Source organism: Arthrobacter gyeryongensis, from assembly GCF_039543785.1.
In the GTDB taxonomy this organism is placed as follows: Bacteria; Actinomycetota; Actinomycetes; order Actinomycetales; family Micrococcaceae; genus Arthrobacter; species Arthrobacter gyeryongensis.
In genome coordinates, this window is record NZ_BAABKK010000010.1 from 1 (window position 1) to 57,671 (window position 57,671).

Below are 57,671 nucleotides of genomic sequence, written 5' to 3' on the forward strand. Positions count from 1 at the left end.
ATGTCATCCCCCGGCAAGAACCGATGGATTGACGCCCGGCCCGCCGATGCAAGTCTGCCGGGCCAGGCATCATTGATTGACACTATCCCATATAGCGGGATATTCTTCAGTCACCAAGCAATGGTGGTCAACCCTCGGCGAGCCCACCATCACGACGACGCCACGAGGATCGACTATGACGACGACACCCCTGACTCACACTTCCCAGGACTCCGGCGTGCCGGAGTCGGCGCGGGACTTCAGCGTCGAGGAGAAGGTGGTGGTGATTACCGGTGCTGCCCAGGGCATTGGCCGTGAGTTGGCGCGCCAATTCGCCGCGGCGGGCGCTTTCGCCGTGGTGGCGGACCTTGATCTAAACAAGGCGGAGTCAGTTGTCCAGGAGATCCGTGATGCGGGCGGTGACGGGTTGGCCGTGAAAGTGAACGTGGCTGATGAGCCGTCGGTCCAGGCAATGGTGAACACCGTTGTCGAAAAATGGGGGCGCATTGATGTGCTGATTAACAACGCCTCGATCTTCGCGACCATCGAGAAGGGTCCGTTTGATCAGATTCCCGTGGCGCAGTGGGAACAGGTACTGAAGGTCAATGTCACCGGCACCTACCTGTGCGTCCGGGCCGTCGCAGCCCACATGCGCAAGGCCAGCTTCGGCCGCATCATCAATATTTCTTCGGACTCCGTGACCCGCGGCACCGTGAACTACCTGCACTACGTCACCTCGAAGTCGGCAGTGATCGGCATGACCAACTCCCTCGCTCGTGAACTGGGAGGCTTTGGGATCACGGTCAACTGCGTCCGGCCGGGCATGGTCGCTACCGAAGTGGACCGCAAGCTGACTATCGAAGGCCGTGAGCGCGTGGCGTCACAGCAGTGCATCCCCCGCGGTATGGTCCCCACCGACCTGGTCGGCGTCATGTTCTTCCTGGCTACCTCCGCATCAGCGTTCATCACCGGACAAACCATCGCCGTCGACGGCGGCTACACCCACAGCAGCTGATCGCCGGACAAGCCGCACATTGAGGAGACTTGGTCCAATGAAGCAGTACCCACACCTTTACATCGACGGTCAATGGACTGAACCGATTGAGCCTCGCGACGTGGAGCTGATCGATCCTACTCGCGAGGAGCCCTTCGCCAGGGTCACCCTTGGAACCGCGGCCGACGTGGACCGCGCAGTCGACGCAGCCCGCAAGGCCTTTGAAAGTTTCTCTACCACCTCCGTGGGAGAACGGATCGCGTTGATCGATCGCGTCATTGACGTCTACGAGTCGTACGCGGATGAGTTCTCTGAGTTGATTGCCCGCGAGGTCGGTATCCCCGTCAGCAATCGCGCCCAGGTCACAGGCCCGGCGGACCACATGCGGGTCGCTCGGGACATTCTGCGCGACTACCCTTTTGAGTCACGTATCGGAAATGCGATTATTCGTCGCGAGCCGATCGGCGTCTGCGCGCTGATTTCGCCGTGGAACTGGCCGATCCAGACTGGCGTGATCAAGGTAATCTACGGCCTGGCCGCGGGGTGCACCATCGTCGCCAAACCCAGCCTGAACTCCGCAGCAAGCGGCACGCTCATGGCCCAGGTGCTGCATGAGGCAAACGTGCCAGCCGGCGTGTTCAACCTCGTCAACGGTACCGGCCGCGATGTGGGAGACCGGCTCTCCCGGCACCCTGGCGTGGACATGATCTCCTTCACCGGATCCACCGCCGCCGGGAAACTGGTAGGCGCCGCCGCTGCAGGCACGGTCAAGAAGGTCAGCCTCGAGCTGGGCGGAAAGTCTGCCAATATTGTGCTGCCCGACGCCGACCTTGAACAGGCCGCCCGATGGAACATCCAGCGCTGCTTCTTCAACGCCGGCCAATCCTGCCATGCCCCCAGCCGGATGCTGGTCCATGAAAACCAAATGGAGCGAGTGGTGCCCTTCCTCATCGATGAGGCGCGCCAATTCCGCTTGGGCGATCCGCTGGAAAGCTCGACGACGATGGGCCCGGTCGTTAGCGCCGAGCAGTACAAATCGATCAGGGATCTCATCAAGACCGGTCTTGATGAGGGTGCCCGCCTTGTCACCGGTGGCCTCGAGCGTCCCGCCAACCTCGACAGGGGCTACTTCGTCCAACCCACTGTGTTCTCCGACGTAACACCCGAGATGACGATCGCCCGCGAGGAAATTTTCGGGCCCGTCCTGGCAGTGATCCCTTACCGTGACGAGGACGAAGCCCTCCGCATCGCTAACGACTCCCCGTATGGGCTCGGTGGCTACGTCTTTGGCGGTCCCCGAACAAATCCGCACCGCGTGGTGAACCGGCTGCGCGCAGGGCGCATCAGCTACAACGGCGCACCGACGGACTCATATACGCCCATGGGTGGTTACAAGCAGTCCGGTATCGGCCGCTCCATGGGCAGGTTCGGTCTCGACGAGTACCTTGAGGTGAAGTCGGTGTATGGGTTCGAGGACGAAGCGTGCGCGCTGCCGGATCTGTTCGGATCAACTGAAGAGATCACGAGCGTCTCTGGAGTGAGCGAATGAACAACCAAACCTCTCCCCTGCTGCGTAACCTTGCCAAGGAAAAGCTACTCCGTGGTGAGCCGGTGTTCTCGATGACCATTCGACTCGTCCGGACCGTCGACATCGCCTCCATCGCCCACACGGCGGGGTTTGAATCCGTCTACATCGACATGGAGCACAGCACCTTTCCACTGGAAGCCGCGGGTCAGATCTGCATGGCCTGCAATGCCCTCGGAGTCACTCCTTTCGTCCGTGTCCCTGGACCGGACCCTTTCTTCATCGCCAAGGTCATGGACGCCGGCGCCATGGGGATCATCGTGCCCGGCGTACAGTCAGCCGATGAGGCACGCGACGCGGTCCGCGCCGTGAAGCATGCGCCCCTGGGTATCCGCTCTTTTTCGGGCGCCGCGCCCCAGCTCAACTACCGGTTCCTGCCGGCCGATGAGACCATCCGTGAGCTCGACCAGGCCTCCATGGTGGTCGCGATGATTGAATCACGGACCGGCTTAGACGCGGTGGAGGACATAGCCGCCGTGGAAGGCGTGGACATGCTCCTCGTAGGCGCGAGCGACCTCAGCGCCGAACTGGGTGTAGCAGGGCAAGTGGATCACCCCGAGGTCCATAAGGCGTTTCTTCGCGTCATCGACGCATGCCGGGCGCAAAGTAAGGCAGTGGGCATCGGCGGGTTGGGCGGGCGCCCAGATCTTGTCCGTCAGTACCTGGAACTCGGTGCCGGCTTCGTCTCCACCGGCAATGACATCACGTTCCTCAGCGCCGCCGCGGCGCAAAAGCGCAAACAGTTCAGCTGACCGACACACCACGAAACACGGAGCACACATGAAAATCTGCATATACGGCGCAGGGGCCGTTGGCGGCCACATCGCCGGACGGCTTGCCGGCAGTGAAGCCCAAGTCTCACTCATCGCCCGAGGCGAGCAGCTCGCAGCGATCCGGGCGCACGGCCTGCGGGTGGAAACCCGTAACGGAACGCTCGTCTCCAACCCCGTCGCCACGGACAGGCCGGAAGACCTCGAGCCCCAAGACATCGTCATCGTCGCCGTCAAAGCCCCCGCTCTACCGGCTATCGCCGAGCACATCAGTTCCCTGCTCCACGAAGACAGCCTGGTCGTGTTTGTCATGAACGGCATCCCCTGGTGGTACTTCCACTCACACGGCGGAGCCTTGGACGACACTCCTCTCCGCCGGCTCGATCCCGAGCAGGCGCTGTGGAATCATATCGGTCCGGAACGGGCTGTCGGCGCCGTTGCCTACACCGCCTGCAGCGTGATCGCACCAGGAGTGATCCGCGCAGAGAATCCCGTCAACCGCCTGGTGATTGGACGCCCCGACGGCAAGCCAGACGCGAGGCTGGACGCCCTCGCGGCTCTCCTGAACCCAAGCGGCCTCGAAGTGACAGTCACGGCCAAGATCCGCGACGCGGTCTGGACAAAGCTGCTGATGAACTTGATCGGCGGCTCCCTGGCCGTCCTCACAGCCTCGCCTATGAAAGACGTCCTCAACAACCCCGCCGTTGCCGGCACAGCCAAGGCAATGGCCGCCGAAGGCGCCGCCATCGCCCGTGCTCTTGACTGCGACCCCGGCGACCCCTATGAAGGCCTGAACAAGCTGGCAAAATCCAGCCACCTGCAAAGCATCGCTCAGGATCTGCTGGCTGGCCGCCCAATGGAAATCGATGCCATGTTCCGCGTCCCCCTGGACCTGGCCGAACTAGTCCAGGTCCCAACCCCCAACCTCGACCTGATAATCGACCTCGCCACCCAACGCGCCCGCGCCGCCAGCCAATACCAAGACACCACCAAATAGCTCGCAGCACGACCCGATCACCCGGAATCACAACGGTGGTCGTGCTAGCGACGACGTCAACCTTATGAAAGGCAAGTCCATGTCCACTGGTCGCCCAATCTCCCATCCATCTGAGGACTGGGATCCGCTCGCTCCGGATAACCACGGCGATCCGAGGGCCGTTTACACCCGTCTGCGCGATGAATGTCCAGTCGCTTGGAGCGACCGGTTTGACGGGTTCTACTCGCTGACACGCTTCAAAGACGTGACGGAGGCTGCGCTCGATTGGCATACCTTTACCAGCGCGCAGAAGACACCCATTCCCGATGCCACTACACCGGATCGTCCCCCTCGGGCGCCTGCAGAAGTAGACCCGCCATTTCACACGGCCTATCGTGATCTGTTGAACAGGTTCTTCACGCCGGAATATATACGTCGCATCGAACCAGTGATTCGGCGTACGGCACGGGATCTGATCGGCCGGTGCGTTTCCTTGGGAGAGGTGGATGCAGTCGCATCCTTTACCTTCTACATGCCGATCCAGGTCCAGTGCATCTTCCTCGGTATCTCCGTGGAGGACGCTGAACGAATCAAAATCACGATCAATAGGATCATCGACGCTGGTGCGGCCGGTGACGCCGCGACGCATAAGGCCGCGAATGACGAGATGTACGAGTACATCTACCGCGTCCTTGAATCGCGCAAAAAGACTCCGTACGACCCGAACGATATCATCAGCGCGATGATCCATGAGGAGGTGGGCGGGAGGCGGCTAACCGACGATGACATTGCCGGAACGATCCGTCTGTTCCTCCAAGCAGGTCATGGTACTACCACCAACATGCTTGGAAGCATAATCCGGCATCTCGCTACTACGCCCAGCGATCAGAAAAGACTCAGGACTGAACCGAAGGTGATCCCTCAGGCGATCGAGGAGCTCCTCCGGGTGTGGACTCCCGTCCGCCTCGTCGGCCGCAAGACAACCCGTGACGTCGAAATCGAGGGGCGAGTAGTCCCGAAGGGATCACGGGTCGGGCTGATGGTATCGGCTGCAAATCTGGATGACCGCAAGTTCGAGAACGCAGACCAAATCGATTTCGACCGCAAGCCCAATCCGCACATCGCGTTTGGATTCGGCCCGCACCGCTGCGTGGGTGCCTCCCTTGCTCGTGAGCAGCTGCGCATTGCTGTGGAAGAGCTACTTTCAATGACGGACGATTTTGAATTAACGGGCGACACCGAGTGGAGCACTTGGACCCACCTCGGCCCGTCCAAACTACCCGTGCGTTTCATCCCGCGTTCCGTTGACCTGACCGGCAGCGTAATTCGCGCCGGCTACAACGAACTGGTCATGAATGTCGTCACTGCCAGCCCTGTGGCCGACCGCATCAATGAGCTTGAGCTGCGCGCCAACCAGGATGCGGAGCTTCCCGAATGGACGGCGGGCGCGCACATCGACCTCGTGCTGCCCGGCGACCTCATTCGGTCCTACTCGTTAGTCAACGGACCGTCGGACCGGAGCCATTGGCGCATCGCGGTCCTACGCGAGGAAAACGGCCGGGGCGGTTCCGCGATGATCCACACGCTGAAAGCCGGCGATCGGGTCCGGGTCCGCTGGCCGAGCACCAACTTCGCCTTGGAAGATGCCGAGAGCTACCACTTTTTCGCCAGCGGGATCGGTATCACCCCGATCCTGCCGATGATTGCAGAGGCCACAGAGCGCGGAGTGCCGTGGCGCCTGGATTATGTGGGACGGACCCCTTCGCAGCTCGCCTACCTTGACCAGGTCACGGACTACGAAGAGACGCACGTGCACCTCACGTCCGAGAGCGGTCGTCCTGACCTCGATTCCCTCGTCGCGGCAACAGAGGAGCGAGCGGCAATCTATGCCTGCGGATCCCAAAGTTTCGCGACAGGCCTCGAGGCCGCCGCGTCGCGGGCCGGGCGGGACGTGCACGCCGAATGGTTCGCGCCTAAGCCCGGCGCTAGGCAGGGTGCATCCGGTTCTCGTGAGGCCTTCGCGGTGCACCTCGAGCGGTCCAACATCGATGTCTCCGTCCAGCCCGGCCAGTCCATCATCGACGCCTGCGCTGAAATCGGCGTGACCATCCCAGGCGCCTGCTTCGAAGGCACCTGCGGCACCTGCCTGACGAGCGTGCTAAAGGGCACTCCAGACCACAGGGACTCGTTCCTCTCGGCCAAAGAGCAGGCGTCCAACAAGCTGATGGCGGCATGTGTCTCGAAGTCCATGACCGACAGCTTGGTAATCGACTGGTAATGGCAACTGCTAGCTAACAAGCTCTTCAGGAAAGCCTTCAGAAAGAGGAACCACGGTTTCCAGCTGATGGCGGAGTGCACGCGGAGTGTGGATCGAACGCCGCATTTTATGGGGTTGGTGGTTTAGTCCTTGCCAGAGTTGCTTTGAACTGATGGTGGCAGTAGCGGACGCTTCCTGCCACCATCGGGGAACCCTGACACTGACTCCCCGGTGCGAGGGTGTGAACATTAGGGTGGCCATGCGGGTAACCCAAGCGGCCAGTGAGGAGTCAAATCATGTCGGAAGCACCTGAAGTCGGCCTTGTTTGGGGAGTCAAGGCAAGTTTCTTGAACTACCTTGCCCATACCGGAGATGCCACCACTTCGGTGATAGGTGCGGCAGCCCCAACGACGACAGGCAGGTTTTACTTCGGTCCCGATGCTGCTCAAATCGTTGATCCAACAGCCGAGACCATGACACTAAAATTCTGCGGAGAAGTGCAATTCTTAGCCCACCATGGCGTACTCCGTGTCGAAATTTGTGATCCCTGGGTTACATTTTCAGGTAGCGGCTCGTACCTCAGCATCGCCATCCCCAATACACAAGGCACCAGGATCCCCCTTGCCTCTCTTGAGTTCGCGCCCCCGTCCGTTACAGAGGGAGTTGCTATGTGGTCTGCTCTACCCACTCGATTGACAGCCGAGGGAATAGCCATATTCGACGGTTTTTATTCCGAAGGTGAATCGTTCGATCCCGTCACAATCCGGGCCCTCACGGGATAGTTGGAACGCCTAGAGCTGAATAAAGCTCTTCCGATGGAAATGGCGCACACCGAAAGTTTCCGAAGGAGCAGAATTCGGCCGTCCGAGCCTCCGGGCATCCGAGGATTGCCGGGGAACTTTTCTTCCGGGTCCATCTCAGTCGCGTAGCAATTTCGAAGTGCCCCAGAATGGGAACACCCGCAAATCCTAAGTCTCGAGGTGCCAAGAGATGACTTTGCACAGGTGTCGCCTGTCATGTGCATAGGCCCGTTTCAGCCGGTTTTCTGCCACTTTCATGAGACCCCCTGGGTTGCCAGTCGTGCGATCGTCCGGCGCAGTGCGCGGAGGCCCGGATGGGCATGTTTGGTCGTCGTGTCAGCGTTGTCGACGCTGAGGTCAGCGTGATTGAAATCAGGAAGCTCTCGGGGCTTGGCTTGGCGGGGCTGCCTAATGTCGCCCAGCGTGCGAGGGTGGACCGGAAAACGGCCCGCCATTGCGGGCAGGCGGCGCAGGACGCCGGGCTTGCATGTCGGGCGCTCATTGGTTAGATGATGCTCTCATCGGCGGTCGTCGCGGTTGTCCGCCCGGTGCGGCCGACCGGACACGTTCAGGCATGGGTGATGCGGGCGCCCATCCATGAAGAGCAGATCTGGAGAGACGGCACGCCCCCGAGCGGATAACAGCATCGACACGCTGGTCCCGATGCCGGCCGGTCGAGCGGGCAGTCCGGGCGCGTGGCCACGAATTGCCGCTGAAGGCCAGGGTCTCCGGCGTTGTACCCTTACCAGCGGATCGACGCCGATCTCCGTCGCCGAGTGCAAACTATTCGAGAGCGCACCCGATCTCATCTCGTCCGGGCGGCACTCACTACACATGTGCGCATCGCGCGCACGTAGGTGTAGTTACCGGCTGCCCGTTCTAATCGAACACTTCTGGCCGAATTTCGGGTAGCAAACACTAGGTTCCCAGGCCTGTCGCATGGCTGCGCGATAGCGAGGCCCGGGTCCCCAGCGATGAATGCAGAGTACCCTGCCGGACGAAAACTTCTGTGACGCATGACAGCCCCGCTCGCATTAACGTGTATTCGGAGGAATTCCTTGGCTGGTGCGGGTCGCAGGAACGGGCGGACCCGTCATTGATAATTACGAGGTCTGCTAGCGAAGTGCTGACAGGCGTCCTTGATATGAGGGAAGGTAGGTGGGCCTGCCTTCAGCGGGGCGTGGCCCTTCTGCAGTCCATTTTCGCCCGGCGGTTCCGGACCGCCAGCGTCCGGTCTTGTCGCTCCGGTTTGTGTTCTTCATGGCGTTCCGGATACTGAACCCGGGCGCTGATGGCCTCTACCAGTGGAGCCAGGCAGCGAAGCCCGGGGCTGGGACCTTCTCTTCAAGATGAAGGATTATCAATAGATCTAATCTTGGGCACCTGCGCTTAAAGAATGAAGCTGCTCCCCGATAGTTAGAACTGAATATTCAGCCCAGCTTTCGGGGAGCAGCTCAGGATGCCCAGCCCTGCGCCCGATCCTTGCCGCGTCTCGGACAATCAAGGCGTGGATGGGGGCAACTGACGAGAGTTATCGAGTAGTAGTCCCCTACGGTCGCAAGAGTGCGGTGAGGGTTGAGACATCCTCGACTTTGTCCAGGCCCAAGACCGTTTCGACGAGAGCGTCAGTCGCTTCGGGGGTGAGGACGCCGTCGGCATTGTGGCGGAACTTGACGAGCAGTTCCTCGGTCGTCGTATAGGTCGAGGGGTCCGGAGACGTGCTGCCTTTAGGGTAGGAACGCTCACCGACGAAGGTCGTGCCCCGCGCTGAGACCTCCACCCGAGCCGGCCGAGCCAGCGGGTCGCCCTTGACGGCGCTGCCCCAATTGGGGTTACCCCGCCAGTCTACGCGCGACATGAGGTCCAGAACGGAGTCGCTGAACACAACGGCAGGATCCTGCCAGTCCTTTCCCGGCGGGATCCGGTGAGCGGCCACGGCGACGCCGTGTTTGAAGCTAAACTGCGCGTCGTAGGGCTTGCTTATCACCGTTTCCGCGTACACTGGAACCTTGGCTGACCACGCCTCGCCGTAGGCGACGATGGAATCGATCTCGTCCACCTTGATGTCATTCTCATGGATGACCTGGATCAGGGTGTCAAGAGTCGCGTGCGTGGTCCGGGTCTGAGTGTAGGGTTTAAACGAGGTTGCCGTGGGGAATCGCCAATCGGTGCCGAGTTTATCCGTTAGTCCCGAGGGATCCCAGCGCTTGCTCGCGACCAGACTGGGGTAACCGAACTCAGGATCATCGAGCATCAGGGTGTTCCCCCGGTGGCCCAACTCTGCCAGATAGGCCGCCGTGAGCGCGGTGGTCACAACTCCGCCACCGAGGCCGTACTTGATGGTCGTGTTGGGGATGTGCATCTGCCAGGGCCGCAGTGAGTTCACCGGCGACGTGCTCCCCGCAATACCCAAGGCCTCGACCGTGGCGCTTTGCGACATGTCTTTCATCATCGATGCCGCTGCAGTCAGGCCGAAGACCATGCTTGCGTATCCGAATACCCTGGGTGTGGCGGGAGTTCCATCCTCCGAAACGTCCCGGAGGTCGTCCATGGACTTCGACAGGCGGAAACACATTTCCAGGCACACCGACATGGCGGACAACAGACGGGCGCCGGACAAGTGCCTGCTTTCGCCGAGCGCGAAGGTGATGGGAAGGATGTACGGTGCGACGTGCGCGGGCAGATTGATGGGAGCGAGATCGAGCGCCGAGATCAGCTCCGCGTTAGCGAACGCGGCGCCATGGACAGATGTCCGGTCGCGCTGACCGATGATTGTCGCCTCATTCCCGGCCGCACCCAGGATCCGGCCGTACTCAACGCCGACGCGGCCGTACTCGCTTGACGTGGCCGCCAAACCGCAGCCCAGCGCGTCGAGCAGGATCCTCTTTGCCTCCTCGACGACTTCAACTGGCGGAGGCGCGATTACTGCGTTCTGGGCGAAAGCCGCAAATTTCTCGATGTTCGTAGGTGACACTGCATTTCCTTTCGATTGATTCAGGAACGGGCATACCGGAAACGGTGGCCTAGGCCCCAGAATTATTGCTAGTTCCTTTGGGTTGTGATTCCCGAGCCTTTGGCCCGGACATTTCTGGTTTTACTTGTCCGCGGCGTTAGCTTTGCTTTTTGCGCTGCGCGATTGCGAAGTCGTGTGGGAGACCGTATGACTTTGGTTCGACGTACGCTTCGAGGCCTTCGTGGCCGGCTTCCCTTCCGATACCGCTGGCCTTGAACCCGCCTACTGGGGCTTGGAAACCTGGGGGGTTGCCATTGATCTCCACGGTTCCCGTCCGGATGCGCGAGGCAACAGCCAGTCCATGGTCAAGATCGCTGGTGAAGACAGCCCCGTTCAGTCCATACTGCGAGTGGTTGGCCAGCTCCACCGCCATCTCCTCGTTGTCATACGGGAGCACGGCGAGAACGGGGCCGAAGACTTCCTCGAGGGCGATTCTCATGTCGGGAGTGACGTCTGTGAACACCGTGGGATCAACGAACCATCCCTTATCGTGTGGGGAGCGTCCTCCCCCAATGATCGGCTTCGCGCCCTCCTGGGCTCCAATCTCGATGTAGTTCTGAACAATGTCGCGCTGGCGCGCGGTCACCATCGGTCCGATCTGCGTCGCAGGGTCACGGGGATCACCCACGGGCATGGATGCGACCAGGCCACGCAAGCGATCAACGAATTCGTCGTGACGACGGCGCGAGATGAGGAGCCGGGTCTTTAGGCTGCAGACTTGCCCGCTATTGCGGAGTGCGCCGAGGCGCAAGGCCTCAACCGTCTCGTCCAAGTCCGCATCATCAAGGATCAATGCAGCCGATTTCCCACCGAGCTCCAACGTCACCCGAGTTAGCTGCTGGCCGCAGATCGAAGCTATCCGGCGCCCTGCGGCCGTTGACCCTGTGAAAGTCACCTTGTCTAGCCCGGGGTGTCCCACAAGGTATTCACTGACTTCCCGGCCCGCAGGCAAAACGTTCAGCACGCCCTTGGGCAAGCCGGCCTGCTCGAAGAGCTGTGCAAGGGCCAACGTGGTCAGCGACGTTTCGGGAGATGGCTTCAGCACCACGGTGCAGCCCACGAGCAACGAGGGCGCCAGCTTGATGACAGCCACGGTCAGAGGCACGTTCCACGGCACAACTGCCGCTACCACTCCCACCGGCTCCCGAGTGACCAGCGCGCTACCGGACGGGCTGGTGCGGATATCCCGAAACGGGAACGTTTCTGCCAGTTCAATGTATGAATCAAGCAACGCGAGGGGCGTTCCCACCTGGATCGACCTCGACTGGGTGATCGGGCTGCCCATCTCATCGGTGATCAGTTGGGCAAAATCTTCGCCCCGCACCGCGATCGAGTCCCGGACACGCCGAAGAACGTCCCCCCGCTCCGCAGGGGACATCCGAGGCCACGGCCCCTTGTCGAACGCGTCCCGGGCAGCGTCAACAGCAGAATTAACATCCTCAACTGCTGCGGCAGAAACAAATCCGATGGTCTCCTCAGTTGCAGGCGAAACTACTTCTATTCGTTCACCACCCGAGGGCTTCGCCCATTCTCCATTGACGAACAGGGCATCGTAAGTTCGCGCAAATGTCATCTCGTTACTCAAGCTTTCGTCTCAACTTTTCGTTCAGCAGTGGTCAAGGCCCAAGAATCTACCAATTAGCCAGCTTCTCGACCCGACAGAGCAGGGACAGCACGGTTCACCTGCGCAGCCAGACCTTGCGGCCCGGCCCAAACGCCAGGGCCTTAAGCCACGCACATCGGAACCGCCGAATTGACCTAATCGTATCAAGCGTTCGTATCTAAGTACAGATATTCGTAGATATGAACATCGAGATGACTGGAGGCAACAGCCGTCAGCTCTGCATAACCGCCTCCACGACACCGCTCGGTTCGGGCGCCAGGAACGGGAAGGCGGCTGGAACTTTCCGCCACCTTTCTTGATCGCTGCCCTGATGCGTCCGGTTCAACAAGCTCGTCGTCGGCATTCAGTGGGATAAGGTGTCGAGCTCCCAGGCACTCAGCACAGCTGTCTTACGGATCCCATGGGAAATTGAGAACGTCTTTCGTGGCTTACGTCAGCTCGCGGGGAGCTCCCTCGGCTCTGGCTAGCATGCGAAAAGTGCGCATAACTTCTGAATTCCGCCAGCCACACAGCTTGTAGCCTGAAGAGGAGGGCCGCTCGCCGCCCTGGACGATCGCCACGTGCCGGCAGCGCGTCTGGAGACCTTCATGCCTTGACCATTACTGATGGCCTGGCTCCTGACCTGCGTTTCCGGTCCAGCTGAGTTCTGTGTCACTAACCAAATATCGGTCGACGTCTTTTCAGATCAATTATTCCGCTGCTCATTTCTTGACCTGCTGAAGTTGAAGTGTCCCTACTTCGGCGATACAGCCTGGGGGGACGGCCTCAAAAAAGTGATGCGATCACCGGGGAGTACAGGAGGTCGCTATTGTCTCGCCGAGAAAATTCGAAGGCGGGATCCAACTCGACGAAGGCATGGGCAGGATCTCGGCGCATCCACTCGTGAACCACCGTCCGCTTGCTGATGCGCCAACCTACTCCTGGTCGGTTTTCAAAAGTGTCGATGTACCGACACGCGACGGTTCGTCGTACCGGATCTGTCGCCCCCGTCCCGGCCAGGAGTGGGTCTTGCTCTGCCGATTCGATCGTCTTGCGGCTTAGGCAGTAGCTCTCCACCCGCGCCAGAGAAGGGTCCTCCGCGGAGAATTTGATGGAGACGTTGCTAAGTACGTGCATGCAGAACGTAACGTACTCGTGGTTTCGACGCATCCATTCGACAAGTCCGGCCGGCGCTCCCACGTAAGGACCGTGCGAATCTGCAGCATCTTCGTGATAGCAGTTGAGGACGAGTGCCCAGTCCCGTCGGTCAACTCCTTGGCAATAGTCGACTAATACCTTGTTGATACGGGCCCCGGCGATGAGCCATTCCAGCTCCTCCAGCGTGGTGCCGCGCAAATTGGCATCCTTCTGCGGGTCCGTCATATCCTTTTCCTTCGAATTGGCCATCGGTTCATCCGCACCGCATTGGGCACGATGACGCCAGTGAACACCAGTTTCCTGCCGGAAAGCTGCCTGATTTCCTGTATGGCGCTCGGGAGAACCTCGGTCCACTGGCGGGTAACCCCCGATTGCCTCATCGCGGAACGCCTCAAGCCCGACGACACGGTTAACTATTCCGAATTGAGTGCTTTGGGCAACCAATTACCTGGGAGTGGTTAAGAGTTCGAAGGCAAATCCCGGGAATGCCTTCGCTGCAACTCTCAGGACGATGCCCGGCGTCACCTCATTCTGCAATCCGAAGGCCCAGCGCCATTCTCGCTCGCAGCGATGGTCAGAACTGTGGCGATAGCCAGGACGGCCCCTCCCGCCACGCAGTTCCCCCGCTGGCGGCTGGAACGCCCACTTTCGGAACCACGATCATCAAATTCCGCGAGGCAATGGCCATCCCGCAGAATCGCCGCGGCCCCTCGTCGTGACCGAAGACGGCGGTCCGGACGTACGCCTGATGCCGAATAGTCAGAGCCAAACACCAGGTCCTGCAACTCATAGTACTCATCGAACGATCCAAATCCGCGCCACGGCTCAGCAACCGGGTATCCGGGTCGGCTTGGGGAATGAGGAGGGACCGTCTCCGCGGAGGCCCAAACGACGACGGTCATAAGGTTTGAAGGGACAATCGATCACGCGAACACGCCCATTTTTGTTCGTGCTGCCAACGCGGTGTTCGACATCCCGCACGCTGCTATTATGGGACTAGCTCAGCGCCCAAGAAGAAGGTGTACATTTCATGACGACCGAAATGGACGAAGTAACGTCGACCCGATCCCCAGAGCATCGCACGGTAAGCCGTGTGATGGCCCTTCTCGAAGTGGTAATAGCGAGCGAACCCTCAGGCCTGCGCCTAGCAGATCTTGCCGATCTGGTTGGCGCTCCCAAGTCCTCAATCCATGGCCTCGCAAAAGGCCTCGCCGCGACTGGTTACTTTCGCGAGCACCAGGGCCGCTACTTCACAGGTCCGGCCGTTGCTATGTTGTCCATCGGGAGGGGAGACGTAGCGGCCACGTACCGTCATGCGCTCGAAGAGCTTTCGTCCACTTGGAACGAGACTGCAACCCTTGCCACACTTGCTGGAGAATCGGTCATTCACCTTGCAAAGGTTGAACCCAAGCAGACGATCCGAGCATCTCCTCCGCTTCATGAGCGACGACCCATGTGGCCCGGGAGCAGCGGCAAGGTTTTCTTGGCCTTCATGGAGCCGATAAGGCGGGAGCGATACATCAATCGGACGCAGAAGGACGCCGTTGAGCGTGCACGCATCAACGCGGAACTGGAAGCCGTCCGCGCCAATAGGGTTGCCTTCAACAGGGGCGAGATGGATCCGGCGCTCTACGGTGTGGCGAGTCCGATTTTGGTACCGGGTATGGAAATTAGCCTAGCCATTGGCGTTTCAGGCCTGGGGTCCCGGATGACTGACCGCATAGACGAGATTGCCGACTCGGTGCGACGCACCGCCGAGAAGCTTTCAGGTTCCGCTGATTAGTCGTTAAGGCGCGTGTACCCACTTGTCATTCTGAATTTCTCGCAGCGCATAGCTACCTGTCCGACTTTCATCGTGGTGCGCCGAGGAATGGCAAGCAGTCATACAACGCCCAGATGAGACACTATCCCCTCATCATCGGGAGCACCTTGGGCTGCCCTTGGGCCCAAGTAACTGGTCGGAACGGAAGAGGGACGAAAGGGCAAAAGGCAATCCGCTCCCACGATGTGAAGGCTTGCCCGGGAGTTGATTCCCGGGTCAGTACCCTCTGGAGTGTGCGGCCACTGGCGGTCGCTGGTCTACTCCGACCAGCCCCAAAGGCAAGCGGCCCGCATACTGGCGGTATGGGCGGCACGGCCATTCTTATCAATCGATAGTCACCGGGGCACCGCCGTCCACGCGAGGAGGGACTCGTGTGACGAAATCCGCTCAGCCAAGCAGGTCCTCGCGCGCCCTGCTGTCAAGCAGTCGTGAGTGTTTCTTGCCCGCCCCGGAAGAATTACATTTTCGCGCACACCAATTCGGTATTGCGCAACTCAGACTGCTGGGTGGGTGAGGCACTTATGCCAGCTTCGGTCCCCTCGTCGGCGACATATTGGGCGTAGTGGGCAGACTTGAAAGCGACTTCCACCAGCACCCCTGAATCCTGGGCGTAGGCGCGGATGGGGGCTCAAAATGCTTGGCTGCCGTAGCAGCACTTCAGAGGTTGCCACCCACTGCCTCCAACCAGCCATCCGTCGTTCAGCGGCAACACCGACACCCAAGGCTTAATGAGGAACGCCAGTTCTCCCCAACCCGCCATTGCCAATTGGACGGCTAGGCTGATCGAACTGCCGTCGAAGACAACCGGCTCGAAGGCCTCGGCCGCGCCACCATCGGCCACGTCCTTTGATTCCCGCGCCGATGACCTATCGCGGTCCAAGGGTAAGTACCACGGGGCCCTCATAGGGAAATCTCATTGCGGTCGCACGGCCATGTCTGGTCAATCCACCGCACGCCGTGTCCAATACGCTCCCCGCATGCCAGCTCAAACAACGCTGCTTGTCGCTTGTGATCGACACGACAGAGAAGGCAGATCCCCCAGCCAGACGCTAGGATAGGCAGGGAAAGTCGATATATCGCACGATAATTCGCATTTATGAACGCAGGGGCCCTTATGCATAACGAAGTCACGGACGTCCGTTCCCCTCAATCACGGCCCAGAAGCACCTTACGACTCATGTTTGACCCGACCTTCGGAGTTGTCTTCTGGGTAAAACTCGTGATGCAGACTGCCGTCTGGGCATTCATCATGATCAGCGCGATCCTAGCCTTCAAGCTCACGGAATCAGCCACCTGGGTTGGTATCGTTGGAGCCGCAGTGATGCTTCCGCAGCTAGGCTTGGCGCTCCTAAGCGGCAGGCTCTCCGACCAGTACGGGCCGGTGCGGCAGCTCGTCACCGGTTCGTTTATCTCCGGCGCTGCCAGCCTCGCGTTGTCATTATGGTTCCTCTTCTCGGACGTTGGCCCCGACGTTGGCGCGACGGCACTCGTGGTCTCTTCGCTGATTTTCGGTGTGGGCCTAGCGCTGTCGTCCCCCGCCCAGCAATCGATTATTCCCCTGCTCGTGAGCGCTGAGGAGCTCCCGGCCGCCGTAGGCTTGAACTTTGTGCCCATGACACTCGCCCGCACAGCAGGTCCCGCCCTGGGCGCCTTCGCAGTCAATGCCTGGGGTCCGGTCCCTGCATTACTATTCGCGGGTTCCATAACGCTGCTAGTGATTCCTTTTTTCCGGCTCATCCAACGCCGCCTAGTCCAGGGCTTCACGGCAGCCGGAGACCATCGCATACTGAGCGCCCTTAAGTTCGTTTGGACTCACAAACCGGTACTCGTCTGTCTAATTGGCGTGGCTGTGATTGGGGCCGGTTCCGAGGCTGCCGTAACTCTCTCCCCGGTCGTTGCCAATAGCTTTGGGGAACCCAGTAGCGGAGGCGGGGTGCTGACGGCGGCATTCGGTCTCGGCGGTCTAATCGGCGTTGTTATCCATCGTATGGTCGAAAGGCGGGGAACGGCCGGTCTCCAAGGCTGCCTCGCAATGATCATCCTGGGGGCTGCCGTCGTAGTTGCTCCACTTGGCGGAACGCTTTCGTTCGCCGCCGGGGTGCTTGTTCTGGGTGGGGCTGGGATGGTGGCAGGCTTTACAGCGTTCAGTATCGCTGTTCAGCTTGGATCCCCTCCCGAGATGCTGGGCCGCGTAATGGCGTTGTGGACGTTGGCAGCTGCTGGCTTCCGTCCACCGGCCGCTGTCGTGCTAGGACTCGTGGCCGACCATTTTTCGACGGAGACAGCCCTAATAGGAGCGGGTCTGTTCATGGTGGCTGCCGGCATTGGTATCTGTGTAGCACTTCGCTATAGCAGGACCAAGTCAGAAATCCCCTCGCGCTGAGCCACCCACCGGCTACACCGAAGTGGATGCCCCACGCCAATCGGTCGCATGCTCATTTCGGTGTCCGCCTTGCATCAACAGGGACCCGCCAGCCTTCAAGCGAAACCCGCGAACACCAAATTCCCATAGCGAACCTAGCGCACCCCAACACATCCCCCCAAGAAGGGGGTGTTCGTACTCATTCTCCCTATGAAACTGGGACCGCTATTCGGTTTCAAACACGTGCCGAGAATCAGTCCCCGAACGCCGCGCCCGAGTTCGGCATGTGTGACCACTTCAGTTTCAACACCAGTTGCCGACAACCGTCACGAGTCCGCGCGTCAGTACGGCAGGTGTGACGAGAGCACCAAGGACGACTGGCACGCCCAAGGGTCAGCACTAGACTAGAGCACGCCGTCAGTTTCAAGCTGGAGTGACCCTCACGAACAAGGCAGGTATGTAACGAAACTTGCTGGCTCCTCGCAGTTGGTGGCGAACTGGATTCCTGGATGAGTGTGATGCCGCCATCCAGACGCCACTTTTCAAGAGAAAAACCGATTTGTAGTTGGCCGGGTTGCCGTAACCGCAATCAGCGGTGCGTTTGGTGTTTTTTGATGGCGGTGTTGTTAGCTTCTTTCGTGCAAGTGGTGGCGCCAGTAATGATGAGCACCTCGACCTCTTTCCACCATCGGCAGACGGCACGGTAGAGCCTGTTCGTCTCCGGTCAGGCGCCTGCCTTGACCAGTTCCTCGAGATCTCCCTCGCCGTCGGGGCGTCCTCCAGCGAGCCGGTGCGCAGCAAGCCCCGCCGTTGTTCATTGACTTTCCACACTGCCTAGATCGTAAGCGGCGAACACGTCTCAGAGCCGGTGGGCTGCCTTCTCCGTGAGGGTGTCGCCGGCGCAGGAGGACCATGCGGTGCGCCCAGGCATTGTCGACGGTCCTGCCGTTTCTGCCCTTGAACGGCATGCACAGGTTCTGCAGTGTCTCGGTCACGCTTTGGTTGGCCATGGAGATCACGTGGAAGTGATCGACCGCCGTGGGTGGAAGTCGCATGCGCAGCGCCTTGCGGAACGCCGCCGACGGGTCGATCGCAACGACCTGAACCGCCATCTCCATTCCAGAGGTCGGGCGAAGAGCCACTCTTTGACGCACTTGTGGTCCCGGCTGTCCATGACGCCCAGTACCTGACCGGTGTCCAAGTCCACGATCGTGGTCATCCACGGCTCGAACCGCGTCCACGTCTTTGACTCCGACTCCTGGAAGTAGCGCACCGACCGGAACCGGCGCTCATCGATGCCCAGCATCCGTGGGCTCAGCCGATCCACATCCGTCTGGGAAACGAAACAGGCCTCGTTGAGACCGACAGGAACCATCCACGAGGACACCGCGAACGCGACCGCAGTCTCCGAGACGGCACGCCCTGAACGGATGACAGAATCGACAAGCTGGTCCCAACGCCGGTCGGTCGGAGCGGGCAGACAGGGGCACCTGGGCCGTCGATTTCAAGAACGAGAGCCTCTCGCAGCAGTCCTGGCAGTCGAGATGCTCTACCGACGCCAGACTGCGTTTTGCGCGACGGCTGTTGTTTGACACTTCAAATTGATAGTGGCCGTAGCGGATTTCGAGGGGGCTGCATGTCAAACGGCAGCCCCGAAGCGTAAATTCCGGTTAGTGAGGCTGATTTCTGATTGCAAGCACGGCTACAAGCGACCGGATGCAACGGTCCGTCGCCGCAGCGGATTATCCCTTGGTGCCGGAATGACTGGAGGTGAGCTCAACGTCGGCGAGCCTTTCGACGACTGACGCTACCGTTTCGACGTGGCTGTCGCGTCCGAGCAGTGCGATTCCCGTTTGATAGAGCTCTCGACTTAGGCTCCCAAAGAAGGTCGGGACCCCGCTCGCGGCACCGAGAGCGCACGCGAGCTTTAGGTCCTTGTGCGCTAGCCCCAAGCTGAATCCCCTGTCGCGATCTCCGGCAAGAATTTTACTTGCCTGCTGCTCAAGATAGGCATTTCGTCCGCCGCCGGCCACCAGCACCTTCAACGCAGCTTCGGGGTCAATACCGTTTTTCGTGGCGATAGCCAATGCTTCAAGAGACAACCAGCGCTGCGAGCACGACAACAGATTATTGATCAACTTTATTGTGTGGCCTGCTCCAATGCCGCCGATGTGCGTGATCACAGGGCTGATCGATTCAAGCACCTCTACTGCCCGGCCAACAGCGTGGTCATCAGCCCCCAGCATGATGGAGATCGTGCCGGCCAAAGCGGCAGGTGCACCCCCACTAACGGGCGCGTCGACAAGCATGATCTGGCGAGATTCCAAGTCTTTAGCGATCGCCCTGGTCGCCTCGGGATCACCGCTGGTTTGATCGATGATTAGGGAACCCGGCGCGAGCGTCTCCGCCAGCCCGCCATCGTCGAAAATGACAGAACGGACGTGTTGAGAAGTTGGCAGGCACAAAAACACCGTTGTGCATGTCCGGCCCATTTCAGCGACACTTTCGCTGGCGGCCGCCCCCTGGGCTATCAGTGCTGCAACAGCGCTTTCATTCTTGTCGTAGACACTGATCTGGCGCTGGCTCTGCAATCGACTTGCGAGTGCGCCTCCCATGTCACCGAGACCGATATATCCAATACTCATTTTTGATCCTCTCATCGGTTGTGTTCTTTAACGTGCGACTTCTTTAACTTGCGACACGTTCGCGTTTAACCAAGCAGGCGGAGGCCCCTGCCGGCGCGTCCGGCATGGGCGGCGATATTTGTGCCGAGACCCAACCTTGGCAGGATTTCATCCTGCCGTCGAGCGGCGCTACTTGTGGCCCAGCAAGAACAATCATACCGAATATCGATCGACAATTCATCATTGTGAATAGATTGGTGGGATGCCTACGGGTATTCGATTAGTTTCGAAGAAACCGATCGATGGAACTCCATCCTCGCTCCGGATCACGATGCAGATTCAGGGAATGGCCCACTCCCTCGACTTGGTCGGTTACTACAGTGGTGTCCAAGGGCCATTGCCGACGTTCGGCGTCCAGGAAGCGTCCGGGGAGAACAGGGTCATACTCACCCAATTGAATGAGTACTGGGCATTTCACATCCATAAGACCTGCTTCCTGTGGATCAGCGCGATACCGTATGCTGTCTTTCCAAATCTGACGCGGGATGGACGTGCGCAACGTCGCGTTGTCGTACGCTATGACTTCTGGATCTGTCGCCGGAGGGTAGTAGAAGACGCGTGCACGGTCTTCGGTTGAAAACGTCGAGTAGGGTTCTAGCAAGGCCTTTTCCCGGGTACCGGGTCCGTGCGGCGAAGGTAGATCAGCAGAGCTGTAACCCGTTCCGGTACTCACGAGAAAATCGGCCACGGGCCATCTGGCCTGTGTGTGGACGAGCAGATAAGTACCCATGGAATGTCCGACGAGCGCGACGAGGTCATTGCCTCCCAAACTCTTGCGGACCTGCGTGACAGCATCCGCCAGGGCGCTGGCAACATAATCGAAGCAGACAGCGTCGCCATCAGGACGGCTGCTTGCCCCGGTGCCGGGTAGATCAATCGCGAGAATGTCATAACCTCGCTCTGTCATATATCCAGCGTAGGAGTAGTCCTTACCGTTGATCCGCCCCGCGTCCCAGTACCGGTGGTCATAGGTAACACCATGAACCAGAATCTGAAGGATGCCGCGGCGGCGTCCTCTTGCCCTGTACAGATGCCCGGCGAACGAGGCCGCCCTGCCATCGTCTGTCTGCACGGGAAAATCGAATTGGATGCTAGCGTTCAAAATCTCCACTTCATTCACTTTTAGATCTGGTCGTCGCCCGGGCCTACTGTAACTGCCTGAAACAAGCCAGTGTTGAAACCGTTCGAATTATTCGGTCATTCAGCTGTTCTGGCCGCTTCATACGACTCCTCCGACACAGCTTCCTGCCAGTTCACGTCGCCAAATGAGAAGGCGAGGTGAAGCATTGAGCGATCATGGGAGCCGCCGTGCCAGTGGCGGACATTGGGTGGAGTCCAGACGATATCGCCGACCCCCATTCGGACAACTTCGTCTGCGGTGGCAACGAATCCCTCACCTGATTCGACGATGAGCAGTTGGCCGCCCTCGTGACTATGCCAATGAGTACGAGCACACGGTGTGAAGAAGTTCTTGCTGGCACTTGTTCCATTTTTCTGGTGGAGAACATCGCGCCAAATTTCGCCCGTGCACGGCCCGTTGACATGCTCTGAGCGACTGGCCTTAAGGCTGCCTCTGACGATTGTTAGCATTAGGTTGGTTCCTTTCGTGGTTGCCTAGACAGAACGCGCCAAAATCGTGCGCGCCCGGTCGATGAACAGGCAGTCCCGCGATGGCGCGGGTCTGCCTATACCGCCGGTGGGGCGGGTAAAGCCCTGAGAGGTCTGCATCAGGACTCTCAGTGCCCTGAAACGACCTTGTGTTTGTTAAGTACGGTTTCCTCAGTCCAATCGAGTTCCGTGTTGCGTGTTTCACGAAGCGTAAAGGTGCAACCTGCGGCGACCAGGGAGAGCAGAGCCACGTACACTCCGAAGGCGAATCCACCAATTGATTGAGTCAGAATCGCAGCGATGACCGGGCCAAGGCCGCCGCCGATGACGCCGGCGAGGTTGTAGGAGAAGCCGGTTGCAGTGTACCGATAGCGGGTGTGGAACTGCTCGGGCAAGAATGCCCCGATAGGGCCGTATGCCAGTCCAGCGATGAAGAACGTCACGCACGAAGTGGCCGCAAATGCAGGGACCGTCCCAACATCAAGTACCGCGAAGATGGCCAGCGACCAAACTGCACCGATGATGTTGGCCCCGCCGATGACCTTCTTCCGACCGATACGGTCCGACAGCACGGCACTGATTGGAACTGCCAGTGAGTATGCCACCCCGCCGAAGATGCCGATTACAAGAACTGTGGAACTGGAAAGCTTCAATGTATGACTGGCGTAACTGATCAAATATGTGCTGGCGAAGTAGACAAGTGAGAACACCATCAAAATGGCTCCCGCTCCGCGAAGTATTGCACTGGCCTGCTTTTTGAAGGCCTCCAGGAATGGAACGCGGCTAGCGCCACGGTGATGTTCTTTCTTGAATACCGGTGTTTCTTCTACCTTCAACCGCAGATAGAGACCCACGATGACAAGCAGACCACTCGCAAGGAAAGGGATGCGCCACCCGTAACTAACGAAGTCGCTTTGGCTCATCACCGCACTGGTCAGAAGGAACGTAGTGCTACCGAGGATGTTAGGCAACGTTGCCCCAAGCTGCGGGGCCATGCCCCAGAATCCCCGCTTGTCTTTGGGCGCATGCTCGGACACGAACAGCGTGGCGCCTGCCCACTCGCCTCCAACGGAAAAGCCCTGGACAACTCGCAGGATCACGAGCATAACCGGCGCTGCAATTCCGATTTGCATCGCCGTCGGCAGGACTCCCATCAGGAACGTGCCAATGCCCATCAGCAGTAGCGTGGCAACGAGCGTATTCTTGCGACCAAGCCGGTCACCAAGATGACCGAAGAACACACTGCCCAGGGGGCGAGCCACGAACGCTGCTCCGAAGGTGGCGAGAGCGGCTACGGTGCCGGCACTCTCACCCATCGCCGGGAAGAAAATCTCCGGGAAAATCAAAGCTGCGGCTGTGCCGTAGATGATGAAGTCGTACCCTTCGATCAACGTTCCCATGAAACTTGCAAGTGCAACACGCCGCATCTTAGGGCTAGTTGAGGGCGTCTGATCGGATGTTTGCGGGATTCCGGATCCGGCTCCGATTGGGCGTTTGTCCATTGTTATTCCTGGGGTAGAGAGTGCTTCGATAAGACGAGAGGGGCATGGCGATCGGCCTTAACATCAGAGCAGCCCGGCCGTTGGCCCCGTTCAGAGAGCGACAAATGCAGCACGGTAAATCTGGCCAAGATGAGGGCGGCTGCTTCCCAGCCCTCCTATGACAATTTGCGACATTACTACTCCCGTCCTGTGAGTGCTGCGTCGTTGCAGACTGGGAAATCTTCGACGGTAGCGAACCCGCCGATTCAGCGTTTTGCGCGCTCCGTCGAAGACGTCGAGGGGCTCACCGCCGCTCAAAACGTACGTAAATCCGAATGATTATACGTAATGATTAATGCGCTCTACTTTCGCCGCGCCTCACGTCAAGCGTCACACAACCTTACGACACCTCCCTCAAGAGCGGCTCGGCCCTTGATGTCAATCGTAATCAACATCGACGGCAAAATAGAGATTATCCCGCATTATGGGATACTGTCTATAGCCATCACGGGTGACCTAAGCCTCGCTCGTGGCCGTGGCGATAGCCGATCAACTGAAGGACGACCTACGGGCATTGCTTCTCCAAGTCCCAGACAGAAGGGCATTTAGCTGCGTCACCTCTCAGGTTTCGCTGCGGAATCGAACATGTATCGGTGGTCTCAGGCACAGTTTGGCCTAGACACTTTACACAACAAAGAAGAGAGCAAACGTGACACGTATTGGCATAGTGGCGGAGCTAGCGCAGGAGACAAGGGTGGCGGCTACGCCCACCACCGTGAGGCAACTGGCGGAGTTGGGTTACGACGTTGTGGTCGAGAAGGGTGCGGGCGAGTCCGCTTCCTTCAGGGACGAAGACTACGCTGCGGCGGGCGCCTTGGTTGTGGGCGCGGATGAGGCGTGGGGCAGCGACGTAGTCCTGCGGGTGAACCCGCCCACTGAGGAAGAAATCGGTCGGCTGGCCGACGGCGCGACGTTGATCGGAACGCTGAGCCCCGGACTGCGGCCGGGACTGGTGGAGGCGTTGGCGGCGCGGCCGATCACGGCCCTGGCGTTGGATGCCGTACCCCGCATTTCGCGTGCGCAGTCGATGGATGTGCTGAGTTCCATGGCGAACATCGCCGGGTACCGGGCCGTCATCGAGGCAGCTCATGAATTCGGCCGGTTCTTCACGGGGCAGGTGACCGCTGCGGGCAAGGTGCCGCCGGCGAAGGTGCTGGTCGCGGGGGCCGGCGTGGCGGGTCTGGCGGCGATCGGTGCGGCGAGCAGCCTGGGTGCGATCGTGCGCGCGACGGACCCGCGGCCCGAGGTGGCCGATCAGGTGAAGTCCATCGGCGGGACCTACCTCAAGGTCGAGGTCGCCGAGGAGATGCAGTCCGCGGACGGGTACGCCAAGGCCACCTCCGAGGCGTACAACGCCCGTGCCGCGGAGATCTACACCGAACAGGCCCGGGACGTGGACATCATCATCACCACAGCCCTGATCCCGGGACGCCCGGCGCCGAAACTGCTCACGGCCGAGGACGTGGCCGGCATGAAACCAGGCAGCGTGATCGTGGACATGGCCGCCGGCCAAGGCGGGAACGTGGAAGGCTCGGTCCCAGGGGAACGCGTGGTCACGGACAACGGAGTCGTGATCCTCGGTTACACCGACCTTCCCGCCCGGTTGCCAGCACAGGCCTCCCAGCTGTACGGGACGAACATGGTGAACTTGCTCAAGCTCCTCACCCAGGAGAAGGACGGGGTGCTTCGGATCGATTTCGATGACGTGGTGCAGCGTTCGGTGACGGTGGTGCGGGAGGGTGAGAAGACCTGGCCCCCGCCTCCGGTCCAGGTTTCCGCTGCCCCTGCGGTGCAGGCTGAGATCAAACCGGTCGGAGAGCCCTCCGGCGACAAAGCAGGAAAGAAGGGGATGGGCCCGGCAGGCAAGGGAGTGCTCTTCGCTGCCGGAATCGCGGCGCTTTTTGGGATCAACGCCGTCGCCCCGGCTCCGTTGCCGCAGCACTTCACCGTGCTCGTGCTGTCCGTTGTGGTCGGGTTTTACGTCATCGGGAAGGTGGCACATGCCCTGCACACGCCGCTGATGTCCGTCACGAATGCGATCTCGGGAATCATCGTCGTCGGCGCGCTGCTGCAGGTCACCTCCGACAACCTCATCATGCAGGTCATTGCTGCTGTTGCGGTCCTGCTGGCCAGCATCAACATCTTCGGCGGCTTCGCCGTCACGCGGCGCATGCTCGCCATGTTCTCCCGGGGAGACAAAGCACATGGGTGAGCGCCGTACGCGAAGCAATTGGAACTTTAACGAGGAGCTTGACCGTGTTTGATAACATTTCCGGTCCGTTGACCACAGAGTCCATCGCGGGGGCGGCCTACATTGTCGCCGCCTTGCTGTTCATCCTCAGCCTTGCCGGGCTGAGCAAGCACGAGAAGGCCCGCACGGGCGTGATCTACGGCATCACCGGGATGGTGATCGCGCTGGCGGCCACCGTGTGGCTGACCCTCCAAGGCGCCTGGGGATCAGCCCAGGGCCGCGCGGGTGTGGTCTTCCTCGTGGCCGCGGTCCTGGTCGGAGGCGCCATCGGCTTGTGGCGGGCCCGGGTCGTGGAAATGACCGGCATGCCAGAGCTGATCGCCCTGCTGCACAGCTTCGTCGGCCTCGCCGCGGTGCTCGTCGGCTGGAACGGCCACCTGGAGGCCCCGCACCTGTCCGAGACGCTTTTGGGAGTCCACCATGCCGAGGTGTTCATCGGCGTCTTCATCGGAGCAGTGACCTTCACCGGCTCGATCGTCGCCTTCCTTAAACTGTCGGCCAGAATGAAGTCCTCACCGCTGATGCTGCCGGGAAAGAACGCCATCAACCTCGGCGCCCTGCTCGCGTTCGCCGCACTCACGATCTGGTACGTCCAAGACTCCCAACTGTGGCTGCTGGTTGTTGTCACCGTGCTCGCCCTGGGACTCGGCTGGCACCTTGTGGCCTCCATCGGCGGGGGCGACATGCCCGTCGTCGTGTCCATGCTCAACAGCTACTCCGGCTGGGCCGCAGCCGCGGCGGGCTTCCTGCTGAACAACGACCTGCTCATCATCACAGGTGCCCTGGTCGGATCATCCGGTGCGTACCTGTCCTACATCATGTGCAAGGCCATGAACCGGTCCTTCATCTCAGTGATCGCCGGCGGGTTCGGCATCGCAGCACCCACCGGAGAGGACACTGACTACGGCGAACACCGCGAAATCACCGCCCAGGCAACAGCCGAACTGCTGACCAACGCGACCAGCGTCGTCATCACCCCCGGCTATGGCATGGCAGTCGCCCAGGCCCAGCACCCCGTCGCCGAACTCGCCCACCAACTCCGCGAACGCGGCGTGGACGTCCGCTTCGGCATCCACCCCGTCGCCGGACGCCTGCCGGGCCACATGAACGTCCTCCTCGCCGAAGCCAAAGTACCCTACGACATCGTCCTCGAAATGGACGAAATCAACGAAGACCTTGGCGGGACCACAGTCGTCCTCGTCATCGGCGCCAACGACACCGTGAACCCCGCCGCGGCCGAAGACCCCTCCAGCCCCATCGCCGGGATGCCCGTACTGCGGGTCTGGGAAGCAGAAAACGTCATCGTATTCAAACGATCCATGGCCGCCGGCTACGCCGGCGTGCAGAACCCCCTGTTCTTCCGCGACAACTCCCAGATGCTCTTCGGCGACGCCAAACAACGCGTCGAAGACATCCTCCGCGCTATCTAACTGAATATGCTCACTCGCGACTCCTTCAGGTCAGTACGTCCAACCCTCACCACTTCGCTCTCGTACGGGCCAGCCCACATAGCGCGGAGAGGAACACCAACCATGCCCAGACCCCGAGTTGTCTCAAACGTCCCCGCCCAAAGGTCTTCAAACCCAGAGTCCCGGAGGATTGCTTATGCGCAGAAGAAGCACCAGCAGTCGGACAGGTTTTCGACATCGATGAACTCGCATCACCTTGGATTGGTCGTCGCTACAGGTACGAGTTGTTAGAGCATCGCGCATGATATCGGCAACATCCAGTTGACCGAAACGTAACAAAGAAAGAGCCTCCGACCAGTACTTCCCGGCGGGTTGGAGGCTCTTCATTTGTCTTTGGCCTGCGGTTATTCGGTGGCGCCCGTGTGCAATGCTGCTTCGCAGGAGGATCCGCGGTCGTCCCCGTTACATTTATTAGGTCCCCGATCGCTCCAGAATCGTCCAGCAAAGAAGCCCTGGCACCCATCCAACGCCGCGGCGCCAGTGAACTGATGAGGGCTACTGCCAACGGCGGATAAACCCCCGGCACGGAAAACACCATCCCGAAGGCATTACTGGGTGGCTGGCTGGCCGAAACCAGGAACACGCCGTGACAGCGCGGCCACCTCACCGAAGACGACCTCGTTTAGTTGCGGACGAGGGTCCTCAGCAGCTTGAGTGCGACGGAGATCGAGTGGATGTTCACCGGACCGGGCTGCGAGACTTCGGCAAAGGTGTCCTTGATCCGTGCGAGCTGCTCTTGGTGTCCGCGTTCCCACTCGACGATCCGTTCCGTGGAGTCTGAGCGCCCCGAAGCGCCGTGGCGTGTTGTACGTAGAACTGAAATTGTCATATCGACCACAGCGGCGTAGACATCGTCGCGGAGGGCCGCCCTGGCCAGCGTCTCCCATCGGTCCTGGCGAGGAAGGTCGGTGATTCTCAGAAACAACTTCAAGGCCCCGATGCGCTGATAGGCCATGGAGTAGAGTTCAGCAATGCGCTCTATCGGCTCATTAATCTGCTCCGCAATGAGTGAGATGTCCAACAACTTGACGCCCAGGGCCGTTTCAAAAGCGCGCTCCGCGATATCCGGCGGAATCCCGATATCCTCCCAACGTGTCAGAAGGTCGTGCCCCTGGTCGATGTCTTCACCGCGCAAGTAGATCACCGTTCGGTTCGGCCGGATCTCCATGGCTGGCATGATCCTGCTCAGGACCTGTTCCACTGGCTGGTCCCGATGGTCATGGGTCATACACCAACGCGTCCCTCGGTCCAGCATCCTTCGCACATACAAGACCAGTTCCGCAGCATGGTCAGTCGAAACAGCGGTTGGTAGCCCTGCCATCCAGTCTGCGACCCAGTGCAGTTCAAAGGCCTCACGCACTGCCACGAAGGCCCTTGCGAGGGCGGCCACGCTCCCGGTGGTTTCCTCGATGGCCCGGAAGGCGAAGGTGATCCCGCCCAGGTTGATCATGTCGTTCGCGAGCACGGTGCTGATGATCTGCCGGCGCAGCGGGTGCGTTTGCAGCTCGATACCGAAGCGGTCCACGATCCGGGGCGGGAAGTAGCTGCGAAGGATCCGATCGAACCAAGGGTCCTCGGCGACGTCGCTGTCGTTCAGTAAATTGGCGAGTGCGATCTTGGCGTAGCCGGCCAGCACCGACAACTCGGGGGAAGTGAGCCCCTTGCCAGCCTGCAGCCGCGCATGAAGCTGCTCCGTGGTGGGCAATGCCTCCCGACCTCGGTCCAGATCCGTGGCTTTTTCGAGCCAGTCCATGGCCCGTTCGAAGCTCGGGCTCCAGTTGAGGACAAGAGCCCGATCGTTGACGAGCAGAACGTTCTGGTCGCGGCTGTTCTTCAGCACGAGGCGTGTTACGTCGTTGGCGAGCGAGTGCAGGAAGTCGGCGCGCTCGCTGGCTTCCATCTTTCCGGCCGCGATCATGCGGTCGATGAAGATCTTGATGTTGACCTCGTGGTCGGAGCAGTCCACTCCGGCGGAGTTGTCGATGGCATCGGTGTTCAGCAGGACCCCGTTCAGCGCAGCCTCCACCCGTCCCCGTTGAGTGATCCCGAGGTTGCCGCCTTCGACCACGATTCGTGCCCGGAGTTCGTTGCCGTTGATCCGGATCGCATCGTTGGCTTTGTCGCCCACCTCGGCGTTGGCTTCCGAAGCGGCTTTGACGTAGGTTCCGATCCCGCCGTTGTACAGGAGGTCCACCGGCGCGCGCAGGATGGCATGGATGAGCTCGGGTGGGGTCATCGCCGTCGTGTTCGGGGCCAGCCCCAAGGCCGAACGCGCCTGCGGGCTGATGGGGATTGACTTGGCGGCGCGCGCGTGCACGCCGCCGCCGGGGCTGATCAGCGAGGGGTTGTAGTCGGCCCAGGACGAGCGGGGCAGGGTGAAAAGACGGCGTCGTTCCTCGAGGGAGGACGTCGCGTCGGGTGTGGGGTCCAGGAAGATGTGCCGGTGGTCGAACGCGGCCACGAGCCGGATGTGGTCCGAGAGCAGCATGCCGTTGCCGAAGACGTCGCCGCTCATGTCGCCGATGCCGGCCACGGTGAAGTCCTCGTTCCGGGGATCGAGCCCTAGTTCGCTGAAGTGCTGCTTCGCGGACGCCCAGGCGCCCCGGGCAGTGATGCCCATCTGCTTGTGGTCGTAGCCGACCGAGCCGCCCGACGCGAACGCGTCGCCCAGCCAGAAACCGTACTCTTTGGCCACCTCGTTGGCGACGTCGGAGAACGCCGCGGTGCCTTTGTCGGCCGCGACCACGAGGTAGTAGTCGTCGTCGTCATGCCTTACCACGTCCGGCGGCGGGATGACTTGCCCCACCGAGCCCCGGGTGCCGCGGTAGTTTGGGGACGCAGCGACGTCGGGCGAGGCCAGGTTGTCCGTGACATCGAGGAGCCCGCGGAGGAAGTCCTTGTAGCTCTCAATGCCTTCCGTGAGCCATGCCGCGCGGTCGGCCTCCGGATCGGGAAGCCGCTTCGGGTAGAAGCCGCCCTTCGCGCCGGTGGGGACGATCACGGAGTTCTTGACGATCTGGACCTTGGCGAGCCCGAGGACTTCGGTGCGGAAATCCTCTCGCCGGTCCGACCATCTCAGGCCCCCGCGCGCCACCGTCCCGAAGCGAAGGTGCACGCCCTCGACCCTGGGCGAGTACACCCAGATTTCGAACTTGGGACGTGGGTACGGGGCGCCGGGAAGGTGGGAGGGCTGGAGCTTGAGGCTCAGGTACGGCCGGTTGCGGTAGAAGTTGGTCCTCGTCGTCGCCTCGATGAGGTTCAGGAAGGTCCGTAGCAGACGGTCCGCGTCCAGGGAAGTGACGGCGTCGATCGCCTTGGCCGCCTCCGTGCGGGTGGCCCTGGTATCCCGAAGACGCTCGGCGATCCCGAGCCCTGGGCGGAACCTGGCGTGGAACAGGCCCAGCAGTGCGTGGGTCACTTTGGCGTTGGTCAGGAAAGTATCCGCGATGAAGCCGTACGAGTTGGTGGTTCCGAGCTGTTGGAGATACATGGCGTAGCCGCGCAGGACCACCACGTGCCGCCAAGCAAGACCCTCCTGCAGGACCAGAGCGTCGAAGCGGTCTGATTCCGTGTCACCGCGCATGGCTGCGCCGAACGCGTCCGCGAGCAGGGAACTGGTTACGGCGGGATCCACGCCCACTGGATATCTCACGCCCAGGTCATAGAGAAACAGCGGCAGCGTGTTGCCCCGCAGGACTTCGAAGGGGCGCTGGTTCAGTACCTCGAGGCCCAGGTTGTGGAGGAACGGCAGGATCTGCGTGAGGCTCCGAGGGCTGGTGAGATAGAGGCGGATCCGGGTGTCCCCGCCTTGGGCCTGCATGGTGTCTGCATGGACGGCCAGCACTGGGTCGTTCAGGGGGCGGCCGCCGGTGCCGTCCAGATCGTATTGCTCGAACCTCTCGATGTCTTCAAGGGCGTCTGCGACCTCGAAGTCTGCCCGGTAGCTGGCAGGGAAGGCGTGTGCCCAGAGCCCGGACAGCCTTGTGGCCTGTTCGGCGGGCAGGCGTTCCCGCAGGGCTTCGTCGAGTCCTTCGGCCCAGGTCCGGGTGGCATTGATGAGTGTCCGCTCCAGCGCAGCAGTGTCGATGGATCCTGGTTTTACCCCGGCGGGCAGAAGGACGCGGAACAAGATGCGGGCCATGTTGGATTCATTGAGTCGGACCTCTGACTCAAGCGAGGAGGCCCTCGAGGCTTCCTTGAGCGCGTGTTCAATCCTGAGCCGCACGGCCGTGCTGTATCGGCGGCGCGGAAGGAACATCAGAGCGGTCATGAAGGGCCCGTAGTCATCGAAGCGAAGGAGCAGCCGTGTCTCATGGCGCTTTTGGATCCGCAGGATGTTGGTCGCCAGCCGGGTCAACTCGTCTTCGTCGATGTGAAACAGCTCGGCAAGGGGGAACGACTCGAGCGCCGCCATCAACTTCTTCTCTTCGGTTGACGAAGCGTCGAAACCGAGCCTACTACCCACGTTAGCGGCCTTTTCCCGGATCACCGGAATACGAAGTACTGATTGGTCCGCCGTTCCCGGGGCGAAAATGCCCACAAAACGGCGCTCCCCATCGATGACGCCGGCAGCACTGAACGTCGGGAGACGGATTTCCTCCAAGTATGAGGTGCCCGGCACCGAGGACCGCAGGTCAGAGGTGTACAGCGCGAGTACTTGTGGTGCCCGCAATGCGGACTGGACTGAGTTGCGCGGAGCATTCTGCCTGCGCAAAATGCCCAAGGCCGTACCCGGACTGGATCGAAAAGCCAGCCCATCATTCTCTGCCACGAAACTGTATTCGCAGTATCCCAAAAAGATGAAATTCCCACCGGCAAGCCACATCAGAAACTCTCTGAGCTGTACGGCTGACGGCACGCAACCGCGCGGGAAGGTAACCAAGGAGTCGATCGCGGTGGTCACTTGTTCCTTCAGGTTAGGCGAGTCCTCCGCTACTGCACGGACATCAGCTAGAACACGCTGGATATTCGCGATGAGTTCCGCGGTCTTCGACGATCTCGGCAGTCTGTCAATTTCAACCGAAACCCAGGTTTCAATCCTGGCCCCGGAATTGGGCGGAATGGACGCAAGCCCTGTGGGCTGTGGCGCACGGCGGAGCTCAAGCAGCTCATGGGTTGCCGGATCCCGAAGGACCTGGACAGAGGGATGGACGAGCAGCCGGACCGTCGCCCCTTCGCGGGCGAGCTCCGACGTTACCGAGCGAACCACGTTCAGCGCGCCCTCGGCCACCACGAGCACCACGCTGGCATGTGGTTCGTTGAGGACGTCCACCCTCGACGTGCCAGGAGGCAGCACCGAGGCGAGCGAAAGATGGTGCCGCGCCCGACGCTCCAACGTTTCACCCGCGTAGGCGAGGAGCTCCTCGGGGTCCACGTGCTCGTAGTAATCCGTGAGGAATTGATCGTCCGTCTGGGCGGGGCCATTCGCGGTGTGCTCCCTTGGCACAGATTTACCGGGCATGTCCTAACGCCTCCATCCCGTGGGGCCGCCTCCATTTGTGCCTCAGGAGATGGGATCCTCACGCCTTATTTCATGATGTCCTGCTCTCCCTGCGGCGTCCATACCGGTCGGAACTCAGGCCGTGTCGGGGAAGCCGACAGGAAAGCCGCAGACAACGGCGCGGATCTGTAGACAGTGCAACTTCCTCCAACAGGAATCCCGTAACCTGACGTTCCGAGTCGTCGATCAAAGCAACGCAACAAGAGGGTTTATCGGCATTGTGGATGTCAGCCGCGGCCTCGTCTGCGTTCCTTGCTTTTGCTCGCGATGTCCGGTTCAAATGCCGCGCCCGTCACTCCACCGCCAGTCGTCGCCTTCCCGCGACTGTCACCCATCAAAACGACGACTGCTCAAGGTAGCGATCCTCGTCCATCAACGTGCGCTTGCAATCACCCCAGCCGATCCAGAGCAGCCGCCCGTATCGGATCGGCCTCGACTTCGATGCCCCTCTCAGATACGCAACGTGATTCACAACCCAATTACTGCCGCTTGGTTTCCGCTTAGGTGTGCTACCTAGCACCCTTTACGCCAGATTTCCATTCTGCCTCTCACCGGTTAGTTCCCGACAGATACGCCACCCGAAAACGCACACCTCTGGCATCCAAGGCGTGACCGTGAGTACTGGCTCACGGCGAAATCATGTCGTCGATCGAGTCCACCGTGATGAAGGATCGTGAACCGGAAGAATTGCGAGGAATGCAGCGAACCCTTCAACGCGTCGCGCCCGTCTCAGCGGTTTTGTACCACCCGCTGCGGCAACCGACAGCGGGATCGTCGACGACGGAACCGTGCTGCCGGATCGAGTCCAGTGCTGCCCTTCGCTGCGGCCCAGGACAGGGTCATCAAACCTGCAGCTCATCTTGGAAACCTGAGAGCCGGACTCACGGCGACTCTCGCCGCCAGCGATCAGACCCAGAATTTCTTTCAGAACAAACTCCGCTCCCAGTCCGCCGCCGTCGAGCACCTCCAAGCCGAGAACAGTGAGCAACGCGCAACCATCAAAAGCCTCCAAACTGAGATCGGCCGCCTTAGAACCATCCAGCAAATCGACGCCCACGACTTGGTGCACCTCGCGAGCGAGTTCCTAGCTCTCGCCCAGGCCACGGGCGCCGAGCTAGACAACAGCGTCAAGGAACTTTTCCGCGGTCGAGGTTGGATCAATGCCGCCCGACAGACAAAAGCCAAACAGCGATGACCATGTCCATCGCCCGGCTCTCTGCCCAGTCTGGACTGAAGTACCTGTTCAAGACCACGATGATGGACGACCTGACGATCATTCCCGCAGACGCCTCCACGTACTACATGAAGGCCGGCACACCACAGGGCCGCTGGGTCGGCTCCGGGCTGAGCGGCATCAGCCGAACTATCGGATGCCCGGTCACCGAAACCGATGCGAAAGCTATGTTCGATAGCGCCACCCACCCGGACACCGGCACTCCCCTGGGCCGTCCGCACGGCCAGCCAACCGTCGTCGAAACGGCGCAAGGACAAACTGAGTTACGCCGCGCCGTGGCCGGCTTCGATCTGACCTTCAGCGTGCCTAAGTCTGTGTCCGTGCTGTGGGCGCTGAGCCCCCGGAGACTCCAAGACCAGATCCTCCAAACTCACCACAATGCCATCAACGCCACCCTGACCTGGCTGGAAAAACTCGTCATCCATACCCGGGCGGGGCGGAACGGGGTCGCGCACGTCGGCACCCGTGGCGCCATCGCCGCAGCCTTCGACCACTGGGAGTCACGCTCGGGGGACCCACAACTGCACACGCACGTCGTCATCGCCAACCGGATCCAACGGATCACGGACGGCGCGTGGGTCACCCTCGATTCGCGGACGCTCTACAAGGCCGCCGTCGCCGCCAGCGAGCACTACAACGGTCTCCTCTTTGACGCGCTCAAACAGGACATCGGCACCGATACAGATATCCGCAACCCCCAAGCCAACACCCGTAATCCGAGCGCTCAGCTCACCGGAATCGACGACGTCTTGATTCGTGAATTCTCCAACCGCTCCCGCCTCATCGACCAGGAGACCGACCGCCTCGTCGCCGCCTGGACTTATAGCCATGGCACTCCCCCATCCGCGACAACCACCATCAAGCTCCGACAACGGGCAACTCTCTCCACTCGAACTGCGAAGCCGGACACCATCGCGCCGCTGCATCAGCTCTCGGCACAGTGGCGCGAACGTGCTTCGTCCAAAGGATTCGAACCCCAGCTCGTACTCGCTGCCACTATCCGGCGATCGCGGACCTCCCCATTCCGCTCGTGCGACTTCACCGCCGACTGGGTGAATGCAGTCGCTTCCCTGACCCGGGACCGGGTGGCCGCCAAGCGCGCCACCTGGAACCGCTGGAACCTGCTGGCCGAAGCAGAACGAGTCTGCGCCGCCATCCGCTGCCGAACCCCTGAGGACCGCAATGCACTTATCGACGCGGTTGCCACCGCGGCTGAAGCCCAATCGGTCCCGCTGAACGAATACCGATACAGTGTCCCCGCCGACACGCAGCCGGATCTGTGTCTCGGTAGCCAGAGCATCTTCGACTTCCATGGGGCGCGCCTCTACACCGACGCCGGAACGCTCGCCTGCGAGGAGACCGTAATGGAGGCGAGGAACGACGACGGCGGACCGGCCGTCGGCGCGGCTGTCGCCATGGAGGCACTGGCCAGCTACAACCACCTTGGCAGGTTCGGTTTGCACTCCGACCAGCGGGCGGCCGCGGCTGAGGTGCTTTTGAGCGGCAACTGGCTTGACGCCGTCGTCGGACCTGCCGGTACCGGGAAGACCACCACGCTTGGCGCGATAAGAGCAGCATGGGAGACACAGTTCGGGGCCGGCAGCGTGATCGGGCTGGCTCCTGCGGCCGCGAGCGCCGAGGTCCTGGGGCGGGAGCTGTCCATGGCGACGGAGAATGTGGCAAAGTGGCTCTACGAGTCGGGCGGCCAGGGCGCCATCCATCGGGCGGAACACTTCTATGACGCCGAGCGGCGTCTGAGCAGCTCGGTGGCTACGAAGACCGTGCTGGCACAGGAAGTGACTCGTTTGGCCGCTGAGCAGAACCGGTGGCGGTTCCATCCGAACCAGTTGGTCGTCGTCGACGAAGCCTCCATGGTCTCGACCGTTCAGCTTTCCGCGCTCGTGCAACAGGCCCGGGACGCCGGGGCCAAGGTCCTGCTGGTGGGCGACCCCGGGCAGCTGGATGCCATTGATGCTGGCGGTGTTCTCGGTTGGTTGGACCGCCAACACAGGACTGTGCAGCTAAGCACCATCTGGCGTTTCGAAAACGTCTGGGAGCGGCACACCTCGTTGAAGCTCCGCGCCGGCGATTTCTCTGCCATCGCCGACTACGACCAGCATCAGCGCATCCAGCACGGCACTTACCTCGACATGGTCGACCAGGCATACCTGGACTGGCAATCCGACATACGGGTCGGTAAGTCGTCCATCCTTATTGCCGCGGACAACGACACCGTCAGCATGCTCAACGAACGCGCCCAAGCAGACCGCGTCATCCAAGGGTTTGTGGACGCCGAACACACGGCCCTTCTGAGCGATGGGCTGCGCGCTGGTCGCGGTGACACGGTGATCGCACGCCGCAACGACCGAACTGTTGCAGACAGCAACGGCGACTTTATCCGCAACGGCACCGTGCTCGACGTCGTACGCGTCGGAAGGCGCGACGGCACCCTTGTGGCGGTCCGCCAGGATACAGGCGCCACTGTTTCGCTGCGCCGCGATTACGTTGAGGCATCAGTGGAGTTGGGCTACGCGACGACGGCGCACCGCTCCCAGGGGATCACGGTCGACGCCGGTCATACCGTCGTAACGCAAGGCGGGCTGACGCGTGAGCTGCTTTACGTGAGCATGACTCGAGGCCGGGGAGGCAACTTCGCGTACATCAGCGAGAACGATCCCGCGGATCACGAACCTCTGGATCCACCCTGTCAAAGCTCGTGGCAGGAGATCCTGGGTGAAGTGCTTGCGGCCGATGGTGCCGAACGGACCGCCCACGAAGTGCGAGACGCCGAGCAGCTGCGGACCGACAGCTTGGAGCGGCTCAGCACCGAATACGACTATCTTGCCCAAATTGCTGCCACCGCGGATCTGTCAGGATTCCTCAAGACGCACGCCCCATCGCAGCTCGACGAGTTGCAGCACTCCCCGTCCTGGGGTGCAGCGGTGGCAGCGTGGCGCCGGGCCACGGGAATCAGTCGCCCGGATGCCCAGCGGATCGTTGCGAAGGCTTTGGAAGCAAGCGCGTCAGCGAAGGACGTCACGTCGGTAATCCACTCCCGGCTCCGCGGCTTCTTGTCCGAAATGCCGGAAAACGAGTCCGCCTTCATCTCCGATCCTGTTTACACGGATCGGCCCGATCTCGCAGACATGATCACCCAGGTATCGGAACGAATCAGGCGCAGGGCTAGCAAGGTCACGGCGACGGCTTTGATGCACGACACAGAGTGGAAGCGAAATCTCCTCCAGCACCTGTCACCACGGGACAACATGCCAACCATGATTGGGAAGGTGGCCGTCTACCGGGAAAGGTGGGGCATCGATGACTCTCCGCTCCCCCTCGGGCCTGTTCCGAGCCCGTATGAGTGGGAGCAGACATCGCAATACGAAACCGTACAAGGCTTCATTAGCCGCTCAACGTCGCACGCGGTCCGGCATCAGCAGGCTGGCCTCTGGGCAGCAGAGCCCGTTTCCCGCGAGGCGGACCTTATCAATGTCGGCTGGCAGCTCTAAACTTGGCAAGTAGGAATCCCATGGTCTCAAACCCAGTAGTCAAGCCGAAGGTTGCGACGCCAGCGCTGATTATCTCGAGCGCGGCGCTCGCCTTATGCGCGGTGTTCGTTTTGCAGAACCTGACGGTAAGTTGGCCTCCAGATGCAGTCCAAGTGTTCGGCTGGGCTGCCGTGCTGCCCTCCACCCTCATCGTCAGCATCATCTGGTTGATGAGGACCCACCGCCGTCGCGCTTGGCTGGCCGATGCCAGGGTACGGTGGAGCCGCTTCGAGAAGGCGAAGCGGGCTCACCGGACGACGGCGGAAATCACAGTCCTCAGCATTGATGCCCTCGAACCCACCGGAGCTTGGATCACCATTAATTGGAACCGCTTCGGACACGTTCAGCGCGCATGGCTGGAAGCACTGGAAGAACCTATCTGGGGCGGATCCGTTTTGTTGATAACACCCGATCCAGCACAGGTTAGGCCTAGTGCGCCATGGCCGGCCATCTACTATATTCAGGCTGCAAGTTTCCTGGCCTGGGCTCCTGGCAAGGAAGGCTTGTCGAGAGTGAGGCGCGAACGTCTCGGCAGCTCGATGAGCTTCAAATAATCAACATCCCAATTGCGTATGTCAACGCTTGGCTCGCGCGAACCGCTTACTGTTCGAGACTCGGGTTCGTGATGAATCGAAGGACCAGCTCGCGCAAGTCGCATCGATGATACTTCTGTCTCGAAGGAATACTTCCGAAAGCATTAAGAGGCCAATTGCCAACACTTCGGCACGGGTCTCCCATAGCCGGAGCTCGTCAAAATCTACTGCCTTGCAAACCCGTTTTTGCTCCGTTGCCTATGAAAGTTCACTGCTCCGATTGGGAAGGACGCCGTTGAGCTCATTACCGAGTGGTTCAGCTTAGGGCGGTACTCCCATAGCGGTCGCGCGGGCAAGGAATGAGCCATATTCGACGAATACGCGCAATCGCTCGTCTCTCGGTTCTACGAACTGATCGCGCTCCCCTTCGGCGCCAACGGAAGAGGGCTTCCGCGCTTGCACTTTTACGCTGGCAGATGCCTCGGCCGAAGTCACGGCGGCTTCCTGCTTGCACAGGTTCGCCCCCTTCTGTTAGATCTGTTGATCGATCAGGGGTGACCATTACGTTCTTGCTGCCGGCGGCCGGCAAGTCCCTGATGAGCGCCGGAATCAATGATAATGATGAGCTGATCGTCAATGGAGCTTGGAGCCAATCCGCGGCAACCAGGTGTGCGGACGGATTTAATCCGATCCACTTGATAATGTGAACGAAATCGTATGGGGAAGGTTAATGTGGCACGTCGTCGGGGATTCTTAGCGGAAATGCAACACCAAGCCAGAATGGCTGAGCAGCGCCAACGCGCGTCGGCCCGAGAGCAAGCCGCCGCGGCACGCCGCGCCGAGCAGGCGTGGAATGCGCAACGAAGGGCTTCGATTGCGTTGCAGCGGGCCTCCGAGGCGGACCGAAAGCGTCTGGAGAAGGAAGCCGCTGAGGCGCATGTAGCTGCACGGCAGGCAGAGGTCGAAGAACTCAACGCTGAGCTTGCTGCAACCTATGATCAAGTAGATAGCCTCCTCCAAGCGACCCTGGATGTGGATGACTATGTCGATCTCGGGAGCCTTCGGCGGACGGTCGAACACCCGCCATTCGATCGCAGGCTGGAAACTCCGATTCCCGCTCCAGAACCACTTGCCGACCCGCCTGCCCCTGTTTTTCAACCCCCGGTCGCCCCGACAGGGCTGTTCGGGCGGAAGAAGAAGCTCGCTGAGGCCCAGGCTCAAGCCCAGGCAGAGTATGCGGAGGTCCACGCTGCCTGGGAGCGTCACGTGCAGCAGCTTCCTGAGCGACGTCGGAGACTGGCCGATCAGCACGCTGCGCTCGAACAAGAACGGGAGAGAGCGCTCTCAGCGGCGCGCGCCAAGTACCAGAGCGAATGCGCGAACCGTGAAGCGGAGATCGCCCAGCACAACGCGTCCATTGACCAGCTGATAACCGATCTGAGTTATGGAGCAGTGGACGCCGTCCACGAGTACGTCGGCATTGTTCTAGCGAATTCGGTTTACCCCGAAGACTTCGCTGTGGAACATGAGGCGAATTTCGAACCCGGGAGTGCCGAACTGGGTCTGCGTATCCTCATCCCCGGGCCGGACCTCATCCCGACAATCAAGTCATACAAGTATGTGAAAGCCAGCGACGAAGTCACCGCTGTGCCGCTCTCGCAGAAGGACTCAAAAGACAGGTACGCGGGTATCGTCCATCAGGTCGCGTTGCGCACCTTACACGAGATCTTTGAGTCTGATCGTCGCGGACTAATCCAGAGCATTTCTCTCGAGGTCGGTACTCACACGATCAATCCGGCAACAGGAAAAGAAACCTACATTCCATTCGCGGCGGTCGGTGCATCACGCGACGCCTTCGCCGAAATCGACCTGTCGGCCGTTGTGCCGGCAGCCACTTTGGAGCACCTTGGTGCCGCTGTTTCAAAAAACCCGCTGGGGCTGGTTCCGGTCAATGGCTCAGGAGTTCGGCGCTCCTGATGACGACCAGCGAACCTTTGGTTTTCAACCCGCCCCCTGGATGGCCACGGCCACCAGCCGGATGGCACCCTCCAACCGGCTGGACTCCGGACCCCACATGGCCGGATCCACCGGCGGGATGGCAGTTGTGGTTGCCGTCAGATGCCCAAAACAAGAATGGAGTTGATACAGCGCCGGCGCCGCATCCGACAACCGTTATAGTCGAGACGAAACCGTCAGAAGGGTCCGCGCGGATCGCTTTTCTTGAAGCGGAAAATGAACTCCTGAAGCGACGGTTGGCCGAGGCCAGTGCCACTTCTGACTCTTATGTTGATCTCAACGATGGCCGGGTGCTCCAAGAAGTCGGTATTTACCGCTATCACCATCCGCTAGAGAACGCCGCGTCCTTCCGCAACCGCTTGGACAGTATAGAGGCGCGGATCGCCGAACTAGTGAAATCGGGGGGAGCGATTGTGAAGTCGAACCTCTTCACCTTCGATAATTCCCTAGCCAAGGGCCGCCGAATGACTGACGATTTGGCCAAACTCATGCTTCGAGCCTATAACGCCGAAGCAGACAACAGCATCAGATCCTTAAAGCTCGGCAATGTAGTGACCGCCAAGCGCCGCCTCGAGGCGTCCCGCACGGCAATCGCGAAGCTTGGGGCCATGATGGAAATGCACATCAGTGACCACTTCCACGCCCTGCGCATCGAAGAGATCGAACTCACCTCCGACTGGTTGATGAAGAAGCAAGAGGAGAAGGAGGCGGAGAGGGAGGAACGAGCTCGCCTGCGAGAGGAACGGCGCGTCGAACGCGAGCTGGCTGAGGAACGTGCCCGACTCGACAAAGAACGCAGCCATCTTCTGAACGCCCTCAACGCAATACGTGCTTCGGGCGAAGCAGACCCCGACCTGGAGCTCCGGCTTAGGGCCATTAACGATGCGATCGCCCAGAACGACTTCCGCGCAGCAAACATACGCGCCGGCTACATCTACGTGATTTCCAACCGCGGAGCGTTCGGCGAAGATGTCGTCAAAATCGGCCTGACGCGACGCCTCGAACCAACCGAACGCGTGGCCGAACTCAGTGGGGCATCCGTACCCTTTCGCTTTGACATCCACACACTGTTCTTCTCCGAGGATGCAGTCACACTCGAGAACGAACTCCACAAACACTTCGCTGCCAGGGCGCTCAACCAAGCCAACCCCCGAAAGGAATTCTTCTTTGCAACCCCAGCCGAGGTGCGGGACGTGCTGGTGGAAAAGGTGGGAAATCTGTTGGAGTTCAGCGAGCACGCTGAGGCGACCGAATACCTTCAGTCAATCAGCCTTTGGCCCACCCGCCCATCCTCTAATCCAGCCGCGGAAACGCCATAGTCTCAGCCTTGAGCACCGATAACAGCGCGTTCGTCATGCTTTCAGAGAAACGATAACCGCGACGCCATTTGTCCGGTTTCAACATGGTTGTCAGTATCCTCATCGAATCTGTCAGCCTTCGGATTCACTTCGGCCGTCTCAACTTGCTGCGAAAAGGGTCTGCTACTCGGCCAAGCGCGCTCTGCGGAAGGAAAGCGCCTCGCAGCGATTTCGCGTGGCGCTCGGTGTCGTCCTAGGAGGAGAGTCGCTGGACGGCGAGTCGCGCGAGCGTTTCGGGTGCCAGGTACGAACCGTGTTCGTTATAGATGACACCGGTCCCGAAGGAAAATCTCACGTTGTTAGGCCGAACGGCACCGCCGAGATTCATTCCTGGAACGATCCGCCCGTACTTCGAACGGCCCTGCCAATCCACCGGAGTATTCCAAATTGCCACCAGCGTATTGATCACCGGTCCGCCTTCGCCAGCGAAGAAACGCAGATCTTCGGAGACGGGTACGATTCCGAGCCGTTTGATCTCGCCCCCGATCGCGAGGTGGACCGCAGCCCACGCGTCGGTCAGATTCTCGGGGAAGGGCAGCACCGTCGATACGACGAAGTTTTACTCATCGGCAGCTACGGTGACGGCATTCTTCGTGAGATACTCGGTCTGAATTAATTCGTAGGCGTCGATTGCGTCGATGATGTCGTTGTGCATCTTTGGTCCTCATTTGACTAGCCGCATCCTGCGTTTGACACGTGCAACTTATCACCGCTTGTGCCGCCGGGGGTCCGCGCGAGATTTCTTCCGCTTGTCCGGTGAGATCCGCTACCGGACACTCACCCAGCGCGACTGTGGCAGGTCACCGAACACTACGGAACTGACAGGTTAGTCAAGACGCCCGACTTCCTTATTCGTCTCATCCAACCTGTCAGCCCAAGGTTACGACTGATAACTGTGGTGAGAACGGAGACCATTTCCAATTCTCGCGCACCGCAAGGCAACCCGACTAGTAACTCATCTCACTCCCATGCGCCGCCCCGAAAGGGGGCACCACTACCGGGCTCTTCGTCGCAATGTTGTACACCGGAGAGGCGGCCTCAGCGGCAGCCGAGACATCCGCAACGGCTTGAATTCCAGCATCCGGCCCAGCAGCTGCGGTGTGAGCCGAGCGCTGGTAGACGGCAGTACCGAAGCGCAGGTCCGGCCCGATGGTGTCGGCGACAATGCGGCGGGCCTCGCGTTTCTCACCGGCCTTTTCGTAGGACCGGAATTCAAGCTCCCCAGCTACCGTCACCGGGTCTCCTTTCTTCAATGAGTTCGCGGCGTTCTCGGCAAGCGCGCGGAATGCAGCGACGTTGTGGAAGACGGGTTCGCCGTCTTGCCAGGTCCCGTCGGGGCCCTGGATTCGCTGGTTCACGGCGACGCGCAGCTTTGTATGAGCCACCCCGGATTCGCCGTAGGTGAGTTCGGGGTTGGCGACGAGGTTGCCGGCGATGCTGATCGGGATTTTGGTGCTCATTGTGCTTGTCCTTTCCGATGCCGACGGGTCTGTCCCGCCGGACAAATAGGTGGAGTCAGAGTCCGGGGCCAGCGATCGATGGGCCGTCTACCGACGGCCGCGGCATCCCAACGCCCACATAGGACACCGGCTGGACGAGCCGAGGCCCCGCGTCGACGGCGGGAAGTTTGCCACCGAATCCGGTTGGGTGAGTCACTTCGAGGATCCCCTTCGTGGCTGCCGTGACCCGTCCGAGCACGGACTTCGCGATTTCCACGCGGGACACAGGCAACCGGCCACCCGCGTCCCGCCCAGAAGCCCCGTTCTCTGTCTCAATAACGGCGTCTGCCCATCCGGCCAGGTACGACGCGGATTGGGGTCCGCGGTCGATCCCGTGAGCCCGCAGGACGGTGTAGGCAATCGATTCCGCTTCTACTTCGGCGAGCCCGCGGTGGTCCGCGCTGCTGCCGTAGAGGCGCCCGACGGCGTCGTCTGAGCCGTGCAGCAGGACGTGTCCGAGCTCGTGCGCGAGCACGGCGGTACGTTCCTCGGGACTCAGCCACGCACCCACTTGGACGCAGTGCTTTGCGAAATCCGTGTATCCGCTGGTCAGCCCATACTGGGCGTTATCGACGTGAACCTCGAAGCCATGCTTGTGTGCGACCTCCGCCAGCGAGTCAAAGAGCTCCGCGGCGACGACGCCGGACGCAGGCACGTCCCTCGGTACCAGCAGCGGAGTTCCCTGAGTCTGCGAGACGTCAAAGACGGCTTGCCCGCGCCAGCCGGTGATGACGGTCTTCTTACCGTCGTCGACGGCGCCCGTGGGAGGGTTCTCCCCTGCGCGGATCCGCTGCCGGGTCCCGTCTGGCAGCGTGAAGTCCTGCATGCGCGCCGTGCGCGGGGCGATCACCCATAACGCGTGTTCGCCTTTCAGGACTGATCGCCCGTGGCGTTCCCATTCCCTGAACCCGGCCACGAGCGTTGGCTCGTCGGTGCCGCGCTGTGCCATCTGCATCATGAGCAGGGCGACGTTGCCGCCGGAGTATCGCCAGAGTGTGGCGGAAGCGTCCAATAGGATCTGCCAGTGCGACGGCGATTCGACGGCTTTTTCAAGGATCGTGTGAAGGCCGTCCGTGAGTGCTGCGATGCGTTCCTCGGGTGTCAGCCGTGATGTAGCGGGGCCGGCCGCACCGGCGCCTGGGTGCTTTGAACGGCGAGCGCCCTCACTTCTGGGAGCCACGACGGCCACCTCCATGCCTCTTGAGATCCACAAACGCGGATATCTGTTCATGTCCCGATGCCGGGCTCACGGCATGACTTCAGAACTCAACCCCCGGCTGATGGTGGGCGGCCTCCCACTCCAGGAACTCCGGATCATCAACAGCGAGAAGCCTCGGGGCGGGTTCTTTGTGTACCTGCAGCCCTACGCATCCGGCCGTCCGGGTGTGGTTCCTGAGGCGTTCTACGGCGTGTGGCAGCCTTTCGTGAAACGCCAGGGGTCCGAAGCCGGCATCATCGGTTGCGTAGGAGACCTGCTCTGCCCGCTGCAGTGCATACAGCTCCGCGACGATCTCGGGGTGGCGCCACCAACAGTCCGGGACTACCGACGTCGTCAGCTGGTAGGTGGCAACCAGCCACGGCACCCAGGCTGCGAGCGCGGCCCAGATGCTTTCTGCCTGCTGGGAGCTCATGTCTCGCCAGCGATGGGTCGTGCCCTGCGAACCGTTCGGAGCTCGGAAGGCCGAGCGGAACAGCTCGGCCGTCAGCTCGTCGTCGTCCGCTCCGGCTGAGGGAATGTCAAAGTGTTCGACGTCCTCATAGTTCCCCATCGCTGGTCCCATCGGCCGTTTGTTGGCGTTGTTTGTGGCCTTCGATCAGAGCGCGTTCGGTCTCTGCCTTGGAGCGTCCAAGTTCGGCTGCGTCTTTGCGTTTGTGCCATTCGCGCAGGTCCAGCAGGATCGGCCTGGTGCGTCGGCCCAGCATGAGGGCGGTGCCGACGGGTAGCCGGCGGATTTCATCGAGGGCGATGACGGGGCTCTCGCGGATCTGTTCGCCGTCTTGGCGTCCTTGGGAGGACCACGATCGCGTGGTCAGCGTGAGGCTCCGCTCCCCGAGCAGTCCGGCGAGCGAGCGGAGGTCGCGTTCGTCGGAGCCGCCGCCGAAGATCACTTTGATGATGGCCGAGTCCCAGATTGTGGCGGCCTCGTCGATGGACCACCCGGTCCGGGCCTGGGACAGCGACTGCAACACGACAAGGGTGGAGATGCCGATACCGCCGCCATCCGACAACGCAATGGGCAGACCGGGCCATGGCGCTAGGTTGGCGATCTCGTCGAGGATCAACGACAGGGGCGGGTCGAGCCGTCCGCCGGGCGAGACGAACGCCATTTCCCGGGCAGCGTTGTCTATGTCGTCAATCAATGCTGAGAGATACGGGCCAGCGGCGGCGGCTCCTGCCCGTGTACCGATCAAGTACAGCGTTCCGCGATCACGAATGAATTGCTTCGGGTCGAACTCCTCGAACTCGTCCTGCGGATCCAGCGCGGCCAGAACCTTCGGCGAGGACAGGGGTGCCACGGCCGCCGAAACACCGATCCACGAGTTGGACGTGTTCCTCGGGTCGTCTTCGAGGATTCCCATCAAGTCGGCCTGCCACCCCAGAGCCGCCCCGGGGCGGCTAAGAACCTCCAGTGCCTCACGCGCTAACACCGGGCTTGAGGACCAACGACGGAAGGCGCGCACGCCCTCTCCGGACAATGCCGCCGCGTGGAGCAGACACTGCAGGACGATCAGTGAGCGCTTCTGCCACGCCGCATTTTCACCTTTCATCTCCGTATCGGCGGTGATGACCAAGGCCCGGCGTGTGGCGATATCCGGGTCCTGGCAGCCGCGGACCGGAGACCAGCGCAGCGTCGAAGGTAGTCCAGACATTCCCTGCGGATCGAAAACGGTCACAGGCCTATCCCCCGAGGCGCGGGCTTTCATCGTGACTACGAGGTTGTCGGCCCGGGTCGAGGTGGTGACGACAGCACCGGGTGCGTCGAGGATCGCGTTGATGATCACGTAGAGTCCCTTGCCCGAACGGGGCGCTCCCTGGATTACCATGGATTCTTCCGTTGAGACACGGACCGTGGCGCCCCGTGAGCGGCCAAGTGTCCAGGACACGTCTTGGATGGTCGGGTTGCTCAAGCCTGGGCGGGTGAACTTTCCCCTTTTCCGGACGGCTCGGGCGCCGAAATCGTGGAGAATCTCGGAGCGGCGGGCGATGCCATTGCGGTTCAGGATCTCCTGCCGCAGCCATGCCCCTGATTGCTTCCACCGCCGCCACGCCCAGATCCCGGTCACCGCGAGCGCAGCAATCGTGACGAGCGCCGGGCCGACCATCCACCACACATCGGCCGTGCTGACGTCGCAGCCGGGATCACGACGCACGATCCAATCGATCCGGCCAGTGAAGAGTCCGACGGCGGCCGCCGGGTTTGGGGGCGACGGCGGCGTGGTGCCGCACCGCCACGTGACGAGGAGGCGCGCGGCGCCTTGGACCAGGAAGGAGAAGCTAACGAGCCCGGAGAGTGTGATGAGTCCGGCGGTGATGAGCGGGCTGGTGTTTCCTGCCCGGGAGTGGGTGAACATCAGATCATCCGGTCGTCGGTGCCGAAGACTTCCAGCTCGTCCGTGGTGACACGGTTGGCAACGATGAAGGAGCGGTTGCCGACCTTCCAGAGCCCTACGCCTTTGGGGAGGTTCTCGACGTGTTCGCATTCGGCTTCGGTCAGGCCAAGCGCTTCTTTGGTCAGGCGCATGGCATCGTGCTTTTGCCGGTAGATGATGCGCGTGTCCGCTTCGGTCAGGAGCCCGAGGGCTTTCTGGCGGTGTCCGCTGGTGCTGTCGCCGATCTCGTTCAGGTCGGCAACCTTGTGCATGATAAGCAGGTTCGCGATCCCGTAGGTGCGGGCCAGTCGCCACTGCTCGCTCATCTTGGCCAACATGTAAGGGTCCGCGAGCATCCGCCAACCCTCGTCGTAGACCACCAGCCGCTTGCCGCCGTCGGGATTGGTAACTGCTGCCTCCAGCCACGTAGCGCCGCACGCTGCGGCGAGTGACAGCGCCTGCTCGGAGGCGCCGATCAGTGCGGACGTGTCCATCACCATCATGGGCGCGTCGGCGTCGAAGGCGACGGTTGAAGGGGCATCGAACATGCCCTCCAAGTCGCCGGACACCGTTCGCCGCAGCGAGTGGCTGACGGCGGTTCCGCCGTCCCTGCCCACGAGACCGAGGGTTTCCTTCGAGGGGTTCAGCAGGTGGTCCAGGACCATGGGCAGGGTCGGGTTCGAGTTCTGCGCCACCGTCTCCATGAGTGCCATATCAAGCGCTGTGTGTTCCACGGGGCGAAGGGGCATGCCCTGCCGCATGAGGGACACCAGCGCCACCAGCAGGTAGCGGCGACGTTGGCGGACCACGGCCTGCCATTGCGCCTCTGTCAGGGCGCTGGAGCGTGGTCCGGCGTCGAGCGGGTTAACACGCGCCGCCCTACCGGGGCCGACGGAAATGACTTTGCCGCCAACAGCTTTGGCCACGGCAACCCATTCGCCCTTGGGGTCAGACGCCACGGCGGCCTTGCGCCCCAGCGTGATCGAGCGGGCCACCAAAGATTTACCGCACATGGACTTGCCCGTGCCGACGGTACCGATGACAACGATCGACGGGCCACTGATAACGCCCTTGTCATAGAGAATCCACGGATCGTAGGAAAAGGCTCCAGATCCGAAGACGTCCGTGCCGATGTACGTGCCCTCGTGGCCCAGGCCCGATTCGGTGATGAAGGGATAGGCCGCAGCAAACGTCAGCGTGGAAGCGCGGTGCGGTGCTGGACGTAGCCGGTGAGGGCCGCGCAAAGAGTTCGGCTCCCGGCTCCCCCAATCAGAACCGCGCTCGGTACCTTCCAGCAGACCATCGATCGTCCCTCCGAAGCCCTGCAGCGCAGACATCCATGGTCCGCTCTTCCCAGCATCTTCGTGACGGCGTCGTTCTTTCCGCTCCCGGCGGTTCCCGGCCGATGGCAGGTACTGAACGCTCTGGATGGATCGGGTCATCGCAGTCCCCTCCCGAACGGGAGGGCACCGGCGACGAAGGCAGCCCATTGCTGCCCGGCCAGCAACCGCAATTCAACGAATGCGCCGGCGGCCGCTGACTCCAGCTCCTGCCTGTACCTAGCCAAATCCTCAAGTGTGGAAGCCGTGATCGTCACGTAAGCGGCCGGCCGCACATCGCCATGACCGGCGACGATTTCTTCCTCCCGCTGGGCCACCTCCTCTTCCTCGGCACGTTGCTCGCGGGTCAGTGGTCTGTCGAACCTTGTGTTGATTCGACGCCGGGTCTCATGGGCCTCCTGGGCAGAACGGATATCCCGCAGCGCCTCCGTTGTGGGCACTGCCCGGATCACTTCGGTCACGGTATGGCGGAAGTCGCCCACGTAGATCAGCGGATGAAGAAAACCCGGGAAGACTTTCTGCCGCGGCCACTCTGCGATCCAAAAAGTTTGATGAAAACCTGAGTCCGTGCGCACATAGGTCCAGTGCTCTTCCACGGCCATCGGGCCTGAAATCAGCCTGGACTCCGAATCACTGTGGGGCTCGCCGTCGATGGCTGGCACCCGCTGACGAACAGGAGCGGCGACGGCTGCTGGATCGAAGGCACCATGCAAGACGGCGAGAATTCCGTCTTCCGGCAGCCACTCCTCCACCCTGACGCTGTGGGTCCCCAGTGCCGTGGTCATGGCCTCGACTTCCAGCCGGAGCACTCGTTCAACGCCGAGCAATCCCCCGCCAGATTCCTTGATCCGGCGCCTTGCCCTTGCCGTGTCCACGACCAGAGCGAGCAGGAGATCGTGGCTCATGGCGGACCCGGCTGCGGAAATCAGATCCTCATACGACCGTTGACCCCAGCTCAATTCGCCGGTCCCGCCGCTTCGTTCGGGCGCTGCCTGTTCGTAGAAGTCACGCAGCGCCTTCGACGGATAGGGAACCGTGTAATCCTGGGCGGCAATTCTCGCGACATTGCCGCGTTGCGCCATGCCTGCCTGGACGCGGGACCAGGCCTGTACGGCCCAAGCTTTGTCGTCGGTGTCCAGGAGCGCAAAAGACCTCGTGCTGCAGCGCAGCACCGCGACGACCTCCTTGCCGCGAGCGTCAACGATGAAGGACTCACCCCTCGACGTCCTGCGCAATTGAAGGCTTCCCAATCCGCCCGGGAGTTCCAAACGCCCGGCTAGGACCGCCCGTTCAGGCCTCACGAAAAACCGCGTCTGGCTGACGATCGATCTGTAGAAGAACAGGACGGCATGACTGACCCACACCGGGTAGGGAATTCGAGAGTACTGCAGCAATCCGAGCAGCATCAGGGCAAGCCATACCGGTCCCGAACCAAAAAGTCCGGCCGGACCGTTCGCCGCTGAAGCCACACTTGCCACGAGAACGCCACCCGCCAGCAGCAGCAACTGGTACCACTTCAAACCCATGAACAAGCCGCGCCGCTCGTAGCGCGGGAACTTGACCGCATCGATGGTTCGTGAATTTTCAGACACCGGAATCACCATCTTTCGAGGGTTGCGAGACCGTTTGCGAGCGAGACAATGGTGGCACCAACGGCGCTATCGACGGGGACGCCTTCGTAACCGGTAAGGGATGCGACGCCGAAGGAAGAGGTGGATCGTCAACGGCGCGGGAAACCGGCCCGGTGGTCGGTGACCCCGAATTCGATCGCGGCTGCCCAGTAACACTGCGCGTCCGACGGGATGTTCGATCCGGAGCCGACGGCGCGGCCTCGAGCATTGCTGCTGGTTTCCCACCGGGACTCCGCGACGGCATAGCCTCCGAAGCCGTCCCCGGCCGCGGCTGTCTTGGTGGCAATACCTGTGGCGGATTTTGCGGGCTGCTCGACGGGATCGGCCGAGTGATCGCCGAGCGGCTGGCCATCGCCGCGAGCGTGAATCTCCCGCCGGTCTGCCGGCTGATTTGCCGGGCGGTAAAACCGGTGCTCCGCGAGAGGACATGCCCGCCTCCGGCGGTCTGGGCGGCCGCCGCGAGCTCTCCGCCCGCGAAGCTGACTAATTTCAAGGCCATCAGCGGGGCACCACAGGCAAGCGCCATTCCAACCATGCCGGCAGCCAGGCCGGCGAACGACTTCGACTCGGCGAAAAGCTTGATGGCAACAGCCAAGACCGTCGCCGCAAGGGGCTTGGCCAGGAGCAGCGCGACGACAATCTCGCACCACCGCCGCCCCCACGACCTTGTCTTCTCCCATGGCATCAGCATGAGGGCAACCGGTGCGACGGCGGCCAGCACGATGAGCGCGAACGACCTGAAGATCATCGAGCACATCAGGATGAACGCCAAAATCCAGACCACGACGACGGCCATCGACGTCACGATCACCGCGCCGGTCGCGCCGTTTCCCGAACCTGGAGAAAGGGAGACGATGTTCCAGTCCCGGCCTGATCCGGCCGGTGCCCGCTCGAAACCGAAGAGCCGCATGAACAGGACGTAGGGATCAGATCCCATCGAGGCGAGGAGCGCCTCGGAAGCTGAATCACTCACCTTCGTGAGCTGCCGGGCCAGGTAGACCGCACCGGCGACCATTGGAACGGCGACTGCACCGCCGACCAGGGCCCTCACAAGACGGCGGGGCTGCTGGCTGATCAGCCCGGAAAGGAGCTGGAGGATCAGCGCGACGACGAGCGGGGTCATCATGACGATGACCCACCAGTTCGTCAGGCCCTCGACAGCCGTCCACTGCGAATCATCCACGTTCGAGACGCTGAAAGCACCCGTGATGAACGACCAAATCCACGATGCGATGTTCTGGAGAATCTCGGCAAAAAGGGACGTGACCGAGCCCATAACGCCGTCGTTCGCTTGGGAGACAAGACCGCAGCCGGGCGGCCACCACCCATTCAGGTCACACTGAACCGGCATGACAACCCGGCCCTAAAATCCGAGCGGGAACGCCGACTGGGACCAGAGAATGTAGCCGTTGATGCCGCCCAGGATCGCCGCCACAGGGCCGGTCCAGAGCAGAATCATGCCGCCGCCCGAGGCCAGCCGCGACGACTGGCTCAACTTGCCGGCCAGAAGCATTGCCGCCCCAATGATTGCCACGATGGCGATCACAATGAAGGCTCCGACGAGGATGCCGCCGCCGATCTGCTTTAGAGATTCAAGGAAAGGAAAGTTGGGATTTGGCGTGATTCCGGGATCCACAGCTACCAGCAACATTGAGCGCTCCGTCCGTCGTCCAAAGGAATGAGCTGTTTGGGCTCACGACTTCATGGAGTCGGCGGGGCGGAGCGACATGACAGCTTGATTACATTAGGGATGGATCCGTCAAGACCGCCCCGCTTAGACCGTGCTCATTGCTCGACGAGCCGGACGTTCGGACCACTTGACCGGACGACAACTCTCGGAGATCGGGACTCAAGAGTCGATTCGAACGTCGAAGCCACCAAACAGCCTCCACAGGACCTTTGGCGCCGTGAACGACGAATGACGTTCGGCTCGCTGAGCAGAACGGCCCGGCTGTCTTCATATCCCGCGTGGGGGAGCAAGCTCTATCGGGGAGCCGGGTCTGACAGCGCCCAGATGGACATGCTCGGTGCCGAGACTCCGTCCGAAGACGCATCAAATTCCAATTGCCCCGAAAGCGATGCCGTAACGGTCGTGGACCCGTACCGTTCAAGGGAAGCATCCTCCCAGTGGTCTTGCTGAGGGTCGAAGTGGTGCGGGAACCCACCATCGACGTCGTACTCGACGTCGACGTCTGCCTCCGCCTCGAATTCGATCCCAATCCTGCCTTGCGAAATCAGCCAAGACCTGGTCGGTTGAAAGTAGCCGATCTCGTACATCATGTCGGCAGAAATGAATCTTGCCTTGTGGTCTGACGAATACCGGAACCTTTCAACATGGCTAAGGGCGAGATCAGCCTGCTCAACCAACTCCTGTACCAACTGATCGCGGAAAGCATTGTCTGACACTAGTTTCTGCTCGAATTGGTCAAGCAGTGACTGAGCGTGCTCCAGCGTCGCCGCCGCGGCATCTGCGGGAGTTGCAAGGATTGTCAGCCGGTCGTTCCCGATGCCATCGTTGGTCAGCTCGTCCAGCAAGCCCTGCGGAATGCCCAGGTCGCTACTCCCGAAGTCGGATTTATTGGCCGTGACGAAGGTGACAGCCTCATCGCTCGTCCTGAGGATCTCCTTCACGGATTCCCATATGAGGGCGTCCCTGTATCCGGTGCCCTTCTCTGCGAATGGAGACCTGCGCTGAATCGCTTTGTTCACGAGTGTCTCGTGCGAAACGGTTGGAATTGCATAGACGGCGGCGGACGCTTTCTCAAGCTTTTCTCGGAGGGATTTCTCGAAGGCCGCCACTGTATCGTCTATTGAGGGGAGCGCGACCGCTAGGCTCGCCAGCCCGATTCGTTTCGCTTCAGCTTCTAGTGACTCTGCCTTTTCCATCAAGTCGGCAACTCGTTGACGCCATTTGTGGACGACCTCCCGCAGCACAAGCTCTGGAACGCCTAGACGGATGACTTTTGCCTTTCCGGCTTCTAGCAATCCCCTGTTTGCCGCAGTGGCAAAGTGGAAATCCGATATCAGGGCGGTGGAGTCCAAAATGACATGCATAACGCCAAACGTACCGGAGACCCTCCACTCCCGAAGGGGAGATTTTCAGAGGCACGGCCATGTTTCTCACCGGCTCACGGGACCCAGTTTTCCGGGCAAAGCTCTGGAGCACACCTAGTTGTCTACGTAACCATCCATCGGTGACACTATTTTCCGAATGCCGGGCCCCATATGAGCTTGACCCCCGCGGACGACGCCGTTTCGGTCCATCTTGGATGGCTCGGTTCATGTTCAAGAACCAACACAGGCTGAACTGGCGAAGATGAGAGGCCTGAGAGCCGGATCTGCTGAGCATAATCGAGTACCTGTCCCAATCCCAGCCGAATCTGCTGAGTTTCATCGGTACCCGTAAGGCTCTTGACTTCCGCAATATTCACGACATCGTCATCAGTCCAACCTAGGTCAAACGCCGGCGCATGACGGCCTGGCCGCTGTGGGAGAAGGCCCCGTCGCTCCAACATCCTGGACAAAGCAGCAACGGTCGCTTCATGAGCAGCTGTGCCTCTGTCCAGTGCTTCGAGGTTCAGGGTCAGCTCAGAGGGATCATGGGCTGGGATCTGCCTCGTTGAAAGCGGTCCTCCCAGAATTCCTTCACCGAGATCCGGAAGCACCAACACCTCAGAGGGCCCCGCAAACAACAGTTTTCTGTTCCGGGCCGGATACCCATTCACCAAGTCGGCGAAGCCTTGTCCGTCGATAATTGCGATCGGCTTGCCCGAGCGCCGCAAGCTATCGGCGAGTATTAGCTTCTTGCTGTATTGGCGGGTTCGATCAGAAACGTGCTGACTGGCCAGATCACCATGTACAAGCAACGTGACACGCCCGGACATATCCGGTTTCCAATCGACGGCCCCTCGTGCTTCCGCCATCCGCACACAGTCTTCACGAATCGTCCAGGTGCCATCGATCCAGACTTTCCCGGTGAAGGCGAGCACGTGCCCAAGGAAACTCGTTACCCACTCTGATGCCTTGGTATCCGCCATCTTGAAGCCTCCCTGCTTTCGTGCGAAGCGACATCACTCTACACATCAGAGCACTAGTCCGTGCCGATTGGCGATGAATTCGGCTTATTTGTTATCAGCAAGCAGGCTGAAAGGACGATCGTGGGCGACGCAGACGTTACGCAATCCATGAACTCCTTAGGCTCGCTTATGCTCGCGTTCTTGAAACTTCGCATTTTCGAAGTCGATATGCAGATGCCAAAGGTTCCGTACTGCCTCTTGAGAGACATTGAGTGCTACGGTAAACAATTCGCGACTCGGGAGTCCACTTCCCTGCCGTGGTTTTGGTTCACAGGACTTGGAGCAGACCTATCCTAGCGCCAAGCTAGTGATCTGAGGCAGAGCGAGAACTCCGCTAGTCAACGGTTGAGGTCATTTCAACAGGTCAAAAAAGGCGGTCCCAGAATTCCAAGCTATTGGATGCAACAACGTCCCGGCAGCCGGGTTTAACGCGCTGTACATCAGCCCATCGCCCGCATAAATGCCGACGTGCCCCCAGTTGTTGGGCCCCTGCGGGTTCTGCACCACCAAGTCCCCTGGCTGCGGATTGTCGGTTTGATGCCCGACAGTCCACTGGTCAACCCTTGGGAGGTTGATCTCCACCTGCTTGTAGATCCATTGAACGTAGCCAGAGCAGTCCCACGCTTTGAACGCGGTTCCTCCCCACACGTACGTACCGCCCAGCCCTTCTCGGGTGAAATGCAGGATGTCCTTCCGGATCTGGCTCAGATTCGTCGGCATGGACGGCGGCGCCGAACCGTTCGGAGAGCTGTCGCAAGAAGCTGGTGGAGTGCCACCTGCGAGCGCGTCAACGATTGCCGTTGCCTCCGGCTCCCAGCGCGCATACAGCTCAGGGAAGGCCGATATTTGCACGGCTTGGGCAGCTTCGCCCTTGCCGATGGATTCCCAGGCAGAGACATCCAGCAACCCGGGCGGGCTGCCATGGTTGGGACCGGCTGGTCCTCCATAGAAGGAACGTGCGTTGTAATTAGGGTCCATCAACTGCTCGATGGTTCCCCAGCCTGCGGCTGGGCGTTGCTGGGCCGTGCCGAGGGAATCATGATCGCTGCCGAGGCCGTCGTGCCGAATCAAGAGCGAGGCGGGAACGTTTGTGTTTGCCAAGACCCGGAGGCCGGATTCCTGGAGTGCCATCATAATCGCGATGATTTGCCCGTCCCTCGCGACTCCCAGTTGCTTTCCGACCCCAATGTAAATCCGGGCAACCGTCACTTGTCCCGAAGATAGAGCGATCGGGGCCTGATTGGGTAGCTGAATCTCCAACCCACCGGTTCCATCCACTGGCAACCGATCATCGGTGACCGGACCGAACGAGCAGGCACTGGCCGTGGTAGCGGAGTTGGCGGCAAAGACTGCCACGCCAGCGCAAAACACTAAGACGCAGATCAATGTCAGTGCCATACCTACAGCCACCCTTGCCCGCAGAATGGCACGGCGCTTCGCCAGGCCAGCAAGAACCGCCGTTGCGGGCATCAGTAGACGATCCTGCTCGGCGTCGCGTAGAAGCCAACAACGACACAATGGTCGGTCGGGGCCGTTGTGGCCGGTGGGCAATTCACCATGACGCTGACGGGAGCCACGTAGGCGTTTTCAATTGACTTCGATTCATCCACGACGGTCAAGGTCGCCGTGCACACGTGCAGGCCCACCCACGGCGCGGGGTGATCCCGCACCTTGGCCAACTCGCTATCGCATACGAGCGATTGGACGGTGGCCGAACGTCGCGCCTGCTCCCCCGCCAATGACGCGTAGGTCCCAGCATTAACACCAGTGGCCTCGAACTCCTGCGCAAGGACGGTCAGGGGATTGGACCCGTCCGGCAGGACGTCCCACCAGCCTCGAAGCCGGGAGTAGATCTCAGAGTACGACGCCGTTCGCGTGTCCCAAGTGTAAATCGTCGTCGCTGCCGCGGAAGCGAGCCTCCGAAAGTCTGTCGTGCGAGGTTCGCCAATTGCAGGTGGTGTTTCAGCGGCAGGAACCGCGGTCGGCGATGCACCCAAAGGAAAGGTCGACGGCGTCGCCGCGTTCGTGGGAGACGGTTCCCCTGTCGAGGACGAAACAGGCTCCGTTCGGGGCCCGTCCGCGGGCCGCGCAAGAACGAACACCACCCCGGCCACACTCAGAAGTACCAGGACGGCAATCACCAACGTCGGCCGACTACTTGAGCCCAACACTGTGCGCCTTCGTGACTGCCTCATGTCCGCCTCCTCGCCCGTTCATTGCAAGCTGAGGGCGCCCACAACATGACTTAGGCGGAGGGAGCCATCCCGTTCCGGAGAATCCTCCATGAGGCCTGATAGAGCCGCCGTGCAAAACCGATCTTCACCGCCACATAGCGTTGTGTAACCCCGAGCTCGACAGCCAACGACTCTAAGGCTCGGCTTCTCTCCGGCCCACGAACATCTCGCCGAACAATGTTTGCCGCGACTCGGCGCAGCACAATCGTAGGCAAGCATTCGACCGCGTGCTGGCAGACGTCTTCAATGCTTTGGAGCTCGGAAGGCTCGACGTCCAGGGCACTTTGAACAGTCCTCGCTGTCTGGCGCACGACTGTTACCGCGTGCCATCTGCGGCGGTCCTCTGGGGAGGGCGGACCGTACCGGCGAGGCTCGCTAAGACTATCTATTGCAAGTTCCCAGACGCCGTCATTCAGGCTGGCCCGTGTCAGCGAAATGATCGTTCGCGCCCATTGCTGGTCGACAACACTCTCAGCTCCTCTGTCCCAATTTCGTTCCATGCCCAAAACAGCGAGCGCATCCGCAGAAGCCGAACCGTCGTCGTCGGCCGGCTCCATCAGGAGCGGTAGCGTCTGATGGGATAGCTCGTGACGAATATGCGCCGCGCAGACGTTAGCAGTCACGCCCTGTACCCACGCCTCAAAGCGAATGCCGGGGAGCTGGCGATAGTGGCCGCGGGCGACTCCGTCCCAAACAGCCACCCGAAGGTCTTGCATGACGTCGTCGACGTCGCACGCCCGGCCGATCCGGGACAGGTGGGAAACGACATACCGCCGTACACCGTCAACTGCCACCATGATCTGGTCAACCGGGATTTGCACAGGACCGGGAGGCCCGTTCAGAGATACATCAATAGTGGTTGTTGGTGGTTGTTTCTGTTGGGCTTGATTCGCCCTGGCACCGACACTCATGGTCTTCACCGCTTCGACAAACAGATTCCAGTAACTCTGCCGCGGGTTCCCCCGGGACCTACGGGTAGCAGGCGACACCACCCACAATCGCAATAAAGCTATACAAACTATTGTCAAGAATAGTTAAAGTATCGTCAAGACTGCGAGACTTACTTTTTCCCACCACTTCGACCAGAATGGATCCATGCCACGCATTACCCAGCCTCACGACGACGCCTGGTCGGTCGACGTCGAGGCTGCCGTCGCGACATTCGGCAACAGATCCCGGAATGAAATCCTCCGGTACCTTTCAGCGAACGGCCCGGCAACACGTGGAGACATCGTGGACGCGGTGAGCGCGGGCGAGCCCAGCGTGGCTAAACACCTGCTGGCTCTCGAAGAGGCGGGGGCGATCGTCGTCGATGTTGAACCAGGCCGGCGGCACGGCCGATCACCGCGCTACTCAGCCAACCCTGAGCGGATCAAGGAACTACTGGCGGCTCATCTTCAGTATCTGCTGGAGGAGTAGCCGCGGCGCGCTCCCCTTCGGGACGGAGGCCAATATCCTTGTTGAGGAACTCCGAGATCGCGCGCAGCGTTTCCGGTGACACATCACCCAACGTCCGGGCAGCAAAAGACTTGACCCGGGCGGCACGCAGCGACTTGACGAACTCGAGCTGCGAGTCGATGCGATCCGGCAGCGCGTCGCCACCGCGGACCAAATAAGAGGAATCGACATTGAAGATGTCGCACAGGCCAGTCAAGAGGGCCGGGTCTGTCACCAGCCGACCGGATCCTTCCTTCATGTAGAACCAGCGGGCGCGAGAGAGTTTGATGCCCCTGGCGGCCAGTTCCGCCTGAACTTCCTTGAAAGTCACCGGATGCCCGCGCTCGCCAACAACGACGTCGAGCAACAGATTCAGACGGCGGGCAAGTTGCGCCTGAGGGGACAACGAGTCGCCACGCCTTGCCCCATCGTCCCGCATTACCCGCTCCTCATCGTCAGCTGCCTGCGCTGGCCGGCTCGGCCCGAACCGGAGTCTTGCTGTGTCCCAGTATTCCGTGGGTGGCATGCCCGGGCAATCAAAAATAGCGCTTACTGTGTGTCTCTTCCGTCAAGACTTCGCACGGCGTACCCTGCTGCTGTAGACCCGTCTACAGCACAGCCTTCATCAACACTCTGGCAGTTGGTCTCCATGTCGAACATCCTGATGAACAAAACGCGAAGCCAGATCGTCCGGTTCCTGGTCAGAAACGGACCGGCCACCTGCACGGAAATATCGAGTGGTCTGCAGACTTCGTCGTCCACGATCCGCCGCCATCTCAATTTGCTGCATCGGGTCGGCCTC

Annotated in this window: 41 protein-coding genes (1 of these 41 running past the window's edge); 16 read left to right on the forward strand and 25 right to left on the reverse strand. The window is 61.0% G+C overall.

Annotation, left to right across the window (positions count from 1 at the left end):
* Positions 1-175: 175 nt before the first annotated feature.
* The 6 genes from ABEA18_RS06790 (at position 176) to ABEA18_RS06815 (ending at position 7,343) form a co-directional block, all read left to right on the forward strand.
* Complete coding sequence (locus tag ABEA18_RS06790) at positions 176-994, forward strand: SDR family NAD(P)-dependent oxidoreductase (protein ID WP_345448532.1); 819 nt, start codon at positions 176-178, stop codon at positions 992-994.
* Positions 995-1,031: 37 nt separating this feature from the next.
* Entirely contained in the window at positions 1,032-2,522 is a 1,491-nt protein-coding gene (locus tag ABEA18_RS06795; RefSeq protein ID WP_345448533.1) for an aldehyde dehydrogenase family protein, read from the forward strand.
* On the forward strand, positions 2,519-3,310 hold the full coding sequence (locus tag ABEA18_RS06800) for an HpcH/HpaI aldolase family protein (RefSeq protein WP_345448534.1): 792 nt from the start codon (positions 2,519-2,521) through the stop codon (positions 3,308-3,310). The genes ABEA18_RS06795 and ABEA18_RS06800 overlap by 4 nt, the downstream gene beginning before the upstream one ends.
* 28 nt (positions 3,311-3,338) lie before the next feature.
* The gene (locus ABEA18_RS06805; protein WP_345448535.1) at positions 3,339-4,325 is read left to right on the forward strand and encodes a ketopantoate reductase family protein; all 987 of its coding nucleotides are present in this window, start codon (positions 3,339-3,341) and stop codon (positions 4,323-4,325) included.
* A 64-nt stretch (positions 4,326-4,389) separates the two neighbouring features.
* Positions 4,390-6,582: a cytochrome P450/oxidoreductase gene (locus ABEA18_RS06810; RefSeq protein ID WP_345448536.1), complete on the forward strand. Its 2,193-nt coding sequence runs from the start codon at positions 4,390-4,392 to the stop codon at positions 6,580-6,582.
* 275 nt (positions 6,583-6,857) lie between these two features.
* Positions 6,858-7,343 carry an HtaA domain-containing protein gene (locus tag ABEA18_RS06815; RefSeq protein WP_345448537.1) on the forward strand — a complete coding sequence of 162 codons (486 nt, stop codon included), beginning with the start codon at positions 6,858-6,860 and terminating at the stop codon, positions 7,341-7,343.
* 1,567 nt (positions 7,344-8,910) lie between these two features.
* Here the strand turns inward: ABEA18_RS06815 and ABEA18_RS06820 are convergent.
* The 3 genes from ABEA18_RS06820 to ABEA18_RS06830 all read right to left on the reverse strand — a co-directional run bounded on the left by ABEA18_RS06820 (position 8,911) and on the right by ABEA18_RS06830 (position 13,360).
* Positions 8,911-10,335 carry an MmgE/PrpD family protein gene (locus tag ABEA18_RS06820; protein ID WP_345448538.1) on the reverse strand — a complete coding sequence of 475 codons (1,425 nt, stop codon included), beginning with the start codon at positions 10,333-10,335 and terminating at the stop codon, positions 8,911-8,913.
* Positions 10,336-10,471: 136 nt separating this feature from the next.
* Entirely contained in the window at positions 10,472-11,947 is a 1,476-nt protein-coding gene (locus tag ABEA18_RS06825; protein WP_345448539.1) for an aldehyde dehydrogenase, read from the reverse strand.
* An 816-nt stretch (positions 11,948-12,763) separates the two neighbouring features.
* Positions 12,764-13,360 carry a nuclear transport factor 2 family protein gene (locus ABEA18_RS06830; RefSeq protein WP_345448540.1) on the reverse strand — a complete coding sequence of 199 codons (597 nt, stop codon included), beginning with the start codon at positions 13,358-13,360 and terminating at the stop codon, positions 12,764-12,766.
* An 805-nt stretch (positions 13,361-14,165) separates the two neighbouring features.
* Between ABEA18_RS06830 and ABEA18_RS06835 the strand changes: the two genes are divergently transcribed.
* Together ABEA18_RS06835 and ABEA18_RS06840 are read left to right on the forward strand one after the other, a co-directional pair.
* Positions 14,166-14,918 carry an IclR family transcriptional regulator gene (locus tag ABEA18_RS06835; RefSeq protein ID WP_345448541.1) on the forward strand — a complete coding sequence of 251 codons (753 nt, stop codon included), beginning with the start codon at positions 14,166-14,168 and terminating at the stop codon, positions 14,916-14,918.
* Positions 14,919-16,134: 1,216 nt separating this feature from the next.
* Complete coding sequence (locus ABEA18_RS06840) at positions 16,135-17,340, forward strand: MFS transporter (protein ID WP_345448542.1); 1,206 nt, start codon at positions 16,135-16,137, stop codon at positions 17,338-17,340.
* Between the two features lie 605 nt (positions 17,341-17,945).
* On the opposite strand, the gene ABEA18_RS24610 is transcribed toward ABEA18_RS06840, so the two are convergent.
* The 5 genes from ABEA18_RS24610 to ABEA18_RS06860 all read right to left on the reverse strand — a co-directional run bounded on the left by ABEA18_RS24610 (position 17,946) and on the right by ABEA18_RS06860 (position 23,011).
* Entirely contained in the window at positions 17,946-18,437 is a 492-nt protein-coding gene (locus ABEA18_RS24610; protein ID WP_425550490.1) for a transposase, read from the reverse strand.
* 624 nt (positions 18,438-19,061) lie between these two features.
* Positions 19,062-19,964, reverse strand: coding sequence for an NAD(P)-dependent oxidoreductase (locus ABEA18_RS06845; RefSeq protein WP_345448543.1), 903 nt, complete (start codon positions 19,962-19,964; stop codon positions 19,062-19,064).
* Positions 19,965-20,223: 259 nt separating this feature from the next.
* On the reverse strand, positions 20,224-21,114 hold the full coding sequence (locus tag ABEA18_RS06850) for an alpha/beta hydrolase (protein WP_345448544.1): 891 nt from the start codon (positions 21,112-21,114) through the stop codon (positions 20,224-20,226).
* A gap of 86 nt (positions 21,115-21,200) precedes the next feature.
* The gene (locus ABEA18_RS06855; protein ID WP_345448545.1) at positions 21,201-21,593 is read right to left on the reverse strand and encodes a cupin domain-containing protein; all 393 of its coding nucleotides are present in this window, start codon (positions 21,591-21,593) and stop codon (positions 21,201-21,203) included.
* 146 nt (positions 21,594-21,739) lie between these two features.
* Positions 21,740-23,011 carry an MFS transporter gene (locus ABEA18_RS06860; protein WP_345448546.1) on the reverse strand — a complete coding sequence of 424 codons (1,272 nt, stop codon included), beginning with the start codon at positions 23,009-23,011 and terminating at the stop codon, positions 21,740-21,742.
* 790 nt (positions 23,012-23,801) lie between these two features.
* Here ABEA18_RS06860 and ABEA18_RS06865 point away from each other — a divergent pair.
* A complete protein-coding gene (locus ABEA18_RS06865; protein WP_345448547.1) occupies positions 23,802-25,364 on the forward strand; it encodes a Re/Si-specific NAD(P)(+) transhydrogenase subunit alpha in 1,563 nt (520 codons plus the stop codon).
* 44 nt (positions 25,365-25,408) lie between these two features.
* Complete coding sequence (gene pntB / locus ABEA18_RS06870) at positions 25,409-26,833, forward strand: Re/Si-specific NAD(P)(+) transhydrogenase subunit beta (protein WP_345448548.1); 1,425 nt, start codon at positions 25,409-25,411, stop codon at positions 26,831-26,833.
* Between the two features lie 661 nt (positions 26,834-27,494).
* On the opposite strand, the gene ABEA18_RS06875 is transcribed toward pntB, so the two are convergent.
* Together ABEA18_RS06875 and ABEA18_RS06880 are read right to left on the reverse strand one after the other, a co-directional pair.
* A complete protein-coding gene (locus tag ABEA18_RS06875; protein WP_345448549.1) occupies positions 27,495-32,333 on the reverse strand; it encodes an NAD-glutamate dehydrogenase in 4,839 nt (1,612 codons plus the stop codon).
* A 676-nt stretch (positions 32,334-33,009) separates the two neighbouring features.
* Positions 33,010-33,429, reverse strand: a complete 420-nt coding sequence (locus ABEA18_RS06880; RefSeq protein WP_345448550.1) for a hypothetical protein — start codon at positions 33,427-33,429, stop codon at positions 33,010-33,012.
* Between the two features lie 134 nt (positions 33,430-33,563).
* Here ABEA18_RS06880 and mobF point away from each other — a divergent pair, with 134 nt between their 5' ends.
* The 4 genes from mobF to ABEA18_RS06900 all read left to right on the forward strand — a co-directional run bounded on the left by mobF (position 33,564) and on the right by ABEA18_RS06900 (position 41,022).
* The gene (gene mobF, locus ABEA18_RS06885; RefSeq protein WP_345448551.1) at positions 33,564-37,115 is read left to right on the forward strand and encodes a MobF family relaxase; all 3,552 of its coding nucleotides are present in this window, start codon (positions 33,564-33,566) and stop codon (positions 37,113-37,115) included.
* 20 nt (positions 37,116-37,135) lie between these two features.
* A complete protein-coding gene (locus tag ABEA18_RS06890) occupies positions 37,136-37,708 on the forward strand; it encodes a hypothetical protein (protein WP_345448552.1) in 573 nt (190 codons plus the stop codon).
* 759 nt (positions 37,709-38,467) lie between these two features.
* Positions 38,468-39,664, forward strand: a complete 1,197-nt coding sequence (locus ABEA18_RS06895; RefSeq protein ID WP_345448553.1) for a hypothetical protein — start codon at positions 38,468-38,470, stop codon at positions 39,662-39,664.
* A 131-nt stretch (positions 39,665-39,795) separates the two neighbouring features.
* Positions 39,796-41,022 carry an SNIPE associated domain-containing protein gene (locus ABEA18_RS06900; RefSeq protein ID WP_345448555.1) on the forward strand — a complete coding sequence of 409 codons (1,227 nt, stop codon included), beginning with the start codon at positions 39,796-39,798 and terminating at the stop codon, positions 41,020-41,022.
* A gap of 232 nt (positions 41,023-41,254) precedes the next feature.
* On the opposite strand, the gene ABEA18_RS06905 is transcribed toward ABEA18_RS06900, so the two are convergent.
* From ABEA18_RS06905 to ABEA18_RS06970, 14 genes are all read right to left on the reverse strand, one after another.
* Positions 41,255-41,602, reverse strand: coding sequence for a hypothetical protein (locus ABEA18_RS06905; protein ID WP_345448556.1), 348 nt, complete (start codon positions 41,600-41,602; stop codon positions 41,255-41,257).
* 406 nt (positions 41,603-42,008) lie between these two features.
* Entirely contained in the window at positions 42,009-42,521 is a 513-nt protein-coding gene (locus tag ABEA18_RS06910) for a single-stranded DNA-binding protein (RefSeq protein WP_345448557.1), read from the reverse strand.
* Positions 42,522-42,576: 55 nt separating this feature from the next.
* Positions 42,577-43,740 (reverse strand): ArdC-like ssDNA-binding domain-containing protein, encoded by a 1,164-nt coding sequence (locus ABEA18_RS06915; RefSeq protein WP_345448558.1) that lies wholly within the window; start codon positions 43,738-43,740, stop codon positions 42,577-42,579.
* Positions 43,741-43,819: 79 nt separating this feature from the next.
* Complete coding sequence (locus ABEA18_RS06920; protein ID WP_345448559.1) at positions 43,820-44,329, reverse strand: hypothetical protein; 510 nt, start codon at positions 44,327-44,329, stop codon at positions 43,820-43,822.
* The gene (locus ABEA18_RS06925; RefSeq protein WP_345448560.1) at positions 44,316-46,133 is read right to left on the reverse strand and encodes a type IV secretory system conjugative DNA transfer family protein; all 1,818 of its coding nucleotides are present in this window, start codon (positions 46,131-46,133) and stop codon (positions 44,316-44,318) included. The genes ABEA18_RS06920 and ABEA18_RS06925 overlap by 14 nt, the downstream gene beginning before the upstream one ends.
* Entirely contained in the window at positions 46,133-47,593 is a 1,461-nt protein-coding gene (locus ABEA18_RS06930) for an ATP-binding protein (protein WP_345448561.1), read from the reverse strand. Before ABEA18_RS06930 ends, ABEA18_RS06925 begins: the two co-directional genes overlap by 1 nt.
* Positions 47,590-49,083 (reverse strand): SCO6880 family protein, encoded by a 1,494-nt coding sequence (locus ABEA18_RS06935; protein WP_345448562.1) that lies wholly within the window; start codon positions 49,081-49,083, stop codon positions 47,590-47,592. Before ABEA18_RS06935 ends, ABEA18_RS06930 begins: the two co-directional genes overlap by 4 nt.
* Positions 49,076-50,398, reverse strand: a complete 1,323-nt coding sequence (locus ABEA18_RS06940; RefSeq protein ID WP_345448563.1) for a type IV secretion system protein — start codon at positions 50,396-50,398, stop codon at positions 49,076-49,078. The genes ABEA18_RS06935 and ABEA18_RS06940 overlap by 8 nt, the downstream gene beginning before the upstream one ends.
* A gap of 87 nt (positions 50,399-50,485) precedes the next feature.
* Positions 50,486-50,773, reverse strand: coding sequence for a hypothetical protein (locus ABEA18_RS06945; RefSeq protein ID WP_345448564.1), 288 nt, complete (start codon positions 50,771-50,773; stop codon positions 50,486-50,488).
* Positions 50,774-51,105: 332 nt separating this feature from the next.
* Positions 51,106-52,164 carry a PIN domain-containing protein gene (locus ABEA18_RS06950; RefSeq protein ID WP_345448565.1) on the reverse strand — a complete coding sequence of 353 codons (1,059 nt, stop codon included), beginning with the start codon at positions 52,162-52,164 and terminating at the stop codon, positions 51,106-51,108.
* Positions 52,165-52,322: 158 nt separating this feature from the next.
* Positions 52,323-53,159: a BRCT domain-containing protein gene (locus ABEA18_RS06955; protein WP_345448566.1), complete on the reverse strand. Its 837-nt coding sequence runs from the start codon at positions 53,157-53,159 to the stop codon at positions 52,323-52,325.
* A 390-nt stretch (positions 53,160-53,549) separates the two neighbouring features.
* Positions 53,550-54,332 (reverse strand): C40 family peptidase, encoded by a 783-nt coding sequence (locus tag ABEA18_RS06960; protein WP_345448567.1) that lies wholly within the window; start codon positions 54,330-54,332, stop codon positions 53,550-53,552.
* 335 nt (positions 54,333-54,667) lie between these two features.
* Entirely contained in the window at positions 54,668-55,393 is a 726-nt protein-coding gene (locus ABEA18_RS06965) for a hypothetical protein (protein WP_345448568.1), read from the reverse strand.
* Between the two features lie 50 nt (positions 55,394-55,443).
* Positions 55,444-56,343 carry an RNA polymerase sigma factor gene (locus ABEA18_RS06970; protein WP_345448569.1) on the reverse strand — a complete coding sequence of 300 codons (900 nt, stop codon included), beginning with the start codon at positions 56,341-56,343 and terminating at the stop codon, positions 55,444-55,446.
* A gap of 184 nt (positions 56,344-56,527) precedes the next feature.
* Here ABEA18_RS06970 and ABEA18_RS06975 point away from each other — a divergent pair, with 184 nt between their 5' ends.
* Complete coding sequence (locus ABEA18_RS06975; protein ID WP_345448570.1) at positions 56,528-56,851, forward strand: ArsR/SmtB family transcription factor; 324 nt, start codon at positions 56,528-56,530, stop codon at positions 56,849-56,851.
* On the opposite strand, the gene ABEA18_RS06980 is transcribed toward ABEA18_RS06975, so the two are convergent.
* A complete protein-coding gene (locus tag ABEA18_RS06980) occupies positions 56,805-57,308 on the reverse strand; it encodes a hypothetical protein (protein WP_345448571.1) in 504 nt (167 codons plus the stop codon). The genes ABEA18_RS06975 and ABEA18_RS06980 overlap by 47 nt on opposite strands.
* 225 nt (positions 57,309-57,533) lie before the next feature.
* Here ABEA18_RS06980 and ABEA18_RS24615 point away from each other — a divergent pair, with 225 nt between their 5' ends.
* A protein-coding gene (locus tag ABEA18_RS24615) for a winged helix-turn-helix domain-containing protein (RefSeq protein ID WP_425550502.1) crosses the window boundary here: on the forward strand, positions 57,534-57,671 show its beginning. 273 nt of this gene lie beyond the right edge of the window; the window shows 138 of its 411 coding nt (coding positions 1-138); its start codon is at positions 57,534-57,536; its stop codon lies beyond the right edge, outside the window.

Excerpts from the sequence above, each read along its gene's own strand:
- ABEA18_RS06955 (WP_345448566.1), bottom strand. The coding sequence starts at position 53,159 with ATGGCGGATACCAAGGCATCAGAGTGGGTAACGAGTTTCCTTGGGCAC.
- ABEA18_RS06895 (WP_345448553.1), top strand. The coding sequence starts at position 38,468 with ATGGCTGAGCAGCGCCAACGCGCGTCGGCCCGAGAGCAAGCCGCCGCG.
- ABEA18_RS06940 (WP_345448563.1), bottom strand. The coding sequence starts at position 50,398 with ATGGGCTCGGTCACGTCCCTTTTTGCCGAGATTCTCCAGAACATCGCA.
- ABEA18_RS06815 (WP_345448537.1), top strand. The coding sequence starts at position 6,858 with ATGTCGGAAGCACCTGAAGTCGGCCTTGTTTGGGGAGTCAAGGCAAGT.
- ABEA18_RS06855 (WP_345448545.1), bottom strand. The coding sequence starts at position 21,593 with ATGCTAACAATCGTCAGAGGCAGCCTTAAGGCCAGTCGCTCAGAGCAT.
- ABEA18_RS06830 (WP_345448540.1), bottom strand. The coding sequence starts at position 13,360 with ATGACGGACCCGCAGAAGGATGCCAATTTGCGCGGCACCACGCTGGAG.
- ABEA18_RS06800 (WP_345448534.1), top strand. The coding sequence starts at position 2,519 with ATGAACAACCAAACCTCTCCCCTGCTGCGTAACCTTGCCAAGGAAAAG.
- ABEA18_RS06920 (WP_345448559.1), bottom strand. The coding sequence starts at position 44,329 with ATGGGGAACTATGAGGACGTCGAACACTTTGACATTCCCTCAGCCGGA.
- ABEA18_RS06980 (WP_345448571.1), bottom strand. The coding sequence starts at position 57,308 with ATGCGGGACGATGGGGCAAGGCGTGGCGACTCGTTGTCCCCTCAGGCG.
- ABEA18_RS06795 (WP_345448533.1), top strand. The coding sequence starts at position 1,032 with ATGAAGCAGTACCCACACCTTTACATCGACGGTCAATGGACTGAACCG.
- ABEA18_RS06860 (WP_345448546.1), bottom strand. The coding sequence starts at position 23,011 with ATGGGAACGTTGATCGAAGGGTACGACTTCATCATCTACGGCACAGCC.
- ABEA18_RS06970 (WP_345448569.1), bottom strand. The coding sequence starts at position 56,343 with ATGAGTGTCGGTGCCAGGGCGAATCAAGCCCAACAGAAACAACCACCA.
- ABEA18_RS06835 (WP_345448541.1), top strand. The coding sequence starts at position 14,166 with ATGACGACCGAAATGGACGAAGTAACGTCGACCCGATCCCCAGAGCAT.
- ABEA18_RS06925 (WP_345448560.1), bottom strand. The coding sequence starts at position 46,133 with ATGTTCACCCACTCCCGGGCAGGAAACACCAGCCCGCTCATCACCGCC.
- ABEA18_RS24610 (WP_425550490.1), bottom strand. The coding sequence starts at position 18,437 with ATGGAGATGGCGGTTCAGGTCGTTGCGATCGACCCGTCGGCGGCGTTC.
- ABEA18_RS06840 (WP_345448542.1), top strand. The coding sequence starts at position 16,135 with ATGTTTGACCCGACCTTCGGAGTTGTCTTCTGGGTAAAACTCGTGATG.
- ABEA18_RS06790 (WP_345448532.1), top strand. The coding sequence starts at position 176 with ATGACGACGACACCCCTGACTCACACTTCCCAGGACTCCGGCGTGCCG.
- ABEA18_RS06845 (WP_345448543.1), bottom strand. The coding sequence starts at position 19,964 with ATGAGTATTGGATATATCGGTCTCGGTGACATGGGAGGCGCACTCGCA.
- ABEA18_RS06965 (WP_345448568.1), bottom strand. The coding sequence starts at position 55,393 with ATGAGGCAGTCACGAAGGCGCACAGTGTTGGGCTCAAGTAGTCGGCCG.
- ABEA18_RS06975 (WP_345448570.1), top strand. The coding sequence starts at position 56,528 with ATGCCACGCATTACCCAGCCTCACGACGACGCCTGGTCGGTCGACGTC.
- ABEA18_RS06945 (WP_345448564.1), bottom strand. The coding sequence starts at position 50,773 with ATGTTGCTGGTAGCTGTGGATCCCGGAATCACGCCAAATCCCAACTTT.
- mobF (WP_345448551.1), top strand. The coding sequence starts at position 33,564 with ATGACCATGTCCATCGCCCGGCTCTCTGCCCAGTCTGGACTGAAGTAC.
- ABEA18_RS06805 (WP_345448535.1), top strand. The coding sequence starts at position 3,339 with ATGAAAATCTGCATATACGGCGCAGGGGCCGTTGGCGGCCACATCGCC.
- ABEA18_RS06810 (WP_345448536.1), top strand. The coding sequence starts at position 4,390 with ATGAAAGGCAAGTCCATGTCCACTGGTCGCCCAATCTCCCATCCATCT.
- ABEA18_RS06930 (WP_345448561.1), bottom strand. The coding sequence starts at position 47,593 with ATGACCCGATCCATCCAGAGCGTTCAGTACCTGCCATCGGCCGGGAAC.
- ABEA18_RS06960 (WP_345448567.1), bottom strand. The coding sequence starts at position 54,332 with ATGATGGCACTCCAGGAATCCGGCCTCCGGGTCTTGGCAAACACAAAC.
- ABEA18_RS06890 (WP_345448552.1), top strand. The coding sequence starts at position 37,136 with ATGGTCTCAAACCCAGTAGTCAAGCCGAAGGTTGCGACGCCAGCGCTG.
- ABEA18_RS06825 (WP_345448539.1), bottom strand. The coding sequence starts at position 11,947 with ATGACATTTGCGCGAACTTACGATGCCCTGTTCGTCAATGGAGAATGG.
- ABEA18_RS06875 (WP_345448549.1), bottom strand. The coding sequence starts at position 32,333 with ATGCCCGGTAAATCTGTGCCAAGGGAGCACACCGCGAATGGCCCCGCC.
- ABEA18_RS06910 (WP_345448557.1), bottom strand. The coding sequence starts at position 42,521 with ATGAGCACCAAAATCCCGATCAGCATCGCCGGCAACCTCGTCGCCAAC.